Raw genomic sequence first — 57,671 nt, 5'->3', positions numbered from 1 at the left:
AGACGCCTCCGCCGAAGCCCTGCACGAAACGGCCCACGACGAACACGTCCATCGTCGGCGCCGCCCCGGCCACGACCAGCCCGGCGGCGAAGAGCGCCACACCGGCCCAGAGCGGCGCCATCGGCCCCCTGACGTCGCCCCACCGCCCACCCAGCACCGTCGCGATCACCCCGGCCGCCATCGCCCCGCTGAACGCCAGCCCGTACAGCGCGTGACCGTCCAACTCGTCGGCCACGACCGGCATGGCGGTGGCCACCGCCAGGTACTCGAAGGCGACCAGGGAGATGAGCGCCACCATCCCGACGGTCAGGGCACGGTGCCGCGGGGCGAATATCCCGGCGGCCCGCTTTTCGCCCGTCATGGTATCGACCTCCTCCCCTCCCTGAAGGGAGGGGTTTCCCAGGGTCGCCCCAAGGGTTTCCTGTTTCATCGGGCCGAGCCTCCCCGGAAAACTCCGGGGCCGGTCTTACCAGCCCTCCGCAGGCGTTTTACCTCTCGACCAGCCCGGCCGCGAGAATGTTTCTGGCCGCGTTCACGTCCCGGTCGTGGGATGCCCCGCAGGAGGGACAGGTCCATGACCGGACGCTCAACGGCATCGACTCGTTGACGTGGCCACAGCCGTGCGCAGAGCACAGCTTCGACGACGGGAACCAGCGGTCCACGACCACGAGTTCGCGCCCGTACCACTGGGCCTTGTACTCCAGCATCGAGCGGAACTCCCGCCACGACGCATCCGAGATGGCGCGCGCCAGCGAGTGATTGCGCATCATATTGCGGACGGTCAGGTCCTCGATCGCGAGCGTTTGGTTCTCGCGCACCAATCGAGTGGTGACCTTGTGCAGGAAGTCCCGCCGCCGATCGGCGATCCGGGCATGGGCACGGGCCACCTTCACCTTTGCCTTGACCCGGTTCGCACTGCCCTTCGCCTTGCGGGACAACTCGCGCTGCGCCTTGGCCAGCCGTTTGCGGTCGGCCCGCTCGTGACGCGGGTTGGAGATCTTCTCCCCGGTGGAGAGGGTGAGCAGATGATTCAGTCCGGCGTCGATCCCAACCGTCTGCTCGACGGGCGCAAGCGGGCTGATCTTCTCTTCGACCAGCAGCGACACGAACCAGCGGCCGGCCGCGTCCTTCGACACCGTCACCGTGGACGGCTCCGCGCCCTCGGGCAGCGGACGCGACCACACGATGGCCAGCGGCGCGTCCATCTTCGCCAGCTTCAACACGCCTTCCCGGAACGAGAAGGCGTTGTTCTGGAACGTCGCCGATGCCCGCGACTTGCGCTTGGACTTGAAACGCGGATAGCGGGCACGCTTGGCGAAGAAGTTGTTGAACGCCACCTGCTGCTGCCGAAGCGCCTGCTGGAGCGGCACGTTCGACACCTCGCGCAGGAACTCCAGTTCCGGATCCTGCTTCCACGCAGTCAGCCATTTGGCGGCTTCCACGTACGAGGTCGAGACGCGCTCGTCGGTGTAGCGGCGGTTGCGTTCGGCCAGCGCCTTGTTCCAGATCAGCCGGACACACCCGAACGTGCGGACCGGTAGATCCGCTTGCTCGGGGGTCGGGTAGAAGCAGTATTTGAAGGCCCGCTTCACGATCTGGGACGTGCTTAACATGATATTGCATGATCATGTTAAGCACGTCGGCCGGTTCCGGCCTATCTCCGCCCTGAAGGACGGAGTCTGCGGCCTTTATGAACGAGATCATGAGCCGACGGTACGCCCGGCACTCCGCCCCTGACATCGGGCCTCCGTGTCAGTCCTTGGTCGTAGGACCGGTCTCCCGGCAGCGGGTCGAGCCCGGACACGAACCGCTCGGTGCCGTTGGCCTCCACCGGATCGTCGACCCGGTGGACGAGCCTGCGGAACCGGCCGGCGGGCGGTTCGGCGGCCGACCCGTTCCCATGACCCTGGAGTCGGTCGGCGGCGGCCCCGCGGGTACAGTGGCCGGTGGTGCGCCGGGAAGTCTGGTCGGCTGTGGCTGACCCGACCCCGAAAACGGAGCGCTGATGACCAAGACCCCACCTGGCACGTCCCGCCTGCTCGGCCTGGGCTCGTGGCCCGAGGCCCGTCGCATCGCCGGCATCCTCCGCGAGGAGACCGTCGGCGGAGCGCTGCTGCTGGCCGGTGCGGTGGCCGCCATGATCTGGGCGAACTCCCCGTGGTCGGGCGCCTACGAGGCGCTGCGTGCCTTCAGGATCGGCCCGGCGGCGCTGCACCTGGACCTGAGCCTGGCGACCTGGGCCGCCGACGGGCTGCTGGCGATCTTCTTCTTCGTGGCCGGCCTGGAGCTGAAGCGCGAGTTCGTCGCCGGTGACCTGCGCCAGGTGCGACGGGCCGCGGTGCCGGTCGCGGCCGCACTCGGCGGGGTGATCGTCCCGGCCGTGCTGTACCTGCTGCTCACCCTCGGCTCCGGTGCCGGTTCCGGCGCGGCGCGGGGCTGGGCGATCCCGACGGCCACCGACATCGCGTTCGCCCTGGCCGTGCTCGCGGTCATCGGCCGGTATCTCCCCACCGCGCTGCGCACCTTCCTGCTCACCCTGGCCGTGGTCGACGACCTGGTGGCCATCATCATCATCGCCCTCTTCTACACCGAGCACCTGTCGGTGCTGCCGCTGCTGGGCGCGCTGCTGCCACTGGCGGTCTTCGCCATGCTGGTACAGCGCCGGGTACGCGCCTGGTGGCTGCTGCTGCCACTGGCCGCCGCCACCTGGACGCTGATGCACGCCTCGGGCGTACACGCCACCGTCGCCGGCGTGCTGCTGGCCTTCACCGTGCCGGTCCTGCGCAGCGAGCGCGCCGGTGGCCCGGAGGCCGGACCCGGCCTGGCCGAGCACTTCGAACACCGCCTGCGGCCGATCTCGGCCGGGGTGGCCGTGCCGGTGTTCGCGTTCATGTCGGCCGGGGTGAGCCTCGGCGGCCTGAGCGGTCTGGCCGGCGCCCTGAGCGACCCGGTCGCGGTGGGCGTGGTCGTGGGCCTCGTGGCGGGCAAGCCCATTGGGATCATGCTCGCGACCTGGCTGGTGGCCCGCTTCACCCACGCCCACCTGGACGAGGGGCTGGCCTGGGTGGACGTGGCCGGGCTGGCCATCCTGGCCGGTATCGGATTCACCGTCTCCCTGCTCATCGGGGAGTTGGCCTTCGGCGCCGGCAGCGAGCGTGACGCCCACGTCAAGGTGGCGGTCCTGACCGGCTCCCTGATCGCGGCGCTGGCCGCGACGGTGATCCTTCGCCTGCGCAACCGCGTCTACCGGCGCATCCACGAGGCCGAAACCGTCGACCGCGACCACGACGGCATCCCCGACGTCTACCAGGAACGTTCCTGAGAGGCCGGGAAGCCTGCTGAGCACGGCGGAGAACCGTGGCTCGACGTGCCGCCGGGAGGCCACCGGGCGGAGAACCGTCCGAGACGGCCGCGTGACCGGCCCCGCCTGCGACGGCGGCTGATCCGTCGCCGGGTCGAGGTGCCGCCTTCGGTCCGAGTTCGGCCCCTGACGTCCTGGAGAAGGTGGGCCCCCGTGGCCTTGCCTCCTTCACCAGGACGGGATCAGGTGGCGGTGCGCTCCAGTCGGCGCTCGGCCCACTGGCCGATGTCGCGGCGCTCGATCGCCGCGGCCATCAGGTCGGGAAAGGCGTCGGGGGTGCAGGCGAAGGCGGGCACCCCCATGGCCGCGAGCGCCGCGGCGTTGTCGTGGTCGTAGAAGGGCGCGCCCTCGTCGGAGAGCGCGAGCAGCACGATCACCTGGACGCCCGCCGCGGTCATCTGGGCGACCCTGCGGAGCATCTCCTGCCGCACGCCGCCCTCGTAGAGGTCGCTGATCAGGATGAAGATCGAATCGTTGGGGCGGGTGATGAGGCCCTGGCAGTAGGCGATGGCCCGGTTGATGTCGGTGCCGCCGCCGAGCTGGGTGCCGAACAGCAGCTCGACCGGGTCGTGGAGCTGGTCGGTGAGGTCGACGACCGCCGTGTCGAAGACGACCAGCGAGGTCTTCAGCGAGCGCATCGAGGCGAGCACCGCGCCGAACACACTGGAGTAGACGACGGAGGCGGCCATCGATCCGCTCTGGTCGATGCAGAGCACCACCTCTCGCTGGACCGCTCGCTGCCTCCTGCCGTATCCGACCAGCCTGGACGGGATCACGGTGTTGCGCTCCGGCAGGTAGTTCCTCAGGTTGGCGCGGATCGTGCGATCCCAGTCGATGTCGGCGACCCGCCTGGGCCGGTGGGTCCTGGCCGAGCGGTCCAGGGCGCCGGTCACGGCGGCCTTCGTCTTCTGAACCAGCCGCCGCTCCAACTCGGAGACGACCTTGCCGACCAGCGCCCTGGCCGACTCCCGTGCCTTCTCCGGCATCACCCGGTTGAGCGACAGCAGGGTGCCGACCATGTGCACGTCCGGCTCGACGGCCTCCAGCATCTCCGGCTCCATCAGCAGCCGGGTCAGGTTCAGCCGCTCGACGGCGTCCTTCTGCATGACCTGGACGACGGTCGAGGGGAAGTAGGACCGGATGTCGCCCAGCCAGCGCGCCACCCGGGGCGCGGAGGCGCCCAGGCCACCGCTCCGCTCGACCGCCCCCGCACCGGCGCCGTCGTACAGCGCGGCCAGTGCCCCGTCCATCTGGGCGTCGGTTCCGGCGAGCGAGCACCCGGTGCCGTCGGCGTCACCGCCCAGGACCATCCGCCAGCGGCGCAACCGCTCATCCATCGCTGCTCCCCGTCCTTCCCAGAATCGCCAGCACGGTCCGCACGGCCGCCGCCGCGCGTTCCTCGTCGAACTCCTCCGCGTCCGGTGCCCGATCCGCACCGCCAGAGCCGAGAGAGCGGACGCGCGAGCCGATCGAACGCCGCTCAGGCGCGGCGAAGGCGCCGAACGTCCTGCGGAGCAGGGGCAGCACGTCGACGAAGGTCTCCGGGGCGAGTCCGGTGAGCCACTCGTCGACCAGCCCGAGCAGCCGGGAGTCGTGGACGAGCAGCAGCCCGCCCCCGGAAAGGAACCCCTCGATCCAGGACGCCGCCCTGGCCGGCGGGTGCCCCGCCGACATCGCCAGCGACATCCGACGGCCCGCCTCGGCCGCGTCGAGGTCGGCCGCGTCCAGCAGGATCCTGGTGAGCCGGCCCTCGATGAGCCCGTGCAGGTCGCTGCGGCCGGAAGCCCCGCGCAACGCCACCAGCCACCGTCCCTGCGGAGACTCCTCCTCGGGGCGGGCAGCGCCTCCCGAGGCTCCGCTGCTCCTCGCCTCCTTCGCGCCCGCCGGACCGTCCAGGCCCACGGAACCGGCGGAGGCGCCCGGATCACCCTGAGCCCCCGTCTCCCGTGAACCACCGAAGACGCCAGGACCGGCGGGCACCGCTTCGAGCAGGGAGACGGCGGTGTGGACGGCGTCGATGTGACGGATCAGGTCACGGGCGGCGTCGTCGTCGAGGCCGGTGACGGCGCCACCGAGGCCGACGCAGATCCTGGTGAGCATCGCCCAGGCGATGGCGGTCAGGCCGGTGGCGGGGGTGCCGCGCACGTCGCCGTATCGCTGGGCGCGGACCATCGCCGGGAGCGCCGCCATCAGGTGCGTGACGTCGCCGTCGAGCGCGGCCCGCGCCGACAGGGCGTCGAGCACGTGCGGCAGCGCCTCCGGCAGGTCGGCGAGCAGGCAGTGCTCCACCAGGCCGGTGAGCCCGGCCAGCGTGACGCCTCCGGGCGCCCCGCCGCCGGACGGCCCCCCGGTCCCGGCCGCACCGCCTCCCCGGCCCGGCATCCCCGAGCCGGGGGTCCCGCCGGACGCCCCGGCCCCGTCGGCGAGGTCGCGGACGCGGGCGGCGGCCGCCGCCGGGACGGTCGTGCCCCAGGAACTCGCCTCGATCAGGTCGATGTCGAACTCGGGCCGCCAGGTGAGCGACCACGACTCGCGGAAGGTGCCCTTGCTCCGGCTCTCCTGGGGAGTGCCCCAGCCGACGCCGAGCAGGCGGAGCCTGTGCAGCAGCCTGCTGCGCTCCAGGTCGAGGGGTTTGCGCAGGTCGAGGTCGTACTCACGGTCGAGCGCCTCGGGCTTGAGCCTCACCCGCCGCTGCTCCTCGCGCAGGTGGCGCTGGAGGGGGACCATCGGGGTGCTGTCCGGCACCTGGCCGAGCCGCTCCCCCACGACCATGCGCCGCTGGATCAGCTCCACCGGCAGGTCGTCGCCCTCGCACAGCACCGCCCTGACCGCCTCGGTGACCTCCGCCAGCCCGGCCAGGGGCCGTCCCCTGAGCACGGCCAGGCTTTCGGCGAGCCGGACCGCCTCGATGACGTGGGCGGAGGAGACCGGCAGGTCCTCCTCACGGAGCACCCCGGCCGCCCCGGTCAGCCACCGTTCGACGGGGCGGTCCGGGGAGGCGAACAGATGGTGGTACCAGCCGGGGGAGGTCACACCCGCGCCGTACCCGCTCCAGGAGGCCAGCCGCCCGTACGTCCACGGCACCCAGGTGATCTCGGCCCTGACCTTGGGCAGCCCTCTGAGCAGCGCGTCGTCGGCCTTCACGGTGGGCAGCCCGGCTCCCCAGGGCGCCCCCGCACCCGCCGTGCCCGCCAGCGCGGGGACGTGCCAGGCTCCGCAGACCACGGCGATCCGCTCGAAGCCGTCCCGGATCGCCCTGCGGATCGTGCGCCGCATGAAGGCCTCGCGCCGCGCCTCGTACTCGTCGGCGACGTGTCCCTCGCGGACCGCCTCCACGGCCTGGGCGATCATGTGGAACGGGGTGTCGCCGCGGTGCTCGACGGCGTCCTCCCACCACCGCTCCGGGTCGTCGTATCCGGCGGCGCGGGCGAGGGCCCCGATCGGATCGACCTGTACGGCGTCATCCGCCGTCTCACGATGGAAGCCGGGAACACCCGTGTCCGGCTCCTCTCCTGGCCGCGGCCCGGCGTCGCCGGTCGCGCCGGGGCGGGAGGCGAGGCTGTGCGCGGCCGGCAGGTCGCAGAAGCGGACCGGGATGCCCGCCCCGACGGCGTGGCGGAGCGCCTGCCACTCGGGGGAGAACACCGCGAACGGCCAGAACGCGGCGGTGGACGGCTCGCCCGGCACGTGGGCGAGGAGCGCCACCGGTGGCTGGAGGTCGGGGTCACGGGCCAGCTCGACCAGCTCGTCCGCCTCGGGCGGGCCCTCGATGAGCACGATGTCCGGCTTGAGGCGGTCAAGCTCGTCGCACAGGGACCGCGCCGACCCGGGTCCGTGGTGCCGGATCCCCAGCACGGAAACGCTCATCGTTGCCCCCTGACCGGCGAGGAAGCCGCCTCACCGACCGGTGGCACCGGCGACGTGACGCGATGGCGACCGCGCGGGGTGGCCACGGGCGTGCCACCCGATACGGGACCGAGGCCAGGTGAGGAAGCCGCCTCACCGACCGGCGGCATGGCGCGATGGCGACCGCGCGGCCTGATCACCGGTGTGCCACCCGATACGGGGCCGGAGCCCGGGACGGAGATCGGGAGCGGCCCCCTCCCGGGGATCACCGCCTCAGCCCGCGTCACGGCAGGCCCGGTAGAAGTCGCGCCAGTCCTGGCGCTCGCGCACCACGGTCTCCAGGTACTCGCGCCAGACGACACGGTCGGAGACCGGGTCCTGGATCACCGCGCCGGCGATGCCCGCGGCCACGTCGGAGGGGCGGAGCACCCCGTCGCCGAAGTGCGCGGCCAGCGCGATGCCGTTGGTGAGGACGGAGATGGCCTCGGCGGTGCTGAGCGTGCCGCTGGGGGACTTGACCTTGGTGCGGCCGTCCTCGGTGACGCCGGTGCGCAGCTCCCGGAAGACCGTGACGACGCGGCGGATCTCCTCCAGCCCGGTGAGGGTCTCGGGCAGTTCCAGGGAGCGGCCGAGCTGGCCGACCCTGCGGGAGACGATGTCCACCTCCTCCTCGGCGGTGGCGGGCACCGGCAGCACGACCGTGTTGAACCGGCGGCGCAGTGCGCTCGACAGGTCGTTGACGCCGCGGTCACGGTCGTTGGCGGTGGCGATGATGTTGAAACCGCGCTCGGCCTGCACCTCCCGGTTGAGCTCGGGAATCGGCAGCGTCTTCTCCGACAGCACGGTGATCAGCGCGTCCTGGACGTCGGAGGGCATCCGGGTCAGCTCCTCCACCCGGGCCAGCCGCCCCTCGGCCATCGCCCGCATCACCGGGCTCGGCGTGAGCGCCTCCATGGACGGCCCCTCGGCCAGCAGCCTGGCGTAGTTCCAGCCGTAGCGGATGGCCTCCTCCGCGGTGCCCGCCGTGCCCTGCACGAGGAGTGTGGAGTCACCGCTGATCGCGGCGGCCAGGTGCTCCGAGAGCCAGGTCTTGGCGGTGCCGGGCACACCGAGCAGCAGCAGCGCGCGGTCGGTGGCGAGTGTCGCCACGGCCACCTCGACGATGCGCCGCGGCCCGATGTACTTGGGGGTGATCTGGTCGCCGTCACCGAGGATGTAGGTGGTCACCGCCCAGGGCGACAGTTTCCAGCCCGGCGGGCGGACCCGGTCGTCGCCCTTGGCCAGGACCGCCAGTTCCTCGGCGTACTGGTCTTCGGCGTGGGCCCGCAGAACCGTTGTCACTGTGTGAGCTCCTTCAACATGTCGTCACGGAAACGCAGGAGGGCGGCGACCTCCTGGATGGACGGCTCCGCTGAGAGCCGCCCGGCCATGTCGTGCAGTGCCGGATCGATGCGCTCACCGGCGAGCTTGGTCAGCTCGCCGAGGTTCCACGGCTGGGTGCCGGACACATCGATGATCTTCTGGAGGACCGCCGTGGCCAGGGCCGGACCCCACGGGGCCGCGGCCCCGCCGAGAACCATGATCAGTTGGCCGTCCAGGCCGTGCCGCCGTACGAAGTCGGCCGCGACGATCTCCTGCCTGTCGCGGGGCAGCGCGGCCAGCAGGTCGGCGATCGGGTCCCAGGCGAAGAGCTCCAGCGCCCACTCCGGGTCACCCTGGAGAACGGCGGCCCTGACCCAACCGGCCATGACCTCGCGGTTCCAGTCGACGATCTTCATGCGGACCAGCTCCCCGGGCGACCGGCCGAGCAGCCGGGGCCAGACGCCCAGCGGGGTGCGGGCCACGGCCTGCTGCAGCCACCAGCCCCGCTCGCCCGTCCCCCGGGGCGCCTTCGCCCGGATGCCGTCGCGCTCCATGGCGCTGTCGCAGGCCACCGGCGGGTCGACGTGGATCTCACCGCCGGCGACGGTGACATACCGGGCGACGCGCTCCGCCATGCGCAGGGCCAGGCGCGATTCGGGGAGCCGGGTGAGCAGGTCGGCCGCCTGGTGGCGGACCTCGCGGCGGCGGTCGTCGAGCGCGGACTCCAGGAACGGCTCGTCCTCAAGCGACAATCCCGTGGTGAGAGCCTCCAGGAACGCCGCCCTGTCGTCGGGGTTCTCCTTCTCCCAGGTGGCGGCGAGCAGTTCCCTGGCCCTCGCCGGATCGGCCGCCCGCAACTCGCCCAGATGGACGCGACGGTCACCCGAGGTGCCGAACTCCCAGACCTGCGAGGTCGGCCCAGAGTCGGTCGCGGGGCCGGTCGCGGGGCCGGTCACGGCCACTCCCGTGACCTCCTCAAGCAGGAAACCCCACGCCGGGTTCAGCCCCGCCAGCCAGCGCCCCCGGTTGCCCGCCAGGACGCCGAGATACGGCCGGATCGACCTGTCCCTGACCGCGTGGTCGAGAAGCTCGGGCAGCAGGTGGGGCGAGAGGCGGTAGCCACGCCCGGCCGCGGTCTCCAGCCACTCGGTGAGCAGTCTCGGCTGCTCACCACCGAGAACGCGGGCAAGCCGGTCGCCCGCGGCGCGCGAGACCTCCGGCTGCTCCTCGGGCGCCGCGAGACTCGGCGGCTCGCCCGGGGCGACCGGCCGCCGCCCCGCGCGCATCCGCAGCGTGTGCACGGCCGCGCGCCCGAGCAGCTCGACCTCGCTCGCCCCCTCCCCGGGCAGCGGGCGCCGGTCGGTCCCGACGAGCGCGGTGGACACCAGTTCCTCCCAGTCGGCGGAGGCGTTCACAGGGCGATCACCCGGCCTTCCTCATCCCAGGTCGTGAGGGGGCGCAGGCCCCTCGGGGTCCATTCGGCGGCGACGGTCAGCGGATGGCCGCCCGAGGTGGCGACCAGCCGCCACGGGGTTCCCGCGGACGGGTGGAGCGGCAGCCCGCCGGAGGGCCCGGCCAGGAGCCGCGAACCACTCCCCGCGGGGGTCACCCCCTCCAGCACGAGCGGCCAGGAGTCGAGCCAGGGGTCGCCCGCCAGAGCCTCGGCCACCTCGTCCAGTGCCCGCTCGATGCTCTGGCCGGGCGGCGGGCCGGCCGGGGCGGCGTCGTGCCGGGCGGCGACCACCGCGCGCAGCGGAGTCGAGCCGGGGTAGAACGCCAGGTCGGCGTCCATGGTCGTGCCGGTGACGAGCGAGGCGTCGAGAGCCTGTCCGACCGGTGCGAACGAGAGCACCAGTGCCGCCCTGCCCGTCTTGCGCCCGCGCAGCCAGACCCGGCGCGCGATCAGCCGGTCGTGCTCCTCGTCGCGCCGTCCCAGCACGTCCCACAGGTCGCGGACGACCTCCCCCGCGAGCACCTCCTCCTTCGTCACCGAGAAACCGACCCGGTCGCGCACCCTTTCCAGGAGCCCCGCGGGCGCGACCTCCGGCACACCCCCGGGGCCGTCACCGGTCCCGTCGCCGGTTACGTCGTCGGTCCCTTCGCCGGCCGGAGCCGCGAGGTTGCGGTGGGCCACGCAGAGCAGGTGCAGCAGCGCGTACTCGCTGAGCAGGCGGGCGGGCCAGTCATCGCCGTCCAGCACGACGGGCAGGCGCGACAGCGAGCCCGCGACGGCGGGCGCCTGGGCGTCGATCAGGCGCTTGACCAGGTCGTCCCACTGGTCGTGACGCCGTGACCCGGCGAGGCCCTGCCTGACCTGGTCGGCGAGCCAGCGCTCCAGATCCGACAGACCGGCGCTCACACGCTGTTCGCGCAGCGCGGCCCGGCGGCCGTCGGCGGGAGCCGCCTCGGCAGACCTGGCGGCGCGGGTCGCCCCGGCCTCCACCGCCCTGGCCGCGCGGTCGCGCCGCCCGTCGAGCCACTCACCCACCCAGTCGGCGACCTCCTCCGCGGCGGGGACACCGTCGGCCGACCACAGGAGCAGCAGGCCGAGAGCGTGCTTGCACGGGAACTTCCTGCTGGGGCAGGTGCACCGGTAGGCGGGCTCGGACAGGTCGACGCAGGCCCGGTAGGGCTTGGAGCCGCTGCCCGCGCACTCGCCCCACACCGCGTCGGCGGTGACTCCGGTCCCCGACCACTTTCTGGGGGAGGAAATTGTCCCGGCCGCTTTCTGGGACGAGGCGTCGGGCGCGAGCGCCAGCACCTGATCCCGGTTCCACCGTTCGATCACGGACCGAACCTAGCCAACCCCTCCGACAAATCCGGACCACTCACCCCGCAGGACGATCTCCGTCACCCCGGTGACTACCGCACCGATCGGCAGCCCTCGTCGCACCCGGTACGCGCGCCCGCCCCGCCGACCGTCCAGACGGCTTCCGCCGCGGGGACGCCCGCACCGTCCGGCCCCCCACGTCGGCAATACGTCGGCGCGCACACGAACCTCATACGGTCCGTTCGAGGAGCCGGGTCCCTAGAATCGGTGCGATGACGACCTCTTCCCGTCCTCCGCTCGCCGAGACCCTGGACCTGCTGCCGCACCCCGAGGGTGGCTGGTTCCGCGAGACCTGGAGAACCTCCGTCGACCTCACCCCGCCCGGGTACACCGGAGCACGGGCCACCGCGACGGGGATCTACTTCCTGCTGGGGCCCGGCGAGGAGTCGCGCCCGCACGTGGTCGCCTCCGACGAGGTGTGGCTCTGGCACCGGGGCGGCCCGCTGACACTGGTCCTCGGCGGCCACGAGGGCCAGCCCACCCACTCCGTGACCCTGGGTCCGCTGGTGGAGCAGGGCCAGGTCCCGCAGGCGGTGGTGCCCGGCGGCACCTGGCAGGCCGCCCGCCCCGCCGGGGACGAGGCCGTGCTGGTGAGCTGTGTCGTGTCCCCGGGTTTCGACTTCGCCGACTTCCGGCTGATGTGACGGCCTCGTCCTTCGCGGGGAGAATGCGGTCACAGGTCCATACCGGGAGGTCGAAGGTGACCAGCGAGATCGTCTCCGTCATCGGCGGAAAAGAAGCGTCCAACGGCACCGCCTACGAGTCGGTCAACCCGGCTCGCCTGAACGAGGTGGTCGCGCGGGTCCGGCTGGCGGACGCGAGCACGTTCTCCTCCGCGTGCCGCACGGCCACCGCGGCCCAGCGGGAGTGGTCTCGGGTTCCCGCGCCCGTCCGGGGGCGGGTGATCGCCTCGATCGGGCGGCTGGTGGAGGCCAACGCCGAGGAACTGGCCCGCCTGGTCACCCGCGAGATCGGCAAGCCGTACGCCGAGGCGCTGGGCGAGGTACGCGAGATCGTCGACACCTGTGACTTCTTCCTCGGCGAGGGCAGGCGGCTGTACGGGCAGACGGTTCCCTCGGAGATGCCGGACAAGAACCTGTTCACCTTCCGGGTCCCCGTGGGAGTGGCCGCGGTGATCACGGCGGGAAACTTCCCGGTCGCGGTACCGTCGTGGTACCTGGTCCCGGCGCTGCTGTGCGGCAACGCGGTGGTGTGGAAGCCCGCCGAGTACGCGGCGGCCTCCGCGCACGCGCTCTACCGGCTGTTCACGGCGGCCGGGCTGCCCGACGGCGTGCTGAACCTGGTCCTCGCCGACGGCGCCACGACGTTCGAGGGCCTGGAGTCGGCGCTGGCCGAGGGCACGGTGCACAAGGTCGGGTTCACCGGATCCACCGCGGTGGGCCGCGCCGTCGGCGAGCTGTGCGGGCGCCACCTGCAGTCCCCCTGCCTGGAGCTGGGCGGCAAGAACCCGATGGTGGTCATGCCGGACGCCGACCTGGACCTGGCCGTGGAGGGCGCGCTGTTCGCGGGCTTCGGCACCGCCGGGCAGCGTTGCACGTCACTCGGCACGGTGATCGTGCACGAGAGCGTCCACGAGGAGTTCCTCCGCCGGTACGCGCGCGCCGTGGCGGAGGCGGCGATCGGCGACCCCGCCGGGGACGTGCTCTGCGGCCCGCTGCTCGAGGAGAGGTTCGCCTCGCGCTACGAGGAGTACCTGGGCTGGATCCAGCCGCACCACACCGTCGTCTCCGGTCCCACCGGCCGCATCACCCCGGACAACCCACGCGCCGGCTTCACCGGGGAGGGCGGCCTCTACTACCACCCGGTGGTCGTGGACGGCGTCCGCCCCGGCGACCGGCTCTTCCTTGAGGAGACCTTCGGCCCCATCGTCGGCGTGACCGCCTTCAGCACGCTGGAGGAGGCCGTCGAGTTGGCCAACCTTCCCGGCTACGGGCTCTCCTCCTCCATCTACACCACCGACCCGAAGTCGGCGTTCCACTTCCGCGCCGGCATCGGCGCGGGCATGGTGAGCGTCAACAACTCCACCTCCGGCGCGGAGGCTCACCTGCCCTTCGGCGGCAACGGCAGATCCGGCAACGGCAGCCGCCAGTCGGGGGTGTGGGTTCTCGACCAGTTCACCCGCTGGCAGGCGATGAACTGGGACTACTCGGGCAGGCTGCAGAAGGCCCAGATGGACGTCGCCGAGATCGTCCCCGACCTGGACTTCCGCCTCTGACGCCCGGTGACGCCCGGTGACCACCGGACCCCGCCCCGCGGCGGGGTCCGGCGGTCCGTGGCGGCGGGTTCAGTGGTGGGGAATCACGTGTTCGAAGAGCTCGAAGCTGGTGAAGAGCAGGAACGCGGCCACGATGAGGGAGTACAGCAGGGCCGGCTGCGGCACGCGGCGACGCGGCCGGGGCTCGGCGGGCGAGACACCGGCTCCCAGCGCGGGGACCGGGGTCGGGCCGGGGCCTGGGGCCAGGGCGGGGGCCGGGGCCGGGGCGGGGCCGGGGGTGAAGGCGGCGGCGGGGAACGGGGTGCCGTTCTGGGGGTGCGCGCCCACCGGGAAGACGCGGACACCGTCACAGCCGCAGGCGGGGCAGCTCAGTCCCGACCAGGGCGGCTGGACCATGACGCCCGACCTCAGCCAGAGCACGACGTCGTGTCCGTGCCCGTCGGTCAGGTGACGGACGAGGTACTCCTCCTGCCAGAGGTGCCCGCAGCGCGTGCACCCCAGTGGCCAGGTCTCGTGAGCGCTGAACTCCTCGTGCACGAGGACCACCCCCATTGTGTCAGCGAACATCCCATCTGAGTGTGGGCGCCCTCCTTCGTTACAGCAAGCGATGAAAAGGTGCGAAATCTGTTACGGCCACACAATGAGACCATATAATGAGACGATTCTTCTTGAAATATGAGATTCCTGCTACGGTCGGGACCGACGGACAGAAGGAGAGGTCTCCCATGACAGGCAAGGACGCCGTCTACACGCACGGACACCACGAGTCGGTGCTCAGGTCCCACCGGTGGCGTACCGCGGAGAACTCGGCGGCCCACCTCCTGCCGTACCTGAGAGCGGGCATGACGCTGCTGGACGTGGGCTGCGGGCCCGGCACCATCACCGCCGACCTGGCGGAGCGTGTCGCGCCCGGCACGGTCACCGCGGCCGAGATCAGCGAGGAGGCGCTCGGCCTGGCCCGCGCGGAGGTGGAGCGGCGCGGGCACTCCGGCGTCGAGTTCTCCGTGGCGGACGTGCACGAGCTGCGCTTTCCCGACGACACCTTCGACGTCGTCCACGCCCACCAGGTGCTCCAGCACGTCGGCGATCCCGTGCTGGCGCTGCGCGAGATGCGGCGGGTCTGCAGGCCGGGCGGGATCGTCGCGGTACGCGACAGTGACTACACCGCGTTCACCTGGTTTCCCGAGATGCCCGAACTGGACGAGTGGCTGGACCTCTACCTGAGATTGGCCAGGGCCAACGGCGGCGAGCCCGACGCGGGGCGGCGACTGCTTTCCTGGGCGCACGCGGCGGGGTTCACCGACGTCTCGGCCACCTCCTCGACCTGGTGCTTCGCCACACCCGAGGACCGCGCCTGGTGGGGCGGCATGTGGGCCGAGCGGATCCTGAAGTCCGACATGGCCCGTCAGGCCCTCGCCTCGGGCAGCACCGAGGAGGACCTGCGCCGTCTCTCGGAGGGCTGGCGCGCCTGGGCAGGGGAGCGGGACGGCTGGCTGTCGCTGCTCCACGGCGAGCTGATCTGCCGCGTCTGACCGGCCCCGAGCCCACCGGTGAAGGGCTCGGGGCGCCCTCGGCGAAGGCGCCCCGGCGGAGGATCAGGGTTGCTGGGTGATCTTGACGTTGTCGATGCCGGCCTCCACCAGCGAGGCACCCGAGGCGTCGGCGGCCTCGATCAGGATGCGGACCGTCTGGCCCGCGAAGGCGGAGAGGTCGGCCGTGGCGACCGCCCAGGCGCCGTTGCGGTTGGCGGCCGCGCCGAGCTGCTGGAACACCTGGGTGGTGGTGGAGCCGACGACCTTCACCCGCAGGAAGTCGGCGGTGGAGGAGTTGGAACCGTGCGCCAGATACCACGACAGCGACAGGTTCAGCGTCCCGGTCGACGGCAGGGTGATGGCCGGTGACTGGATGCTGGTGACTCCTCCGTCGATGTCGTAGTCGCCCGCCGCGGTGCCCGCGAGCCTGCCGGTGACCAGGTCGTTGGTGCCGCTGACCGTGGTGCCGAGCTGCTTGGCGCCGCTGGAGGTGGTGGCCTGCGGGACGCCGCGCTCCCACTGGCCCGAGGTGGCGGTGTCGGTGCCCGAGGGGTTGGTCGTCCAGCCGGCCGCCGTCTCGAACTCGTCGGAGTAGACGGTCACCGGCGGGGTGCCGGTGCCGCAGTACTGCGACTCCTTGCCGATGATGCGGTAGACGCAGTCGGAGTACTCCAGGAAGCGGAGCACGGCTTCGCGGTTACGGGTGGTCTGCGCGACGATCTGCTCGTCGGGAGGGTAGAAGCCCGGCGAGGAACCGGTCGGGTACATCTCGAAGGTGTAGCTGAAGATCTTGTAGACGCCCCACATCCAGTCGTCGATCGAACCGTCGGTGATGTAGAGGTCACTGGCCTGCTGGGGGGTGTAGTTGTTGGTGGTGGCCATGTTCTGGCCCAGCGTCGCGTGGGCGTCGCGGTCGTCCTGGGTCAGGCCGGGGCCGGTGTCGTTGTAGGTGTAGCCGTACGGCCACAGGATCAGCTCACCGTAGGTGTGCCAGTCGATGTGCGACTTGATCTGCTGCACGCCGCCGACGACCCTGCTGCGGACCCAGTTGGCCACCGCCCTGACCTCGGGAGCCGACTCGGCCGCGGAACCCCGGTAGGTGTCGCTGGAGCTGGAGCCGGAGGAGCCGCCGCAGCAACCCCACTGGTGGCCCCAGTTGCGGTTGAGGTCGGTGCCCACGTACGACGAGCCGGAGTTGGGCTGCCGGTTCTTGCGCCAGGAGCGGTAGGAACCGGTGGCGATGTCGTACTCGCCACCGTCGGGGTTGAGGTCCGGCATGATCCAGATCTCGCGGGTGTTGACCAGGTTGGCGATGCGGCTGTCGGTGCTGTAGCCGTCGGTGAACAGGTTGAGCAGGTAGATCGCCATCTCGACGGTCATGTGCTCGCGAGCGTGCTGGTGGTGCGTGAACAGCACCTCGGGCTCGTTCTCGTCCGTGTTGACGTTGTCGCTGATCTTGACGGCGATCAGGTCGCGTCCCTCGTACGAGGTGCCATAGCTGATCTTGCGGGCGATCGTCGGGTGGTCGGCGACGATCTGGTTCACCGCGGCGGTCATCTCGGCGTAGTTGTGGTAGCCGGAGTCGGCCGAGGGGAAGTCCGAGCGCCGTTCGGCCCCGGTCGGGGATAAGGACCTGGGAATCCTCGTGACGGTGTGGCCGAGTCTCTTGATCTCGGCGACCTCGGCCTCGCTGGCGGTGACCACGACCGAGTCGGCATCGACCTGATCGATCGCGGCACCGGTGGCCGCGATCGCGCTTCGCTGCTGGGAGGTGCTCGGCCCCTGGACCTTGTACTGGCTGTTCGGTTGCGGCTCGGCCGAGGCGCCCACCCCGTTAACACCAAGACATAACAGCGCCAAAGCAGCGAACACCACGATCAGACGGCGTCTCACCTGCGTCCTCCTCAGGCACGCACTCTAGGGATTTGTCGCGTGCCTCCACTGAGAGTCAGACAGGGAGGTTGATTAGCAAAGGCCCAAATTTTAGGAGCCGCACACCCTTCGTCCCGAGATCAGAAGACGACCTCGAACCAGAGCGTCCTGGCGCCCTCGGGAGCGTCGTCCTGGATGCCCCAGTTGTCGGCGAGCAGGTCCACCAGGAACATGCCTCGCCCGCCCTCCGCCTCGGGGTCGTTGCGCACGTGCGGCATCGACGCGCCGGACCCGGCGTCACAGACCTCGACCAGCACCGCGGCCGATCCCACCGCCACGGTCATCGCGACCTCTCCGCCCCCTCCGGAACCCGAGTGGAGCACGGAGTTGGTCACCACCTCGCTCACCAGGAGAATGACGTCGTCGGACGCGGGGTGCCCCTCGCCCAGAAGCTCCCTGACCCGGCTTCGCGCCATCGACACCGACTCCGGGACCCCCTTGAGGGTCACCGTGGATCGAGGTGAGACGGCCTGCCGTCCGGTCGTCATGGTTGACCTCACTCCCCGACACGCATATCCCATGCACATCGCCGTCTGAGATGGCACACTCACTCACGGTGAACTGTTCTATCAAGGACTGCAATACCTCATGTTGAGATTCCACAGATTTGCTATCAAAGGACGGAGGGAGGTAGATGCGTGGCTTCTCGACGCAGCCCCACGGCCCGTCATCGCCGCCTGATGGCTGAACTGAACCGTCTGCGAAAGGACAGCGGGCTGACACGGGTGGAGGTGGCCGAGCGGATCGGCTCCACCGACACCACCGTCTGGAGATACGAGACGGGCCTGACCCGTCCCCGCCCCTCGGACGTGTCGGCCCTCACCGATGTGTACGGCGTGACCGGGGAGGCACGTGACTCCCTGATCCAGATGGCCGTGGAGGCCCGGCGGCGCGGCTGGTGGCATCCCCACCGCCAAGCCCTTAAACCGGGCTTCGACTCCTACATCGGGCTGGAGGCGGAGGCGTCGCTCGTGCGCTCGTACGAGCCGCTCGTCGTTCCCGGCCTGATGCAGACCGAACCGTACGCACGCGCGGTGATCGAGGCGACCTCCATTGTCCAGACCCCCTCCCAGGTCGAGGAGACGGTCTCCGTGCGCATCTCGCGCCAGCGGTTGCTGCACGGACCCGGTGACCCGATCCACCTTGTCGCGGTGCTCGACGAAGCAGTGATCCGGCGTCAGATCGGCGGGCGCGACGTCATGTCGGAGCAGTTGGAACATCTCGTCCACCTCGGCGCGCTGCCCAACGTGGAGATCCGGGTCGCCCCGTTCTCCGCGGGGGCGCACGCGGCGATGGACGGCAAGTTCTGCCTGCTCAGCTTCCCCGAGCCCGAGGTTCCCGACCTGCTCTATCTGGAGCAGGCCTCGAGCGGGCTCGTGCCGGACGACCCGGAGCAGGTCAGCCGATACGCCTCCATGTTCGAGAGCCTCTGCGAGATGGCACTCGGTCAGGAGGAGTCGGCGGCCTTCATCGCCCAGATGGCGAGAAGGTTTTCCTCCCCCTAGCCGTAGAAGGAAGAAAAAGTGCGAGGGTCCACGATGGATCTGTCCGACGCCGAGTGGCGTAAGAGCGGTCGCAGCACCAACGGAGGCGACTGCGTGGAGGTGGCGGTCGTCCCCGGTGATCCGGCCGTTGCCCGACACAAGGCCGACGCCGATCGGCTCTACCTCGTCCGCGACTCCAAGGATCCGGGCGGCCCGGCTCTGGCGTTCACCCGAAGCGAGTGGGACGCCTTCGTCGGCGGCGTGAAGGACGGCGAGTTCGACTGACGGGCCTCCGGGGGAACCGGCTCACCGGCTCCCCCGGAACCTCCCCACCGCGCAGCCCGCCCGCGGCCTCGGCCCGGCGGGCTGTGCGTGTTCGAAGCCCTCAGCGCGGGGGCCGCTCATCGGTGCCCTTGTAGCCGAGGACCCGCATGGCGATCTCGGGGTCCATCGCCGCGGCGAGCAACTGTGCCCGTTCCACGGCGCTGTCCCGCTGGGCCTCGGCCCTGGCCCTGGCGGCCCGCGATCCCCGGGTGACCGCGGCGACGATGCCCGCTCCCACGATCGCGGCCAGTACGGCGACGAGCACCACCGGGAGCGTGCCGGACTCCAGCGAGCCCGCCTCGCCCATCACGACACTCCCGCCATTGAGCAGGTACACGCCCAGCAGGGTGAAGGCCGCCAGCGCCACCAGGCTGGCCACGACCAGGAGCACCACCCTCAGCCGCCCACCCCGCGGCGCGGGAACGCCGGACGGCGGAGGCTGTGGCAACGGCACGGGCGGTGGCGGTGACAGCCGGGGCACCGGACCGCCGTCACCCCACGGCACGAAGTCCGGCTCGGCCGCGACCGCCGAGGCCGGCCCGGCCGACATCGTGGCGCCGTGGCCGTTGCCCGTCACCACCGCTCCCTGCACGACCGCGACGGCGGGTTCGAGCCTGAGCAGGACCGCCGGGACGGGCAGGGTGCGCGACACGTGGCTGTGCTCGCGATGCGCCCGCGCCGCCTCCAGGTGATACTCCTCGATCTCGGCGTAGAAGTCGTCCGAGAGATAGACCGAGCCGTCGACCAGCGGCCCCTGCCTCTGCTCCAGGATCGCGACCACGTCGTCACCGTTGAGCGTCTTGTGCGTCTCCAGCGCGTGGGCCAGGCACAGGACGTCTCTCCGGTGCTCCCGCAGCAGTTCCTCGGTCCGGTCCAGCAGGCGCACCAGGTTGAACTCGATGCGCTCACCCAGCACGTCGGGGGCCGGCGACTGCCCGCCACCCGGCGTCTTGGTGAAACCGATGCCACCGCCGCCTGGCTTGGGCATCGACTTGCCTCCCATGATCTCCAGTTCCTGCAGCGCGGGCACCGAGGTCACCCCGCGCCCCATGCCCCAGTGCGCCTCCATCAGCGCGGTGAGGTACGTCGCCGAGAACAGGTCACCCGAGACGCCGGAGGAGTTGTCCTCGCCGAAGAACATCCGCTCCCCCGCCAGTGAGGCGAGCGAGACCATGATGTCGGCCTCGTGCTCGGACTTCCAGCGGGTGAACTGGTCCTCGGGCTTGATGCTCGCGACCATGCCGAGATAGTCGGCGCCCTTCTCTATCGTGGCGATGTCGATCTCGAGGTGGTAGCGGGTGCGGTAGGCCGCCACGGCGTGGCAGGCCTCGTGCACGGCGACCGCGTGCCGCTCGCGCTCGATGTACTCCACGTCCTCGGGCGGCCCGAGTTGCTTGAGCCGTTTGGCCCTGGTCACGTCCGACCAGGTGATGACCTCCCGGCCGTCGCGGATCGCGGTGATCAGCGACTCGTTCACCAGGTCCTTGATCGTGGCACCGGTGGCGTAGGGCGTGATCGTCGCCAGCTTGTCCAGCTGCTCGTCGGTCAGCTCGTGGTCGACCTTGTCGAAGTAGCCCCGGTAGGTGCGAACCCGGCCCGCCTTCGACGGGTAGCCCACCTTGTAGATGCGGTCGATACGGCCCGGCCTCAGCAGCGCCTCATCCAGCGAGTTGGGCATGTTGGTGGCCATCATGACCAGGATCCGGTACTTCGGCGGCGGCTTGGGCCGCATGCCGAAGAGCCTTCTCACATGCCGGTTGACGATGCCCCGGGGCTTCTTCAGGCCCGACAGCTCGGTGAGCAGCGCCTGCAGCGTGCCCGGGTCGCCGCCTCCGCCGCCCATGCCACCCATCATGAAGCGGCTGCGGCCGGTGTCCGGCTCCTCCCGCTCCGCCGCGCCCTTGCGGGTCAGCAACCAGCGGGTGTCCTCGCTGAGGTAGCCGAAGCCATGGCACCCGGCGGCGTGCGGGGAGAATCCGGGGCCGCCCCTGGGCCCCTGCTGCGCCAGCGAGCCACGCCGTCCGAGGGAGTCGGCCTCGTCGAAGAAGACGATCACGCCCCCGTACCGCAGCGAGAGCTTGCGGAGCTTCCTGAACAGCGACTTCACCTTCAGGATGCCGATGCCCATGAACATGTTGACGAACGCGCCGGGGTCGACGAACACGTACGGCTTGCCGGTCTCCCCGGCCACGGCCTCGGCCATCAGGGTCTTACCGGTGCCCGGCGGGCCCCACAGCAGCAGGCCGCTGGGCACGTAGCCACCGCGCTCCTCGATCGCGTCCGGCCGTTCCAGGAAGACGATGTTCTCCTTGACCCGCTCGACGACGTGGTCCTGGCCCCACACGTCGGTGAAGCGGGTCTTGATGTCGTCGGGGAAGTAGGTCTCCACGCCGCCCCGCGACAGCAGCCAGAACAGGCCGATGAACTGGAAGGCGATGAAGAAGAACGCGAAGGCGAGCTGCGCCATGTACGGCAGCGCCTGCCAGAGCAGCGCGGGCGCCTGGAACAGCGCGAGCGCGGGAGAGGTGTCCAGCACCTCGCCGAGGATGAGGGCGAGCACCGCGATCCAGAACAGCCACTTGATGGCACGTGCCATCCTGAAGCGATTCCAGTCGGAGAAGCGGCGGTGGGTCCAGCGCTCGAAGCCGCCGAACACACCGCGCGTCCAGAACCGGTTGTATCCGGCGGAGCGCTCGCTGACGAAGAAGTGGAGCTGGCGCAGGAACTCGGCGCCCAGGAGCCAGAAGATCCACGGCGCCGCGACAGCGGTGGTGATCATCGCATCCTGGAACGTCATGATGCCCTCGAATGAGGCCATCTCACTCCACACCAGGATGAAATAAATGATCGTCAGGATGAGGAGGAATTTGATCCGATCCCAGAACGGCATCTTCTTACGCTTGTCGGGATGCGGGTCCGTCGGACCCGAGCCGGGGGCCCGTAGTCCTTCGAAGGTGGGGGGCTGCGGAGGTGACTTCATGTACGGGCTTCTCCTCACCCGGTGAGTCGTTTGACCTTGAAAGATTGCGCGATCCTGTCGAACTCCCCGGCGCGCTTCCGGTAGCAGGCGGCCGAGCAGCGGATCAGCAGGGTGGAGATCTGCTTGCCGTCCGGGGCCAGATAGGAGGTGAGGTCGAAGGTCTCCGTCCCGGCGCCCTCGATCGCGTAGTTGAACCGCACGTGCACCCCGCGCAGGCCGTCTCCGGGCTGGAGCACCTCGTCGGCGAGAAGCTCGAAGTCCTTCAGCGGGTAGCCGGGGATCTCCGCGTACTCCTTGCGCACCGTCTCGGTGACGGGCAGGACGGAGTTGCGCATGCTGTTCAGGGAGAGCGCGTCCTGCTCCTCGGGGAGGAGCTTGGCGATCCGGGCGAAGACGAATGGTTCGTCCTCGGTGCCGTAGCCGAGCAGGTGATCTGGAGACGGCTTGCTGTGGGCGTCGTAGGCGGTCGACCAGATGAGCTGTTTGCGCAGCTGCGCGGTGGCCGATTCGAGGTCGGCTCCGATGGTCGCCTTGTCCAGCGCCGTCTGGTCGACCTTCTGCCAGGCCGCCGGAACCTTGAAGTATGTCTGCCCGTCGTCGTGGCGGACGTAGGTGAACTCCGCACGTGCACATCCCGTGAGCCCGCCGACCATGGTGGAAACAACCGTCATGGCAACCAAGGCGAACCCGGCCCTCGATCTTCTCACCAGGGCTGTACCTCCGCTTTACGGGTTAACGAGGTGGTTGTGCCCGTTTTTTAAGCGCCTCTCTCCTGTCTCGGCTCATTCGTCTTAGGAATCTTGACCAAATCTTTCCGGGAACCTGGCTTCACTTGTTACAAAGCTCCGCCGTTGGCCCCAACACATCATTGAACTCTCAACCTCTGCCGTAGACCAGAGGCGGATGGGCGGTTATTCCACCCCCCGGCCCACGACGGGAATCCGGCCCCCGAGGGAGGCCCAGCCAGAGCAATATCCCTTTTATCCCTTTTTTGCCCATATGTGCTTTTATGGGGGTTTTCTAGGGTATGGGGAAATGAAATTGTGGGAACGGAATGCTCTTCCCACATTCACCGCAACGGGCGTCGGCTCTGGTCAATGTCGTCTTTCTCCGTGGTGCGCCGGCGGGGTCCGGCCCCGAGGACTCGAAGAGATGAGACGGACTCCGCAGCAGGACAATCGACAAGGAGTGGTGATCGTGAACAACGCAGTGCGAATGGTCCTCGCCGTGGCCGGAGGTTACCTTCTGGGGCGCGGGAAATACCGACTGGCGGCGGCGCTGGCCATCGCCGGCGTGACCGGCCATCTGCGCGCCGGCAAGGGCGACCTGTTGCAGCAGGGGCTGAAGATGCTCACCTCCTCTCCGGAAGTGGAAAAGATCATCGAAAGCGTTCGCAGCGATCTCCTGGACGCGGGCAAGGACGCCGCCAAAGCAGCGGTGAGCACGCAGATCGACTCGCTGAGCAGCAGGCTGCACGACCGGGCCGAGTCACTGCGGAACCCTGAGCAGGCCGAAGAGGAAGAAGAGGAAGAGGAGCCCGAGGTACGCCGGAAGCGCCGTGGGAAGGCCACGAGAGCCCGTGAGAAGTCCCGGCCGAGGGACGAAGAAGAGGAAGAAGAGCCCGAGGAGGAGGAAGAAGAGGAGCTAGAGGAAGAGGAAGAGGAAGAGGAGGAAGCGCCGGCCAGGCCCAGGAGCCGGGCCCCCTCCCGCCGTGGATCGGCACCGCCGCGCACCAGGCGGGCACCCGCCAGGGCACGGGGGTGATCTCGATGGCTGAAACCTCAACGGACCGGCCCAAGCAGCAGAACGGCCAGGAGTCCCCCATGGACCGGCTCACCCACGAGTTCCAGAATCTCCTCGGAGCCGCCGGGGAGCGGGCGCTGTCATCGGTGGGTGACAAGGTCAAGGGCGTGACCGGCCGGCTGACCGACTATGCCGGAGGCGACGGATCGAGCCTGATGAGCGCCGTGACAGGTGGCGGTTCGAAAGGATCGATGGCCGGGGGCCTGATCAAGGGACTGGGCAAGATGGCCGTCGGCGGCCTGATGCAGAAGATCACCGGAGGCAAGGGCGGAAAGGGAGGTAAAGGCAAGAAGCTGAAGCTGATGAACATCGTCGAGACGATCGACATCGGTGTTCCGGTCCGGATGGCCTACGACCAGTGGACCCAGTTCGGCGACTTCCCGAAGTTCATGAAGAAGGTCGAGAACGTCGACCAGCCGTCCGACGAGAAGCTGCACTGGAAGGCACAGGTCTTCCTGTCCCACCGCGACTGGGAGTCGACGATCATCGAGCAGGTGCCCGACAAGCGGATCATCTGGCGCTCGAAGGGTGCGAAGGGCTACGTGGACGGCGCCGTGACCTTCCACGAGATCGCCCCCGAGCTCACCCGGATCCTGCTCGTCCTGGAGTACCACCCGCAGGGCCTGTTCGAGCGCACCGGCAACCTGTGGCGCGCCCAGGGCAGGCGCGCACGCCTCGAACTCAAGCACTTCCGCAGGCACGTCATGAACGAGGTGCTCCTGCACCCCGACGACCTTCAGGGCTGGCGCGGCGAGATCCACGACAGCAAGGTCGTCAAGGACCAGGAGACGGCTCTCCGGGAAGAGGAGGAGGCCCAGGGCCCCGAGGGAGAGGAAGAGGGCCCCGAGGAAGAAGAGGAACTCGAAGAAGAGCCCGGCGAGGAGGAACCCGAGGAAGAAGAGAACGAATACGAGGAGGAAGAAGAGGAGCCAGAAGAGGAGGAGCCGCCCAGGCGCCCGTTGCGACGCCGCGGTTCCGGCGCGTCCCGCAGATCGGAGGAGGAACCGCCCAGGCGTCCCGCCCGTCGCAAGACGGCCACCAGGGCGTGATCGAAGGAGGTACCGGAGAGGAACACCATGACCATTGTCCAACCTTCGGGGGGCGGAGCGCGATCCTCATCGGGTCTGGCCGACGTCATCGAGACGATCCTCGACAAGGGGCTCGTGATCGACGCCTTCGTCAGGGTCTCCCTCGTCGGGATCGAACTCCTGACCATCGACGTACGGATCGTGGTGGCCAGCGTTGACACCTACCTGCGCTTCGCGGAGGCGGTCAACCGCCTCGACCTCTCCCAGGTCGGCAGCCAGAAGGGGCTGCCGGAGCTGATGCAGGACATGACCCAGAGCGGCAGCAAGGCGAAGGTCAAGGGCGCGACGGACGGGCTGCTGGACGCGGCCGGGGAGAAGCTCCGCAGCCTGACCGGCGGGTCCGAGGAGGAGGAGTTCGAGGAGGAAGAGGAGCGCGAACCGGCCCCCCGGCGCAGACGACGGAGGGAGGAGTGAGATGCGCGATCCCAGTGGAAAGTCCGGGACCGTCCAGTCCGACAGATCGAAGTCCGAAAAGCACCAGGCGTCCGGACGGCGTGACACCGGTTCCGATAAGCGGCCCAGGCCCACCGGGTCGGAGAGATCCGGCGCTCCCGAGCGTGGAGCCGGCTCCTACATCTACGGGATCGTTCCCGCGGATGTCGAGCTGACCCCGGACACCCTCGGCGTGGGAGATCCTCCCGGCCAGGTCCGGCTGGTGCGGTACGGCGAGATCGCCGCCCTGGTGAGCGACGTCCCCACCGACCGCCCGCTGGGCAGGCCGGACGATCTCATGGCCCACCAGCGGCTGCTGGACGAGGCCGCCGCCGAGGTACCCGTGCTCCCGCTCCGCTTCGGGGCGGTGGTAACGGACGCGCAGGCGGTCGTCGACGAGTTGCTCACCCCGTACCACGACGACTTTCTCAACACGCTGAACGAACTGGAGGGCCGAGCGGAGTACATCGTGAAAGGGCGCTATGTCGAGCAGACGATCCTGCGGGAGGTCCTGGAGGAGAATCCCGAGACGGCGAGGTTGCGCGACGAGATCCGCGGGCGCCCCGAAGAGGTGACGTGGGACACCAGGATGCGGCTCGGAGAGCTGATCAACACATCGATCGCGGCCAAGCGTGAGGCCGACACCGCCGCGCTGCTCGACGCCTTCACCCCACTCTGTGTCGCCATCGTGGTACGCGAACCCACCCATGAGCAGGACGCCGCCCATCTGGCCCTGCTCGCGCAGACCGACCGGCAGCCGGAGATCGAGGAGGCCCTGGCCGAGTTCGGAACCCGGTGGGCGGGCCGGGTCGGGCTGCGCCTGCTCGGTCCGCTGGCACCGTACGACTTCGTCAGGCCCTGAAAGCAGGTGATCGACCATGGACCCACTGGGACTGATCTTCAGTCTGCCGCTCGCGCCGTTGCGCGGGCTGATCCGGCTCGCGGAGCTGCTTGAGGAACAGGCCGAGATGGAACTGCGGAGCCCCGCGGCGGTCAGACGCCGCCTGGAGGAGCTCGCGGAGGCCAGGGCATCCGGCGAGATCTCCGAGGAGGAGGAGTCCATGGCCGCGGAGCGGATCCTCCGAGAGATGATCACCTAGCCCGGACCGCCGCCGGTACGGCCCGGCGGAGAGCGGAGAGACGACGAGGGGAGCGATCCCGTGCCTGTCAAGCGCAGAACCCGTGCGGAGCGCCCTGCCGACGACTCCTACAAGACCTCCGACGACGAGGCCTTCGACGAGGAAGGCGCGGAGGAGGAGCCGGAGGAGGACGAGGAGTCCTACGAGGAGGTCGAGGACGAGGAGGACCTGGAGGAGGACAGGCCGCAGGCGAAGGCCCGCCGTCCGGGACGGCGCTCTCCTGCCCTGTCCGCGGCGACCGCGGGAACGACCGGGTTGCGGAACATCGCCGAGCTGACCTCGAAGGACACCGAGGGGGTGACACAGGTACGACCGACGGAGGGCGGCTGGCTGGTCGAGGTCGAGGTCGTCGAGGACCGGCACATCCCCTCGTCGGGCGACATGCTCGCGCTCTACCAGGTCGAGCTGGGTCCCGAGGGGGACCTGCTGTCGTACCGCAGGGTGAAGCGCTACCGGCGCGGCAGGGCCGACAGCGGCGAGGCGAGCTGACATGGCCGAGGTGGCACGCCCCGGCGGCGCGTTCTCCCAGCCCTACGGCCGGGGAGCGTCCGGCGGGCGGGAGCCCGCCAATCTCGCCGACATCCTGGAGCGGGTGCTGGACAGAGGCATCGTGATCGTGGGTGACATCCGGGTGAACCTGCTGGACATCGAGCTGCTCACCATCAAGCTGCGCCTGCTCATCGCCTCGGTCGACACGGCGCGGGAGCTGGGCATCGACTGGTGGGAGCACGATCCCTGGCTCACCGCGCAGGACCGTGACCTGGTCGAGGAGAACCGCCGCCTGCGCCACCGGCTGGCCGCCGCGGAGGAGGACTGGGAGACCCCGAGGCGCCGCTCCCTGGACAGATGGGGAGAGAGATCCCCCGAAGAGGTCAGGGAGTCGAGGGGTGCCGAAGAGCCGAGGAAGTACCGGGAGCCTCGCGAGCCCAGAAGGTCCAGAAAGGGGGACCGCGATGGCTGAGGCGGGCACGTACCTCTACGCGATCGCCCAGGACCTGGGCCGCGCCCTCCCCGCCGGCGTGACGGGCGTGGCCGATGCGCCCGTACGTGCGATCACGCACGAGGGCCTGGTCGCGTACGTGAGCCCGGTGCCCCTGGACGAGTTCGGCGAGGAGCCGCTACGGCGCTCTCTGGAGGATCTGGACTGGGTCGGAGACACGGCCCGCGCTCACCATCACGTCGTGGAGGCCGTCGCGGAGGAGGCCCCCACCGCACCGGTCCGGCTGGTGACGGTCTACACCAGCGAGGAGCAGGTCCGCGACCTGCTACGGCGCAGGCACGACGACTTCGCCGCGGTACTCGCCCACGTCACCGGGCGCAGGGAGTGGGGGGTGAAGGCGTACGCCGCCCCGGCCGCGGCCGACTCGCCGGTGGCAGGGGAGAGTGCCGCGGAGAGCGGCAAGCCGGGGACGGCCTACCTGCAACGCCGCCGGGCCAGCCTGCGCAACCGGGAGGACGCGTGGCGCCAGGCGGCCGAGCGCGCGGAGCACATCCACGCCACCCTGGCCGCCACCTCCGTCGCGAGCCACCGGCACCGGCCCCAGGATCCGGAGCTGTCCGGCCGCGAGGACCCGATGGTGCTGAACGGCGCCTACCTCGTCGACGAGGATCACGCCGAGGAGTTCGTCGCCGCCGTCGACGGCCTGCGCGGGCAGGGGATCGACCTGGAGCTCACCGGCCCCTGGGCGCCGTACTCCTTCACCGTGCTGGATCTCGGCACGGCCGGCCGGGAGGTGCCCGATGACACCTGACCGCCGCCCGCGCGGCGCCGCGCTCGCCGCCCAGGGACGCCTGCCCGCCGAGCGCGTGGCACTCGTCGACCTGCTCGACCGGCTGCTGGCGGGCGGGGTCGTGGTCAGCGGCGACCTCGTGCTCTCCATCGCCGACATCGACCTCGTCCGCATCTCGCTGCGTGCCCTGATCACATCCGTACGGGCGTCCGACGCGATTCCCTCCGTGCACCCGCCGGGCGCGGTCACGGTCGTACGGACATCCGACGCCGACGTGACCGCCCCGGCGAGTGCGCTCGACCCACCGGACCACGGGTCCCCACGGTGAACCGTCCCGGCGACGGCCCGCCCACGGAGAACCTTCGCGAGACGGAGGACCCCGGCGTCACCCGGGAGAGGCTCCGCGCCGCCGCGGAGGACCTGCGAACCGCGCGGAGGACATCCGGCAGGGCGCACTCAGTGACTCCGGCGAAAGGGACTCCGGCGAGCGGGCGGAAGGACTCCGTGAACACCTGGGAGGGCTTCCGGAACACCCGGAGAGCGGCGCGGGGCGGCCGGTGGCGGGTGAACACCGACCCCGAGGCGGTCGAGCGGGACCTGACCCGCCTCGTACTCACCCTCGTCGAACTCGTGCGACAGCTGGTGGAACGCCAGTGCGTGCGCCGGATGGAACAGGGGGACCTGACCGAGGAGCAGGTCGAGGTGCTGGGCCTGACGCTCATGCGTCTTGAGGAGGCGATGACCGAACTGTGCGAACGCTTCGGGCTCTCGCCCTCCGACCTCAACCTCGATCTCGGACCGCTCGGAACCCTGCTTCCCACGGACTGACCCCCGCGTCCCCGGACCGGACCGGAGACGCGAGGGACGGGGCTCGGCGGCCGGACACCACCGAACCCCGTCCCTCGCGTCTCTCGTGTGCGAAGAGCCCTAGGTCAGGTCCTCACACTTCTTGGCGTCGGGGTCGTTGGCCGCCTTCGGCACCCAGCGAACGTTGGCGAACGAGGCGGAGAAGGCTCCGTCGGTGTAGACGAGGAACGGGGTGTTGACCACCTCAAGGTCGAGGCCCCCCGCGGCGAAGCAGGCGATAGGGATCTTGACCGTCGCCTTGCTCCCGGCCGGGAGTCCCTGGAAGAGGGAGGTCGCCACCACCTCGGAGAAGCACGGATAGACACAGTGCACGCTGAGCACGGTCCTGGCGGCCGGGGCCTGGTGGACGATCGTGTCGAAGACCAGAGCCGCCCCGGAGTTGAGATAGCCCCGAAGATCGGAGCCGCCCGCCGGGTCCTGCAGGTAGATCTGGGCCGGGCCCGTGCCGCTCCAGGTCGCCTTCAGGCCGTCCTGCTGCACGTTGACGTCTGACTGCACCACGGAGATCTCGGCGTGCGACGCCTGGCCGTCGGCGCCGATCTCGGTGCCGCCCCAGTTCTCCGCCGAACCGATGAAGCTCTTGTAGGGCGCGATGTCGGTCCGGTTGAAGATCTCCAGATCCTCGGTCGCCTCACCGCCGCCGCCCTGCCCGCCACAGCCGAACTCGGGCGCGGTCTCGTCGAGCGTGCCGACCGACCCCGTCTGGCCGTTGCGCAGGCCGTAGCCGAGCGGGAAGAGCGGGTCGTAGCCCTCGGTGCCCGCGTTGAGCGGCGTCTGGCAGGCGCTCTTGGGCCAGGAGTAGGGCAGCTTGCCGGTGAAACCGTCGCGGTACCTGCCCCGGACAAGCACGTCGGCGACGCCGCCGCCCTCGGTGCCCGGCAGCCACGCGGCGACGAAGGCGTCGGAGCGGTTGAGCTCCTTGTTGACCCAGAGCGGCCGGCCGCTGACATAGACGGTGACGACGGGCGCACCCTTGCCGCTGACCCGCTCCAGCACGGCGAGGTCGGCGGGGTAGATCTTGGCGGCCTCCAGCGAGCGCCGTGCGAGGTCCCCGACGCCCTCGGCATACGGCGTCTCGCCGATCACCGCGATGACCGCGTCGTACGCCGAGGGGTCGACGCCCTCGCCGGTCTCGTTGAAGGTGACGTTGGCCGCGCCGAGCGCCTCGCGCAGGCCGCCGAGGATCGTCGTGCCGTTGGGGAAGTCGGCGTTGACGTTACCGGTGCCCTGCCAGGTGAGGGTCCAGCCGCCGGTCTGGTTCTGCAGGCTGTCGGCGCTCTTGCCGACCACGAGGACCTTGGAGTTCGCGGCCAGCGGCAGGACCTTGCCGTTGTTCTTGAGCAGGACCTGCGACTTGCGCGCCGCCTCCCTGGCGAGCTTCCTCGCCTGCAGCGCGTCGGTGGAACCGGCGAAGGCGCGCTTGGAGGGCTTCGGCCCGTCGAGCACGTTGGTGCGCAGCTTCACGCGCAGGATGCGGGTCACCGCGTCGTCGATGCGCGCCATCGGGATCTCACCGCTCTGGACCTGGGCGATCGTGTTGGCGATGAACGCCTTCCAGTCGTTGGGCACCATGACCACGTCGATGCCCGCGTTGATCGCCTGCGGGCAGCTCGCGTTGGTGCACCCGGCGACCTGGCCGATGCCGTTCCAGTCGGAGACGACGATGCCGTCGAAACCGATCTTCTGCTTGAGGATGTCGGTGAGGGCTCGCTTGCTGCCGTGCAGCTTGCCCTCGTTGATACCCAGGTCGGCGTTGGTCCAGCTGTTGAACGACGCCATCACGCTCTGGGCGCCGGCCGCGAGCGCGCTGTAGTAGCCCTGGCCGTGCACGTTGATCATCTCGGCCTCGGACGAGGGGTTGACCCCCTGGTCCACGCCCTTGACGGTGCCGCCGTCACCGATGAAGTGCTTCGCGGTGGCGATGACGCCGTCGGAGCCGATGCCGCGCGGGTGCTTGCCCTGCAGTCCCCTGACCGCCTCGTAGCCGTACGCGCGGGTGATCCGGGGGTCCTCCGAGAAGCCCTCGTAGGTACGGCCCCACCGGTCGTCCAGGGGAACGGCGAGGGTGGGCGCGAACGCCCAGTCCTGGCCGGTCGCGCGAATCTGCCTGGCGGTCGCCGCCCCGATGTCACGCACCAGGCACGGGTCCTGCGCGGCGCCCAGGCCGATGTTGTGCGGGAAGACCGTCGCGCCGTAGACGTTGTTGTTGCCGTGGACGGCGTCGATGCCCCAGATGACGGGAATCTTCGTCCGGGTGGCGACGGAGGCGTTCCAGTAGGCGTCGGCGAGGTCGAGCCAGGCCTTCGGCGCGGCGTGCTTGTCACGGTTGGGCCACGCGCCGCCGCCGTTGAGCACCGAGCCGATGAAGTACTGCTTGACCTCGTCGGGAGTGATCGCAGTGATCTCCGGCTGGGTCATCTGGCCGACCTTCTCGGCGAGCGTCATGCCCGCGAGGATCTTCGCCACCCGCTTCTCGTCCGACCGGTTCTGATCGATGGCGCTGTCGACCTTGGGCCACTCGGCGAGGGTGGGCAGCTTCTTCTCGATGCGGGCGCAGCCGCGGGCGTCCAGGGCCGGTTTGCCGATCACCGGTTGCCGGCCGCCCGCCGCGGTCTCGGCGCCCGCGCTCGGGATTCCGGCGACACCGGCCGCCAGGACTGTGAGGCTCGCCAGTACCGCGAGCCGGCTCCGGTTGGCGCCCGGCCGGGCGAAGGGTCTGATCATCGAAGGTCCGTTCTCCAGGCACAGCGACGGTCGTGGCGGCCCCCGAGTCCGCACTTCGCAGATCCTTACGCTGTGACGCTGCCGAGTCAATAGTTTCGCGAGAGCGCTCTCTCGACTGAACACCTGTTCGATGCCTGACCCATGGCCTGCAAACCCCGCCCACCAGGCCATTCGCAACGCGATACAGCCACATCACCCCTGGCCGGACGGCCCAAACTCCACCCTTCTGAGAGCGCTCTCAGAAGCTGGGCGGGCACTGTCCGAGCCGGGCGGACCAGCCGGCCGTCAGGACATGGGCCGGCGACCGGCGCTCTCGCGACGGCTCGGACAGGGGCACCGGGGGGCGGCCAGGGGCACGTGAACCGCGGGCCGGGAACAAGCGCCGGCCGGAAACGGGATCGACGCGTCCTGGAGGCGGGGCGGCGGTGGCCCGCACGCCTCAGGACATGGTGTTGCCGCCGTTGACCGCCAGGCGCTGGCCGGTGATGAAACGGCCGCCGGGCGAGGCCAGGAAGGCGATCGCGTCGGCCACCTCGGCAGGCACCCCCATCCGGCCCAGCGGCAGCCCCGCACGGTACTCCTCGACGTCCATTCCCTCGTGGCGCTCCACCGGTATCCAGCCGGGCTCGACGGTGTTGACGGTGATGCCGTACCGTCCGAGCTCGTTGGCCCAGGAACGGGTCAGACCGTGCAGCGCCGCCTTGGCCGCGACATAGTGCCCCATCTCGACATTGCCCAGGTCGACGACCTCGCTGCCCACGTTGACGATCCGGCCCCGGCCGGCCTCGCGCATCGCGGGCAGCACGGCCCGCAGGATCAGCAGCGGCGCCTTGACGAAGAACCGGAGCTGGTCGAGGTGATGCTCCCAGGTCTGCTCGGCGAGGGGGACCAGCGGCTGGGGCCCGGTCGCGTTGTTGACCACGATCTCGACCGGTCCCGCCTTCTCGACCACCTCCGCGATCCCCCGCCGTACCGACTCCTCGTCCGTCACGTCGAAGCGGGCCACGCACGCCCGGCCCCCGGCCGCGGAGATACGCTCGGCGACGGCCGTGGCACCCGCGGTGTCGTGGGCGTAGTTGACGGCGACGGTCCAGCCGTCCTCGGCGAGCCGCACGGCGATGGCGGCACCGAGCCCCCGCGAGGCCCCGGTGACAAGCGCGCATCCCATCCGCTTCCCCTTTCCTGACTTCTCAGGATTTCACGGCTCTCCTGCCACAAGTGAAATCGCCCCCATTGTGGCGGGCCGCGGCACCCACGTGATCCGTGCGCCCTACAGGTCAGCTACGCGGTTCGGAAAGGAGTTCTTCGGGGATCACATCGGGCACGCCGCGCAGACCGGCGAGCGAGACCGCGGCGAGGACCGCGATCAGCACCGCGGCGGCGAGCGAGGTCACCCCGACCGAGGTGACGAAGGCCCGCCTGGCCGCCTCGGCGACGACCTCCCCCAGCTCGGCCGGGAGCGCCGCGGCGGCCCTCAGAGCGGTGGGCAGCGACTCCGCCGCGGCGGCGGTCACCTCGCCCGGCGCCCCCGCCGGGAGCCGGAGGTCGCCCCGGTAGACACCGGTCAGGATGCTGCCCAAGATCGCGATGCCCAACGCGCCGCCCAGTTCGAAGGAGGTCTCGGAGATCGCCGCCGCGGCACCGGCCCGCTCCCTGGGCACGCTCGCGAGCACCGTGTCGTTGGTGACCGCGAACGTCAGCCCGATGCCCACCCCGCAGACGATCATGGGAATGAGAAAGTAGAGGTAGGGGGTGTCGAGCCCGACCCGGCTGTAGCAGGCGAAGGCCGCGGCGGCCATCGCCAGGCCCAGCGCCACCACCCTGGCCCGGCCCCATCGGGTGATCAACCCGGCCGCCAGCACCCCGCCGACCGCCGCCGACAGGCCACCGGGCAGTCCCGCGAGACCGGCACGCAGCGGCGACCAGCCCAGGACCAGCTGGAAGTACCAGGCGAAGATCAGCGACAGCGCGGACATGCCGAAGATGGCGATGAGGTTGGCGCCGACCGACGCGGTGAAGGCCCGGCGCCGGAAGAGACGAACGTCGATCAGCGGCTCGGCCAGCCGAGTCTGCCGCCGGGCGAACATCACCAGCGCGGCGATCCCCACGACCGCCGCCACCGGTACTCCGGCATCCGTGAGACCGTGACCGGCCGCCTCCTTTACAGCGTAGATCAAAGAGGTGACGCCGACGAGGGAGAGCAACACGCTCGCGGGATCCACCCGCCCCGCGGCGGGGTTGCGTGACTCCGGCAGCACGGCGAGGCCCGCGACCACGATGAGCGCCATCACCGGCACGTTGATCAGGAAGACCGACCCCCACCAGAAGTGATCGAGTAGCAGACCGCCGACTACCGGCCCCAGGGCGAACCCCGCCGCGCCCATCCCGCTCCACAGACCGATCGCCGTGGTCCGCTGCCTCGGGTCGGTGAAGACGTTACGGATGATCGACAGGGTGGAGGGCATGATCGTGGCACCCGCCACGCCGAGCAGGACGCGGGCCGCGATGAGCAGTTCGGGGGTGGGCGCGTAGGCGGTCACCGCCGAGGCCGCCCCGAAGGCCGTGGCGCCGATGAGGAGCAGCCTCCTGCGGCCGATCCGGTCGCCGAGGTTGCCCATCGTGATCAGCAGGCCGGCGAGCGCGAAACCGTACGCGTCGCCGATCCACAGGATCTGGGTGGCCGAGGGCCGCAGGTCCGCGACCAGCTGGGGAAGGGCGAGGTGCAGGACTGTGACGTCAACGGAGAGCAGCAGCGCCGCCAGGCAGGCGACGGCGAGGGTCGCCCGCCTGCGGCGGTCGGTGATCGGGAGGTGATCGGTCATGCCCGCCATCGTGATCGTCGGCGCTGACGGCCCGCGCACCTCGTGCTGACGGCCACCGACGACCGCGCGGTCGGGGTCACCCGGACATGGTCATGCCTCGAGCATCGAAAGCACCTCGCTCCGCGACATGCGGGTTCCCGCACGCCACTCCTTCTCGTACGCGGCGCCGCCGATCCGGGCGCGGACAGCTGCCGTGACCCGGGCCGCGTCCGGGTGCGCCGCCGCGGCGCCGCTGAGAGCCGTGGCCGCCCCCAGCAGCCGGGCCGCTCCCCGGACGTCGTTCTCCAGCAGCACGACCTCCGCCAGGCCCTCGATCGCCGAACCCGCCACGAGCAGGTAGCGGTGTAGCGCCGGTTCCAGCGCCTCGCGGTACCAGGCCCTCGCCCCGGCCCCGTCTCCGCTCGACGTGGCGATCCGGCCCAGTTCGACGGTGATGCGCAACCGCGTCTCCTCGGCGGCGTACCACTCCTGTGGACACAGGTCCAGTGCCTCGCGGGCGAGGGTGCGGGCCTCGTCCAGCTCGCCGCGGAGCCTGGCGACCTCGGCGAGCCCGTGCCGTACCTTGGCCATCACATCGGGCGTGCCCGCCCTGCGGGCGTACACGGCCGCGCGCAGGTACTCCGCGTGAGCGGTCGCGAGGTCGCCCTCACGCACGATTCCCAGGGCCCTGCGGCAGATGAGATCCGCGATGTCCTCGGCCGATTCGAGCTCCTCGGCCAGCCGGAGCGCCTCGTCGGCCAGCGCGCGCGACGCCGCCACGTCCTGCCGCAGGTCGGCGAGCTCGGCGAGTTCGGCAAGTGTGAGGGCACTGCCCCACCGCTCTCCGATGGAGCCGAACAGCTCCAGCGCGTCCTCGAAGGAGCGCTCGGCGCCCCCGGCGTCGCCGTCGTACAGCTGCAAGTAGCCGCAGCCGAAGTGGGACAGAGCCCGGACCCACGGGTCGGCGATGACCGGGATCCGCGGCCGGTGGGAGCGGAGGTCCGCGACCGGGCCGGTGAACATCGCCTGCAGCATGGCCAGAAACGGCCACCGGTACGGCTGGTCGATCGCCGGAACGAGCGGTGCGGCCGCCTCCAGCAGGGCCAGCAGCCGGGGCGACCGCGACTCGCCACCAAAGGCGACGAGCACGCAGATGGCGTACTCCTCCTCCAGTCCCTCCACCGGGGCCGACCCGATCACACCGAGCAGGTCGGTGGCCAGGCCCGCGCCCTCCCAGCGGCGGCCCCGCATCCACCAGTACATGGCGAGCCCGGCCAGCAGGCGCAGCCCCTGCCCGGTCCTGCCGGTGTCGATGGCCCAGCGCAGCGCGGCGTGCAGGTCGTCGCGCTCCTCGTCCAGCCTTCGCAACCACTCCAGCTGCCCGGCGCCGCGCAGCCGGCGGTCCGCCGTGGCCGCCAGATCCGTGTAGTACGAGGCATGCGCCTCGCGGCGCGCCTCGGTCTCGCCGGTCTCGGCCAGCCGTTCCGCGCAATACGCGCGGATGGTCTCCAGCATGCGGTAGCGCCCGCCCACCCGCTCGATGAGCGACTTCTCCGCCAGGGAGCTCAGCAGGTCGACGGCCTCGGCCTCCGGCAGCCCGCACACCCGCCCGACCGCCTCCAGCGTCGCGCCACCCACGAAGACGGTCAGCCGCCCGGCCAGCGACCGCTCGTCGTCGTCGAGCAGGTCCCAGCTCCAGGCGACCACGGCGCGCAGCGTCCGGTGCCGGGGCAGCGCGGTGCGGCTGCCACGCGACAGCAGCCGGAACCGGTCGCCCAGCCGGGAGGCCACCTCGGTCACCGGCAGGGAGCGCAGGCGTGCCGCGGCCAACTCCAGAGCGAGGGGCAGGCCGTCCAGTGCCCGGCAGATGTCCAGCACCTGCTCGACGTTGGTGTCGTCGACGCGGAAACCGGGGCACACGGCGGCTGCCCGGTCGGCGAGGAGTCGCACGGCCGGGTAGGCCGTGGCCTCCCCGGCAGCTGTGCCGGCCCTCGGCACCGGCAGCGGCGCGACCGGGTGGATCACCTCCCCGGTGATGCCGAGCGCCTCCCTGCTGGTGGCCAGGACGCGCAGCGCCGGGCAGGCGGCGAGCAGGCGGTCGGCGAGCTCGGCGGCCTCCGCCACCAGGTGCTCGCAGTTGTCCAGGACGAGCAGCAGCGGACGGTCGGCCAGCGCCGCGACCAGCCTGGCAAGGGGGGTGGGTACCGGCCGGCCGGGACCGGGGAACAGCCGGGCGTCGCGGACCCCCATCGCCCCGAGGACCGCCTGGGTCACCTCCCCGCCGTCGAAGACGGGGGCCAGCTCCACGAAGCACACCTCCCCCTGCTCCCCGGCGGCGACCTCACCGGCCAGCCTGGTCTTGCCCGCGCCGCCGGGGCCGACCAGGGTGACCAGTCTCGCCTCGCCGAGCAGCGCGCGGAGCTCGGACATCTCGCCTTCCCTGCCGACGAAGCTGGTCAGCGGGGCCCGCAGACCCGACCGGAGGGGTGGGGCACCGGCGACGGGGGCGCCGGTCAGTTCGGGATCGGCCCTGAGCACCGCCAGGTGCACGGCGGCCAGCTCCGCCGACGGGTCCACGCCGAACTCCTCGCCGAGGATCCGTCTGGCCCTGTCGTAGACCTCCAGCGCCTCGACCTGCCTGCCCGAGCCGTACAGGGCGCGCATCAGCTGCCCGTACAGCCGCTCTCTGAGGGGATGGGCGGCGGTCAGCTCCTGTAGCTCGGCCACCAGTTCACGGTGGCGGCCCAGTTCCAGCTCGGCCTGCAGGCGATCCTCCACGCAGTCGAGCCGGAGCTCCTCCAGCCTGGCCGAGGGCGCCTGGGCGAACGGGAACTCCGCCACGTCGGCGAGCACGGGCCCGCGCCACAGCGAGAGCGCCTCGCCCAGCGGTTCGACCGCCCGCCCGCAGTCGCCGGAGGCCAGGAGACGCCGGCCTTCGGCGGCGAGCCGCTCGAAGCGGTGGGCGTCGACGGCATCGGCACCGGCCACGAGCCGGTAGCCCGCCGGGTGGAACTCGATCACTTCCTGGGCACCGAGTGCCCTGCGCAGCCGCGAGACCTGTGACTGCAGGGCATTGGCGACGCCCGCGGGCGGATCGGCGCCGTACAGGCCGCCGATCAGCCGTTCGGTGGTCACGACCTTTCCCACGTCGAGCAGGAGCATCACGAGCAGCGCGCGCATCCGCGGCCCGCCCACGACGACCGCGCGCCCATCATCGAGCCGGATCCGGGTGGGGCCGAGAACGTCGAACCGCATACCCCGATTATCTCGACTTCCCCGCACCCGTACGGTGCCGCGCGGCCGGGGCATCACCCGTCCTCGCGTCCGGAGTTTGGGACTAGGCAAGGGGCGGGGCGTGGGCTAGCTTCTGGACAGGTGTCCAGTTTGAGGAGCGACAATGCCCAGGACCACCGAGGCGCCCCGGGCCCGGCTGTCGGACCGGCAGGCCGAGACCGTGCGCAGGCTCACCGAGGCGGCGGTCGAGGAGGTCGCCGAGCACCGGTACGAGGGGTTGACGGTGCGCGGGGTCGCCAAGCGGGCCGGGGTTGCGCCCGCCACCGCCTACACCTACTTCGCCTCCAAGAACCACCTGCTGGCGGAGGTGTTCTGGCGGCGGCTGCGCGACCTGCCGGAACCGGACCCGCTCCCCGGCGGCTCCCCCGCCGACCGGGCCGCCGAGGCGCTGAGCGCGGTGGCGCTGCTGGTCGCCGACGACCCGGCGCTCTCGGCCGCGTGCACCACCGCGATGCTCGCCGACGAGCCCAACGTCCTCCGGCTGCGTGCCCGCATCGGGCTCCGTGTCCACGAACGGATCTCCGGCGCCACCGACGCCTCCCCCGCCGCCCTGCAGGCCTTCGAGCTGGCCTTCTACGGCGCGCTGGTCCAGGCGGGAATGGGCCACCTCTCCTACCGCGACCTCCCCGGCCTCCTCGCCACCACGGCCAGAACCATCTTCCCCCGGACTGAGGAGTGCCCGTGAGGCCGCAACCGCGACGCGCAGCGTCGCCGACAACACAGCTCGTGTACAGCCCTTATGACTATGCGGTTCATGAGGATCCGTATCCGATCTACGCCAGGCTCAGGGAGGAGGCGCCGCTCTACCGCAACGAGGAGCTGGACTTCTGGGCGCTGTCCCGGCACGGTGACGTGAGCACCGCGTTCAGGGACACCGCGACCTACTCCAACGGGTACGGGGTGTCGCTGGAGCCCACCGCGTGGGGGCCGAGGGCGCACCGGACGATGTCCTTCCTGGCCATGGACCCGCCCCGGCACACCAGGATGCGGGCGCTGGTCTCACGGGGGTTCACCCCGCGCCGGGTGGCCGCCCTGGAGCCGAGGATCAGGGAGATCACCCGGCTGTACCTGGAGCCGGCGCTGGAGTCCGGACGGTTCGACTGGGTCACCGCCGTCGCGGGGCGGGTGCCGATGGACGTGATCTCCGAGCTGATGGGGGTACCCGAGGCCGACCGGCAGGAGCTGCGACGGCTGGCCGACGTGGTGGTGCACCGCGACGACGGCCTGCAGGACGTGCCGCAGGAGGGCATGGCCGCCTCACTGGATCTGGTCGTCTACTACTCCGACATGCTCGCGCGACGCCGCGCGCACCGGACCGAGGACCTGACCAGCGCCCTGCTGGACGCGGAGATCGACGGTGACCGGCTGACCGACGAGGAGATCATCGCGTTCCTGTTCCTGATGGTGGTCGCGGGCAACGAGACCACCACGAAGCTGCTCGCCAACGCCCTGTACTGGGCGTACCTGAACCCGGCGGAGGGTGCCAAGGCGCTGGGCGGGGCGATCGGACCGTGGGTGGAGGAGACCCTTCGCTATGACACCTCCTCTCAGATGCTCGCCAGGCGCGTCACCGGCGAGGTCGAGATGCACGGTACGCGGCTGCCGGCCGGCTCCCGGCTGCTGCTCCTGGTCGGCTCGGCCAACCGCGACGGGCGGGTGTTCCCCGGCCCCGACCGCTACGACCTCGACCGCGACACGAGCGAACTGATCAGCTTCGGCCGCGGCGGCCACTTCTGCCTGGGCGCCTCACTGGCCCGGCTGGAGGCGCGGGTGGTGCTCGGCGAGCTGGCCCGGCACATCACCGGCTACGAGATCGACCTGGCCGCGGCGGAACGGGTGCACTCCGCCAACGTACGCGGCTTCGCCCACCTGCCGATGAGCGTGACACGCCGATGAACCGCCACCGAGGTATCCGGAGCGCCTTCCGCCTCGTGCGACGTCCGAGGAGCCGCCCGCCGGCCGGTGAGCGTGACGCGCCGGCGAGCCGGCGGGGGTTCCCGAGCGCCCCTCACCGTGTTGCCCGCCCGGCGCCCGGACCGCCCGAGCCCCCCGCCACCCCCGATGACCGAACCGGAGCCCGCGCCGTACGCGAGCCGCTGACCATGGAGGTTTCCCATGCCGAGAATTCCCCCGCATCCCGAGCGCAGGCCGGTCCTGGTCACCGGGGCCTCGTCGGGTATCGGCGCGGCCGTGGCCGTGGGACTGGCGGAGGCCGGGTATCCGGTGGCGCTGGGAGCGCGCCGGACGGCGATCTGCGAGGAGCTGGCGGCGAAGATCCGGGCCGGGGGCGGGGAGGCGGTGGCGCTGCCGCTGGATGTGACCTCGGACGAGTCCGTCTCTTTTTTTGTCTCCGCAGCCGAGCAAGCGTTAGGTGAAATAGAGGTGGTGGTCACCTGCGCCGGAGAGGTGACGCCGGAGAACTCCTACCAGACCTCCACCCCCTCCTTCGAGGTTCAACTCCAGCTCAACCTCGTCGGCACCCAGCGGTTCGTGTCCGCGGTGGTCCCCGCGATGGCGGCCAGGGGCCGCGGTGACATCGTGTTCGTCACCTCCGACGTCGTACGCCTGCCGCGGCCCCGGATGGGCGCCTACGTCGCCGCCAAGAACGGGCTGGAGGGACTGGCCAGGGCGATGCAGATGGAGCTGGAAGGCACCGGGGTACGCGCCTCGATCCTGCGCCCGGGGCCGACGCTCTCCGGCATGGGGTCCACCTGGCCCGTGGAAGTCCTGCAACCGGTCCTGGACGACTGGACGAGGTTCGGGCTGGCCAGACACGACCGTTTCCTCAAGCCCCGCGACGTGGCCGCGGCCGTCCTCGCCGTCGTCTCCATGCCCCGCGGCGCCCACATAACCCTCCTCGAAATCGAACCGGAAGCACCCCTACGCCAAGAACACCCATGAGGACGCGCCCACGACATTCCCCTGAGGGACTACCCGTGAGGCCGCGCCGGTGACTGGACTGAGGAATGAAGGAGCGAAGCGGATGAACGACGAGGGAAGTCACCGGGTAAGAGCGGCCGAACCGCGACGCGCCAGCGTCGCCAATAACAGGCCTGTGGTGTCGGGGAGTGAGCACCTGGAGGAGTTGCGCACCGATCCGATCGGGCTGATGCGGCGGGTGCGGGAGGAGTGCGGGGACGTCGGCGCGTTCGCGCTGGCGGGGCGGCCTGTCGTGCTGCTGTCCGGCGCGGAGGCCAACGAGTTCTTCTTCCGCTCCACGGAAGAGGACCTCGACCAGGCCGAGGCGTACCCGTTCATGAAACCGATCTTCGGGGAGGGCGTGGTGTTCGACGCCCCGCCCGAGCGGCGCAAGGAGATGCTGCACAACCAGGCGTTGCGGGCCACCATGATGCGCGGGCACGCCGAGACCATCGAGCGTGAGGTCAGGGAGCTGGTCGCGCTCTGGGGCGACGAGGGCGAGATCGACCTGCTCGACTGGTTCGCCGAGCTGACGATCTACACCTCTTCCTCGTGCCTGATCGGCCGGAGGTTCCGCGAGCAGCTCGACGTGCGGTTCGCGCGCCTCTACCACGATCTCGAGCGCGGCACCGACCCGATCGCGTTCGTGGACCCGTACGCCGACATCGAGTCGTTCCGCCGCCGCGACGAGGCCAGGGTGAAGCTGGTGGCGCTGGTCCAGGAGATCATGGACTCGCGCGGTCCCGCGGCGCGGGAGGACCGCGACCTGCTGGACGTGCTGCTCTCGGTCAGAAACGAGGACGGCACGCCGCGCTTCGGCGCCGACGAGGTCACCGGGATGTTCATCTCGATGATGTTCGCCGGGCACCACACCACCTCCGGCACCGCCGCCTGGACGCTCATCGAGCTGCTGCGCAACCCGGCGGTGCTGGCGGAGGTGACCGGGGAGCTGGACGCGCTGTACGCCGACGGCTCCACGGTGAGCTTCCAGGCGCTGCGCGAGATTCCGGTGCTGGAGTCGGCGATCAAGGAGGCGCTGCGGCTGCACCCGCCGCTGATCCTGCTCATGCGGGTGGCCAAGACAGCGCAGCGGGTGTGCGGGTACGACATCGAGCCCGGCGAGTTGGTGGCCGCCTCCCCCGCGATCTCCAACCGGCTGCCCGACGACTTCCCCGCGCCGGACGAGTTCCAGCCGGGGCGCTACGCGGAGCCGCGCCAGGAGGACCTGGTCAACCGGTGGACGTGGATCCCGTTCGGGGCCGGCAGGCACCGCTGCGTGGGAGCCCAGTTCGCGATGGTCCAGCTGAAGGCGATCTTCTCGGTGCTGCTGCGGGACTGGGAGTTCGCGCCCGCCCAGCCGTTGGACAGCTACGAGAACGACCACAGCAAGATGGTCGTCCAGCTCCGGCAGCCCTGCGCGGTCCGCTACCGCAGGCGGGCCCGATGAGGGTCGTCCTGGATCCCGACCTGTGCCAGGGGCACGCCGAGTGCGAGTTCGCCGCCCCGGAGGTCTTCTCCGTGCCCAGACGCGGCGTGGTGGAGATTCGGCGAGACGCCCTGCCCGACTCTCTGCCCGACACCCTGCTCGACGCGGTGCGCGAAGCCGTGCGGAACTGCCCGACCCGGGCCCTGCGACTGGAGGACTGATGTATCCCCGCGAAGAGCTGGACGAGATGGTCCGGCTGTGGCTGTCGTCCAACCGGGAGTGCGAGCGCCTCGGCGACTGGAGGCCGCTGGCCTCCCTCTACACCGAGGACGCCACCTACGGCTGGAACCTCGGGCCCGAGCTGGAGTTCATGGCCGTGGGCCGGCGGGAGATCCGCGACATCGCGCTCGGCCAGGAGATGGGCGGTCTCGACGGCTGGCGGTACCCGTACCAGAAGGTCCTCGTCGACGAGGTCGCCGGCGAGGTGGTCGGCTTCTGGAAGCAGGTCGCCGAGGCGACGCGCCCCGACGGCACGCCGTACGAGGTGGCGGGGATCGGCGGTTCGTGGTTCAGGTACGCCGGTGAGATGAAGTGGTCGTGGCAGCGCGACTGGTTCGACTTCGGCAACGCCACCGCGCTGTTCGTGGAGATGATCCAGGCGGGCGTGCTGACCGACGGCATGAAGCGCCGGATGGAGCGCGCCGGTGGCAGACCCGGCGGCTGGTACCGGCTGGGCGGCGCCCCCGTCGCTCTCTGGGACCGCCTGTGAGCCGCCGCCCCGGCCTGCCGCGCCGGACCACGACCGCTCGCGCCCGCCGGGTTCCGGAACGGGCCGCGCCGTCCTCCGATCGTGCGCCGGAGCGGGCTCCGGCCGTAAGGGGGCGGCGATGAGCGGCCGGTTCGCGAGCGTCAACCCCGCCACCGAGGAGGTGGTCGGCGAGGCCCTCGACGGGACGCCCGCCGACATGGACGCGGCGATCGGCGCGGCGCGGGAGGCGTTCGACGCCGGGGTGTGGTCCGCCGACCCGCGGCTGCGTGCCCGCTGCCTGCGCCAGCTGCGAGACGGGCTCGTCTCGCACGCCTCCGAACTGCGGGAGCTGACGGTGGCGGAGGCCGGCTGCCCGGTCTTCCTGACGTACGGCCCCCAGCTGGACGCCCCGGTGGCGGACCTGGGCTGGTTCGCCGACCTCGCCGAGTCCTACGAGTGGTCGCGGGATCTGGGGGTGGGCGCGCCGATGGGCATGACGTCGCGGCGTACCCTGCTGCGCGAGCCCGCCGGGGTGGTCGGCGCGATCACCCCGTGGAACTTCCCGCACCAGATCAACCTGGCCAAGCTGGGCCCGGCCCTGGCGGCGGGTAACACCGTGGTGCTCAAACCCGCCCCCGACACTCCCCTGGTGGCCGAGTTCATGGCGCGGATCGTCCACGAGGAGACGGACTTCCCGCCCGGCGTGCTGGGCGTCGTCACCTCCTCCTCGCACGCGCTCGGCGCCCAGCTGGTCGCCGACCCGCGGGTGGACCTGGTCTCGTTCACCGGTTCCACCGCGACGGGCCGCTCGGTGATGGCCTCGGCGGCGGCGACCGTGAAGCGGGTCTTCCTGGAGCTGGGCGGCAAGTCCGCCTACATCGTGCTGGAGGACGCGGACATCGGTTCGGCCGCGGCGATGGCGGCCTTCGCGGTGGCCACCCATGCCGGACAGGGGTGCGCGATCACGACCCGGCTGCTGCTCCCCCGGGAGCGGTTCGACGAGGGCGTGCACGCCGCGGCCAGGACGCTGGGCAGGCTGGGCGTGGGCGACCCCACCGACCCCGGGACCGTCTGCGGACCGGTGATCTCGGCCGCGCAGCGGGACCGGGTGGAGTCCTACCTGCGGCTGGCCGTGGACGAGGGCGGCGCGTTCGCCTGTGGCGGTGGGCGGCCGCCGGAGCGGGACAGGGGCTTCTGGATCGAGCCGACCCTCGTCGTCGGGGTGCCGAACTCCGCGAGGGTCGCCCAGGAGGAGATCTTCGGCCCCGTACTGGTGGCCGTGCCGCACGACGGGGACGACGACGCGGTGCGGATCGCCAACGACTCGCCGTACGGGCTGTCGGGCGCGGTGCACGGGGGCGACGAGGAGCGCGCGCTGGCGGTGGCCGGGCGGCTGCGGACCGGAACGGTCGGCGTCAACGGCGGGCAGTGGTACGGCGGGGACGTGCCGTTCGGCGGTTACAAGCAGTCGGGGGTCGGCCGGGAGATGGGCGTGCTCGGCTTCGAGGAGTACCTGGAGAGCAAGGTCGTCGCCACCCCTCACGGAGGTCAGTGATGCGTTTCGAGAACAGGGTGGCGATCGTCACCGGCGGCGCGCGAGGAATCGGCGAGGCCTACGTCCGCGCCCTGGCGGCCGAGGGCGCGAAGGTGGTGGTGGCCGACCTGGAGACCGAGCTGGGCGAGCGGGTGGCCGAGGACGTCGGCGGGGTGTTCGTCAGGACCGACGTGGCCGACCCCGAGTCGGCGAGGGCGATGGCCTCGGTGGCCAGGGAGCGTTTCGGCAGGCTCGACCACCTGGTCAACAACGCCGCGATCTACGGCGGGATGCGGCTGGACTTCCTGATCACCGTGGACTGGGACTACTACCGGAGGTTCATGGCGGTGAACCTGGACGGGGCGCTGAACTGCGTGCGCGCCTGCTATCCGCTGATGGGCGAGGGCGCCTCGATCGTCAACCAGTCGTCGACCGCCGCGTGGGTCTACTCCGGGTTCTACGGCCTGGCCAAGGTCGGCATCAACGGCCTGACCCAGCAGCTCGCCCACGAACTCGGCGGCATGGGCATCCGGGTCAACGCGATCGCCCCCGGCCCCACCGACACCGAGGCCACCCGGGCGGTGGTCCCCGAGGGCTACCGCAAGCAGATGGTCGGTGACCTGGCACTCAAGCGGCTCGGCCGGCCCGAGGACCTGACGGGGATGTGCCTGTTCCTGCTGTCGGAGGAGGCGGGCTGGATCACCGGGCAGATCTTCAACGTGGACGGCGGGCAGGTGATCCGGTCATGAGCGGCGCAACGTGGACGCAACCCCGATCGTGTGACCTTCGAATCAACGAGGGGGTTCTCCGTTGAGACTCGGATTCATCGGGCTGGGGCAGATGGGCGCGCCGATGGCCACGCACCTGGCCGGCTGGCCCGGCGGGCTGCTCGTGCACGACATCAGGGCCGAGGCGTGCGCGCCGGTGGTGGAGAAGGGCGCGCGGGCCGTGCGGGACCCACTGGAGATCATGGCAGAGGCCGATCTGATCGAGGTGATGGTCCTCGACGACGAGCAGGTACGCCAGGTCGTGCGCGCCGGGCTGCCGGCCGCGAGGGCGGGCACGGTGATCGCCGTCCACTCGACGATCGCCCCGTCCACCGCCGAGGAACTGGCGGCCGAAGCCGAGCCGTATGGCGTGCACGTGGTGGACGCCCCGGTGAGCGGCGGCTTCATGGGCGCGCACCAGGGCAGGCTCGCGGTGTTCGTGGGCGGCCCGCAGGAGGCGGTCGAGCGGTGCGAGGAGCCGTTCGGGCGCTGGGCGGAGCTGGTGCTGCACGTCGGCCCCGCCGGGGCCGGCACCAGGGCGAAGCTGGCGCGCAACCTGCTGCACTTCGCGTCGTTCGCCGCGGCGGCGGAGGCGCAGCGGCTGGCCGAGTCGTGCGGGATCTCACTGAAGGCGCTGGCGCGGGCCGTCAAGCACTCGGACGCGATCACCGGCGGCCCGGGGGCGATCATGTTGAGGAAGACGACGGGACCTGTAACGCCGGACGATCCCTGGTACGACATATTGCTACATGTTAGGACTCTGGGGGAGAAAGACCTTACCCTCGCACTGGAACTGGCACGGGCCAGAGGGGTGGAGACCCCCCTGGCCGCCCTCGCCCTGGAACAGCTGGCCGACGGACTCGGAGTGCCCCATGAGCGATCACGCGGATGACACCACTCCTGACCGCCGGAGGCGCGGATTGGAGATCATGAAACAGGTCTACGGCTGGGATCACGTCGGGGACGGGCCGGGCGACTTCTTCGGGATGACCGTCGAGCACCTGTTCGCCGAGGTGTGGTCCAGGGAGGGGATCTCGACCCGCGACCGGCGGCTGCTGCTGGTCGGCCTGCTCGTCGGGCAGGGCATGGACGATGTCGTCGGGCTCCAGCTGGACGCGGCGCTGAGGACCGGTGACCTCACCCCCGACGAGCTGCGCGAGATCGTCATCTTCCTCACCCACTACGCCGGGTGGCCCCGGGGGGCCAAGCTCAACGGCCAGGTCGAGGAGCTGATCGCCCGCGTCATGAAGTCGTGACCCTCCGCGGAGCCGCGGACCCCGCGCCGGGAGGTCAAAGCCTCTCGACGTTGGGCCCGCGGCACCGGTTCCGGGTGTCGAGGACGAAGGCGCTCGCCCGCTGGACGAGCTCGTAGTCGAAGCGGTCGTGGTCGGTGAGGACCAGCACCACGTCCGCCGCCGCCAGTTCCCGCTCCGAGAAGGCGACGACCTCGACGCCTTCCGGCAGCAGGAAGCAGTCCACATGCGGGTCCGCGGCCCGTACGTCCGCGCCCAGCTTGCGCAGGCCCCTGACCACGTCGATCGCGGGCGACTCGCGGCAGTCTCCGGCGTTCTTCTTGTACGCGAGGCCGAGCGCGAGCACCCGGCTGCCGTTGACCGGCTTGCGCAGGCGGTTCAGCGCGAGGCCGACCCGGCGCACGACCTGGTCCGGCATGTGGTCGTTGATGTCGTTGGCCAGCTCCACGAACTGGAAGTTGTGCCCCAGGCTGCGCTTGACCTTCCAGGACAGGTACGAGGGGTCGATCGGCAGGCAGTGCCCGCCGACCCCGGGCCCCGGGGTGAAGCGCAGGTAGCCGAACGGCTTGGTCGAGGCGGCGTCGATGGCCTCCCAGACGTCGATGCCGAGCTGCTGCGCGAAGATCGACAGCTCGTTCACCAGGGCGATGTTGACATGCCTGAAGGTGTTCTCCAGGAGCTTGCACAGCTCGGCCACCTGCGGCGAGGAGACCGGGACCACCTCGTCCACGATCCTCGCGTAGAACGCCCCGACCCTCTCCAGGGAGGCCCCGTCGATCCCGGAGACCACCTTCGGCGTGTTCTCCAGGCGCCAGCGCGCGTTGCCCGGGTCGATCCGCTCGGGACTGTAGCCCAGATGGAAGTCCTGCGGCGCCCGCAGCCCGGAGCCGTCCTCCAGCAGCGGCAGCAGGTACTCCTCGGTGGTCCCCGGGTAGGTGGTGGACTCCAGCACCACCGTGGCGCCCCGCCGCAGCAGCGGGGCGAGCGACTCCCCCGCCGCACCGATGTGGCGCAGGTCCGGAACCCCCTCGCGCAGCGGCGTCGGCACGGTTATCACGCAGACGTCGAACCCCTCGGCCGCGGCGTAGTCGGTGTCGGCCAGGTAGCGCCCCGAGCGATGGGCCGCGGACAGCGTCTCGTCGCCGATGTCCTCGACGTAGGACTCCGCGGCGTTGAGCCGCTTGACCCTCCACTCGTCGACGTCGATGCCCACCACGTCGAACCCCGCCTCGACGGCCCGCATCGCGAGAGGCAGGCCGACATAACCCTGGCCGACCACAACCAGTTTCTCTCCCACGGCAGAACCCCCGTCGATTCAAGATGAGAACACCACCTCGACTGTAGGAGTCCCGCTTCCCGCATCTCCGGTCCCGCCTCCGTCCGGGCGTGTCGCCTGGAGTCCGACACCGCTCGGGAACGGTGAACAGCGCCTTACCGACCAGGGCCTGTCCGGTAAGGGGTGACCTGAGGTCGATCGACTCTGCCGGAAGGTCGCAAACAGCGGGAACGGCAGCGGCCTTCGCTCCGCGGCTCCCGACCGGGGGATCAAGATCCGCTCCATCGGGAGCGGCGGATATCCCGAAAAGAACAAAAACCGTTTTAATCCTAAATCACATCCCAAAGTAGCGGCGAGTAAATTTTCCATCGGTCACATATCAAGGTGCCCCCTTCCCGGTTGCGCGCAAGCTCGCACACGCAGCCCGCTAAGGCACAGTCGTCAGCGTGCCACTTGACCGCTTTCCCCGGAAAGCAATATTTCCGCCTTTCCACTCAGCATTGACATTTAGCCACATCTTACGATTAATGCAATAAATCATATATAGGCCCGATAAAATCTCAAATTTCATTCATGACGGGCCGCAGGCGACGGACAGCACCGGACGCCTGGCGCAGCACGAGATCAGCGAGGAGTTGTGTCGTATGTCCAAACCCATCCGTGACGCGCTCGGCCAGTCGGCCGGCGCGACCACGATCGACGCCAGAGGCTCTCGGAGCCTGCCGCCCTTCCGAATCCACCCGCGAAATACCGCCGATCGCGTCCTGCTGAAGGTGGCCGCGGCGGTCGTCCTCGCGATGGGCGCGCTCATCGGCACCCCCGGCAGCGCGAGCGCGGCCGATCCGGTGAACCTCGGTGACGCCGCGTCGTTCGGGGTGCTGGCCGGAGTCTCGATCACCAATGTGAACTCCACGACGATCACCGGCGACCTGGGGGTGAGCCCGGGAACCTCGGTGGTCGGCTTCCCACCCGGCATGGTCTCCGGTTCCAAGCAGATAGGGAACGCCACCGCGGCAGAGGCCAAGGCCGACGTGGTCGGCGCCTACAACGACGCCGCCGGGCGCACGCCCGACGCCACGGTGCCCGCCCAGTTGGGCGGGACGACCAGGGGGCCCGGCGTCTACAACTCCGTCAGCGGCAGCTTCTCGATCGGCGGGACCCTCACCCTCGACGCGCAGGGCAACCCGGACGCCGTCTTCATCTTCCAGGCGTCCACCCTGGACACGGTGAACGTCGGCAACATCAGCCTCCAGCGCGGAGCCCAGGCCGACAACCTCTTCTGGCAGATCAGCGGCTCGGCGACACTGGGCACGTACTGCACCTTCCGCGGCAACCTCATGGCGCAGGGCACGGTCACGATCGGCAGCGGCGCCAACGTCGATGGCCGTGTCTTCGCGCTCAACAACACGATCTCCATCCAGGGCACCACCAGCCTGCCGCGCACCCGCGTCACCGTGCCGAACGATCCGCCGACCACCACGACCCTGACCTCCTCGGCCGATCCGGCGTGGAAGGGCGACCCGGTCACCCTGACGGCGACCGTGAACGCGGTCAGCGGCACCGTCGTGCCCGCCGGCGAGGTGGTCTTCAAGGACGGCTCGACGGTCCTCGGCTCGGCCTTCCAGAACGAAAGCACTACCGCCAGGATCACGGTCCCCAATCTCTCCGGAGGAGATCACAGCATCGTCGCCGTCTACCTCGGGGGTGACACCTTCGACCACGAAGCCCTGATCCACTTCGCCCCGAGCACGTCACAGCCCATCATCCAGACCATGTCGGACAGCCTGTGGGACAACGCCGGGGTGCCCGCCACCGCCTCGCAGCCCGACACCCAGGGGGTCACCCTCGGCGTCAAGTTCAAGGCCGCGACGAGCGGAACCGCGACCGGGATCCGGTTCTACAAGGGCGTCCAGAACACCGGCACCCACATCGGCAGCCTGTGGACCAGCGGCGGCACCCTGCTGGCCAGCGCCACCTTCACCGGCGAGACCGCCAGCGGCTGGCAGGAGGTGAGCTTCTCGACCCCGGTGGCGATCACCTCCGGCACCACCTACATCGCCTCGTACTTCGCTCCCGCCGGCCGCTACGCGACGACCCGCCCCTACTTCGTCTCCCAGTACGTCAACGGTCTGCTCTCCGCCCTCGCCGACGGCGCCGAGGGCGGCAACGGTGTCTACGGCTACGGGGCGGCGAACACCTTCCCCACGAACAGCTACCAGGCGACGAACTACTGGGTGGACGTCGTGTTCGTCCCGTCGGACAGCCTGTGGGACAAGGTGGCGGTGCCCGCCGTCCCGTCGCAGTCCGACCCGCAAGGGGTCGTCCTCGGTGTCAAGTTCAAGGCGGCGACGAACGGGAAGGTGAGCGGGATCCGGTTCTACAAGGGCGCCCAGAACAACGGCGTCCACACCGCCAGCCTGTGGGGGAGCGACGGCGCACTCCTGGCCAGCGCCGTCTTCGCAGGCGAGACCGCCACCGGCTGGCAGCAGGTCAACTTCCCGCAGCCCGTCGACGTCACCGGCGGCACCACCTACATCGCCTCCTACCACACCACGTCCGGCAACTACTCGATGAACCGCTCGTACTTCACCACCCAGTACGTCAACGGCGCTCTCACCGCCCTGGCCGACGGCGCCGCAGGCGGCAACGGTGTCTACACCTACAACGCGAGCAACATCTTCCCGACGAACACCTACCAGGCGACGAACTACTGGGTCGACCCGATCTTCCACAACTGACGCGGCGCTCCCGCGACCGGTGCCCTCGTGGCACCGGTCCGGGGCCAGGGCGGGTCAGGGCGTCCGCTCCCTGAGCGGACGCCACCGCCGGGGGCGTCCCGGCACCGCCGGATCACCTCGGCCGGACCGTCCCCGCGTGGCTGGTGAGTGCGGGTCACCCGGAGGCCGGACCCGTGGGCACCGTGGTGCGTGCGGCAGAGCACGTCGTGCCCGCCCCCGGCCATCGGGTGGGGCGGGTTCGGCGACGGACCAGGACTCTCATCCGCGCACCTGGATCCTGCTGTGATCGCCCACCATGAGCTCGTGGGTGTTGGACACGCCCACCGCGCGGTTGACCTCCACATTGCGCCCGATCAGGGAGTGCGCGATGCGCGAGACGCCCTGTACCGAGGAGCCGTCGAGCACGATGGAGTATTCGATCTCGGCGTTGCCGACCAGGCAGCCGGAACCGATCGAGGTGAAGGGGCCGACGTAGGAGGAGAGAATCTTGGTGTCCGCACCGATCACGATCGGACCGCGCAGGATCGAGTTCTCCACCACCGCGCCCTCCTCGACGACGACCCGCCCGGTGATCTCGCTCAGATCGTCCACGGTGCCCCTGATGGCGGGCTCGACGCGTTCGAGGACGATGCGGTTGCACTCCAGCATGTCCTGGAGGCGTCCGGTGTCCTTCCAGTAGCCGCTGACGAGGTGCGAGTGGACCCGGAAGCCGTTGGCGACGAGCCACGCGACGGCGTCAGTGATCTCCAGCTCGCCGCGCGCCGACGGGGTGATCGCCCGTACCGCCTGGTGGATCGCCGGGGAGAAGATGTAGACCCCGACGATCGCGAGGTCGCTGCGCGGATGCTCGGGCTTCTCCTCCAGCCCGATGATCTCGCCCTGCGGCCCGAGCTCGGCCACCCCGTAGAACTGCGGTTCGGCGACCCTGGTGAGCAGGATCTGCGCGTCGTGGTCGCTCTCGCGGAAGGCGTCCACCAGACCGGTGATGCCGTCCACCAGGAAGTTGTCCCCCAGGTACATCACGAACGGCTCGTCGGCGAGGAACTCTCCGGCGATCAGGACGCAGTGCGCCAGCCCCAGGGGAGCCTCCTGGGGGATGTACGTGACGTCCAGCCCGAACCGCGAGCCGTCGCCCACGGCGGCCCGGATCTCGTGGCCCGTGTCGCCGACGACGATGCCCACGCCGGTGATGCCGGCCTGCCGGATCGCCTCAAGTCCGTAGTAGAGCACCGGCTTGTTGGCCACCGGGACCAGTTGTTTCGCCGAGGTATGGGTCAGCGGGCGCAACCTCGTCCCCTTGCCGCCCGCCAGAACGAGTGCCTTCAACGTTCTTTTAGTCCTTCCACGAAGAACACATGACCGTGCGCCATATTTCCGCCGAAGTTTACTGGGAACCGGAATCAGCGTTTCCGCACCGGCTCGCCTCTTTACCGAAGAGCGCATGGCATGTTGCCGATTTCACACTTTTCCTCGATCAGAGAACACCCAGGCCCGGTTTATCGCATAACTCAGCGGTGGACTCGTCACTATCACCACCCCCTGGGCCACCATGATCGGGATCCCGGCGAACTCCACCAGGAGCGGGACACCGATGACGGACGCCGCGAGGAAGCTCAGACCGACCAGGTAGAAGCGCAGGTAGCCGGTGAGCCAGGGGTCCCCGGAACCGCGGAAGACCACCAGCCTGTACCCGGGGTAGACGATCACCACGGTCGTCAAATGACTGACCACGACCAGGAAAAGATAAGGGACGCGATCTTCAGCAACCATTAATCCCAGGCCAAGGAGACCACAATAGACCATGGCCGTCACGGCGCCGGCGAGCAGGTATGTGATGCGGTGGCCACCAAAGGCCGAGATCGCAGCCAGCCGCCCGAAAAGCGAATTCTTGCCATCGGCGGCTCTGCCTTCAACTTCAACCATGCGACGGGCGCTCCGGGTCGTGATCCGACAGTGGGGTTGAAAAAGGATTGTAGTGGGTGGCGAAAAACAATCGGGGGATTAATGTCGGTGTCGGTGGTTATTCCGTGTTACCGCTCCGCGCGGACCCTCCCGGCGCTGGTGGACAGGCTCGTGCCGGTCCTTCGGGGCCTGTCCGTCCAGCACGAGGTGATACTCGTCGTCGACGGAAGCCCGGACGACACCTGGGAGACCGCCGTCGAGCTGGCCCGCCGGTTCGACGCCGTCCGGGCGATCCGGCTGTCCCGGAACTACGGGCAGCACAACGCGCTGGTCGCCGGCATCAGGGAGGCGGTCTTCGAGGTCATCGTCACCATGGACGACGACCTGCAGCATCCGCCCGAGCAGATCCCCCTCCTGCTGGCCGCCCTCGAAGGCGACCGCCTCGACCTCGTGTACGGCATCCCGCACCACGAGGAGCACGGGTTCCTGCGGAGTCTCGCGTCCCGGTCCGTCAAGGCCGCCATGGCCGGCGCGCTGGGCATCCGCACCGCGCGTACGATCAGCGCCTTCCGTGCCCTGCGCACGCAGACGCGCGACGCTTTCACCGACCTGTCCGGGCCGCACGCGTCGATCGACGTGGCCCTGTCATGGGCCACCACACAGGTGGGCTCCGTCGGCGTGCACATGAACGAACGCGACCACGGGCGATCGAACTACACGCCGCGCCTGCTGATCGGGCATGCGATGAACATGCTCCTCGGCTACAGCACGGCTCCGCTCCGCGCGGCGAGCTACCTCGGGTTCCTGGTCGGCATGATCGGCCTGCTGCTGGGGGGCGCCGTCCTGTGGCGTTTCGCCACGGGCGACACCACGGTGGCCGGATTCACCACCATCGCCTCGATGGTCGCGCTCTTCTCGTCCGCCCAGTTGGTGTCCATCGGACTCCTCGGTGAGTACATCGGCCGCATTCACGGAAACGGCATGGGCCGCCCGACATACGTGGTGCGCGAGCGCGTCGGGTCGTCCGCCGTCACTCTTCCCCCGCGATCCGGCGGTCCCGGCCTTCCCGCGCGTACGGGAGCCGGTCCCGGACCAGATGAACGGTGAGGAGGGTCTGGACCGGCTCGAATCCGTACCTCGCCCATGCCCGCTGCACCCGCGTGTTGTGCCCCTGGGTGGAGATGACGAGTTCCGTCGCGCCACGCGCCAGCGCGCGGTGCTCGACGGCCCTGAGCAGGTGGGCGTAGCGGCCACGCCCCTGCGAGCCGGAGATCACCCCGGCCAGCAGGATCTCCGTCCGGGAACCTTCCTCCTCCAGCGTGGCCAGCCCGAGCACGCGCGGACTCTCCGCTCCCGCGCCTCGATCCTCCAACGCCAGGCACCTCCCCTCGGCACATGATCTCAGTGCCCACTCCTGATAGCCCGCCAGTGCCCCGGCGGCGTCGAACAGCGGATTGGCCAGGTAGTGGTTCCCGTACGCGCCGAAGATGTCGGAGACCAGCGCCTTCACCGCGGTGGGGTCGACCAGCTCCGACGTCCGCAGGTCAGGCGACGGAGCGGGCTCGCGCCCCTCCCCCGCGCGCAGCCGCCAGTACACGAGGGAGTCCGCGAACACGGCGGTCCTGCCGAAAGCGGTCAGCTTCGCGAACCAGTCGACGTGTTCGGCCGGATACCGGAGCACGACGACGTCCGCGGCCGATCCCAGGAGCGCCTCGGCGACCGTGGAGAACGGTGTCCCGGACTCCGCGGGGACGGTGAGCCGCTCCACGGAGCATCCGAATCGGGCCGATTCCAACGGTGACTCCACGGCCCGTACGGCCCGCGACCCGATCACGTCGCACCAGGCCATCAGCTCACCTCGTAGGACCGGACGGCGTCGATCACCCGTGCCACGCCGGCCTCGTCCAGATCGGCGAAGAGCGGCAGCCGGACGAGACGGTCGGCGACCCTCTCCGTGACCGGGCAGCCGCCGGGGGCCACCCGGCCGAACCGTACCCCCGCCGGTGCGGCGTGCAGCGGCTGGTAGTGGAACGTCGCCTGCACGCCTCTCCGCCGGAGGTGGCCGATGAAGGCCTGCCGGCTCGCCATATCCGGAAGCAGCAGGTAGTACAGGTGCGCCGGATGCGCGCAGCCGTCAGGGATCGCCGGCTGGGCGATCCCGTTCCTGACCGTCCAGTCCGCCAGGCCCTCGTGGTATCGCCGCCAGACGGCGTGGCGCCGATGCTGGATCTCGTGGAACGACTCCAGCTGGGAGGTCAGTTGCGAGGCCAGGACGTCGGACAGCAGGTAGCTGGAGCCGATGTCGACCCACCGGTACTTGTCCACCTGGCCGCGGAAGAACCGGCTGCGGTCGGTGCCCTTCTCCCTGATGACCTCGGCACGCGCGACGAGATCCGCGTCGTTCAGGAGCAGCGCGCCGCCCTCCCCGCACTGCACGTTCTTCGTCTCGTGGAAGCTCTGCGCGGCCATGCTGCCGAACGATCCGAGCGACCGGCCCCGATAGGACCCGCCCAGGCCATGGGCGTTGTCCTCGATGAGGGCGAGGCCGTGGCGGTCGCAGAGTTCGGCGATCTCCTCCATCGCGCACGCGATGCCCGCGTAGTGGACGACCACCACCGCCCGCGTGCGATCGGTGATCGCGGCCTCGATCAGCCGCTCGTCGATGTTGAGCGTGTCGGGCCTGCAGTCGACGAAGACCGGGACCGCTCCGCGCAGCGCGTAGGCGTTCGCCGTCGACACGAAGGTGAACGACGGCATGATCACCTCATCGCCGGCCTGGAGATCCAGCAGGATCGCCGACATCTCCAGCGCATGCGTGCAGGAGGTGGTCAGCAGCGCCTGGCCCGCCCCGGTGATCTTGACGAGGAGCTCGGCGGCCCGCCGGGTGAACGGCCCGTCTCCGCAGGTGGATCGCCGTCGCACGGCCTCCCCCAGGTAATCCAGCTCGTTCACCGAGATGTGCGTTCGGTTGAAGGGGATCGTCTTCAGATCGGTTACGTTCACCGCCGAAGTGAACAACGAGGAGACCCTACGACACGCGTTGCGCCGTCCTTCCTTGGCGATCCATTACGCAAGCCTTAGGTCACCCCACCTTGTCCGCAATCCGGTAGACGGCGCAGTCGCCGGAGCGGAACCGGAGTTCCGCGAAGTCCCCGATCCTGGAGGTCTGGCCGGTGTGGCGCTCGTCGACGAAGAGCCAGCGCACCCCGTAGCGCTCGCGCAGCCGCCGGATCGCGGCCGCCGAGGGCGCCCGGAAGGCGGCGTCGTTGAGGGCGAGCCGCTCACCGTCCCAGAACGGCAGGTACTCCGGCGGGGAACCGGGGCGCCAGTGGCTCATGTTCGCGGCGGTGTAGGTCCAGCCCTCGGTCAGCACCCGCCGCTCGGACAGGGCGGCCACCCAGAACTGGCGGGTGTCGCACGGATCCTCGTATCCCCAGCGGCAGTGCGCGTCCGTGGCCACCAGGTCGTCCGGATCCGAGTGGGCGCGCAACCACCGGCCGGCCTCCAGGGCACCCAGCGGAACCGCCTGCACCGCCACCGGCGGAACCTCCGCGAACGTCCGGGTCCCCGGGGGGCCTTCACCGACCGGGAGAACGCGTGCGAACCAGGCGGCGGGCGGCCCGACGGCAGCGAGCATGACGAGTGCGAAGGCCCAGGCCCGGAGGCCACCGCGCCCGGTCACCACCAGCACTACGGCCACCAGCACCGCGAGGGCCAGCAGCACCGCATAGGGCAGGTACAGCAAGGTGTCCGGCTGCCCCGGCCTCAGGGGGGTCCGGACATCGCACAGCACGCGGATCAGGCAGGCCGTCATCACCCCGGCACCGACCGCGCACCCGACCGTGGTGAGCCGTACCCGTGCGAGCCGCACGATGACGGAGAGCCCGTAGGCCGTGACGATCATCAGATAGGGGTAGCCCGCGCCGAAGAAGTAGAGCTGGCCAAGGTGGGGGTGCCCGAGCAGGAGCACCGCGGCGACGCACGCGGCCCCCATGCCGAGCAGGAGGATCACCGCCGGTCGCAGGAGCAGTCTCGGCCTGCACAGCAGCCCGAGGATCCCGCACCACGTGACGACCAGGCAGAGCACGTACAGCACGGTGACACCGAGCACCGACAGCGTCGGCGGCTCGACCGCGCCGACGTGACCGCTCAGCTCTCCCCAGGTCCGGCGCAACAGGGAGAGAGGGTCGACCATCATCCCCTGCCGCGCACCGCCGAACAGTGTCACCTGCGCGAAGAGGAAGCAGGCCACGGTCATCCCGAGCGCGGTGAGCGCGGGCCACGGCGCCCGGCGCCACCTGATCACCTCCGCTCCGGCGACGGCGGCCAGTCCCGCGGCGAGCGGAGGCAGATGGGTGGCCTTGGCACCCATGACGGCCATGACGAACACGCCGAGCAGGAACCACCTGCCGAGGTCGCGTCTCCGCCTTTCGAGAAGGTCGACGAGCAGCAGGACGACCGGGGCGAACAGGAGGGCTCCGAAGGTCTGGGTGGGCCCCGTCCAGGACTGGAAGCCCCTCCAGGTGAACATCCCGATGTTCACCCCCAGGTAGAGGTTCGGGGCGGTCATGAACAAGGTGCCCGCGATGGCCAGGAGTGCGGCGGGGCGGGAGCCGGTGAGACGGCGGGCGATCATGGACAGCAGGACGATCAGAGCGAACATCATGGGCAGCATGCCCAGGCGGAACAGCAGCACCAGGGGCTCGATACCGGTGATCCAGCTCGCGGCGGCGAAGTGGGTGTAGACGAACCAGTGGTAGAGCAGGGGTTCGCCGTCGACCATGGGGACGGTGGGAGGCATGTGGTGTTTCAGCTCGCCGATGAGGGCGAGGTGGAAGGGCATGTCGACCGAGGCGGTGCCCAGGGCCGGCCAGGTCAGGGCGTGGCCGCGAAAGAACCTGGCGATGCTCAGGAAGATGAGGTAGGCGCAGGTCAGGGCCAGTGCCCAGGACCACCAGGCGGGGGCGGGGGTGCGCGGGCGGCCGCTCCAGTGCCCGCGCAGGCGCGGCACGGTCAGGAACAGGGTGTAGACGGCCACGGGCCAGGCCAGTACGAGCAGGGGCAGGCCGGCGGCGCGGGCGGGGATGTAGGTGAAGATCTCCAGGGCGTATCCCAGTGCGGCACCCAGGGCGATCTCCTCGGCCAGGGTGCGGTCGCCGCGGTAGGTGGCGCGGATGATCAGCACGCCGGGCAGGGTCAGGCCCAGGACCAGGTAGGCGGCGAACAGGGCCAGGTCGGTGGCCGAGACCCCGTACAGCAGCAGGGCGGCGCAGGCCAGGACGAGCACGCAGGCGGCGGGCAGGGCGCGCCGGAGACGGGAGACGCCGGAGCGGGAGACGCCGG

Annotated in this window: 49 protein-coding genes and 1 pseudogene (1 of these 50 running past the window's edge); 28 read left to right on the top strand and 22 right to left on the bottom strand. The window is 70.4% G+C overall.

All coding sequences use genetic code 11. The features are described 5' to 3' along the window. Both ACWD3H_RS36755 and ACWD3H_RS36750 read right to left on the bottom strand, forming a co-directional pair. On the bottom strand, positions 1–361 hold the 5' end (the start) of the coding sequence (locus tag ACWD3H_RS36755) for an MFS transporter (protein ID WP_451958286.1). The gene continues 1,001 nt to the left of window position 1, outside the view; only the first 361 of its 1,362 coding nucleotides appear in the window; it begins with the start codon at positions 359–361; its stop codon lies off the left edge, out of view. 42 nt (positions 362–403) lie between these two features. After that, positions 404–1,613: pseudogene (locus tag ACWD3H_RS36750) on the bottom strand (RNA-guided endonuclease InsQ/TnpB family protein); the annotation flags it as partial. Positions 1,614–2,005: 392 nt separating this feature from the next. Here ACWD3H_RS36750 and nhaA point away from each other — a divergent pair. After that, a complete protein-coding gene (gene nhaA, locus ACWD3H_RS36745; protein ID WP_355562065.1) occupies positions 2,006–3,322 on the top strand; it encodes a Na+/H+ antiporter NhaA in 1,317 nt (438 codons plus the stop codon). A gap of 221 nt (positions 3,323–3,543) precedes the next feature. Here the strand turns inward: nhaA and ACWD3H_RS36740 are convergent, their stop codons facing one another. The 5 genes from ACWD3H_RS36740 to ACWD3H_RS36720 all read right to left on the bottom strand — a co-directional run bounded on the left by ACWD3H_RS36740 (position 3,544) and on the right by ACWD3H_RS36720 (position 11,357). Then, positions 3,544–4,698 carry a VWA domain-containing protein gene (locus ACWD3H_RS36740; protein ID WP_451958282.1) on the bottom strand — a complete coding sequence of 385 codons (1,155 nt, stop codon included), beginning with the start codon at positions 4,696–4,698 and terminating at the stop codon, positions 3,544–3,546. Then, positions 4,691–7,228: a DUF5682 family protein gene (locus ACWD3H_RS36735; RefSeq protein ID WP_451958281.1), complete on the bottom strand. Its 2,538-nt coding sequence runs from the start codon at positions 7,226–7,228 to the stop codon at positions 4,691–4,693. Before ACWD3H_RS36735 ends, ACWD3H_RS36740 begins: the two co-directional genes overlap by 8 nt. 252 nt (positions 7,229–7,480) lie before the next feature. Beyond that, on the bottom strand, positions 7,481–8,548 hold the full coding sequence (locus ACWD3H_RS36730; RefSeq protein ID WP_343980120.1) for an ATP-binding protein: 1,068 nt from the start codon (positions 8,546–8,548) through the stop codon (positions 7,481–7,483). Continuing rightward, positions 8,545–9,984, bottom strand: coding sequence for a DUF5691 domain-containing protein (locus ACWD3H_RS36725; RefSeq protein WP_451958280.1), 1,440 nt, complete (start codon positions 9,982–9,984; stop codon positions 8,545–8,547). The genes ACWD3H_RS36730 and ACWD3H_RS36725 overlap by 4 nt, the downstream gene beginning before the upstream one ends. Continuing rightward, positions 9,981–11,357, bottom strand: coding sequence for an SWIM zinc finger family protein (locus tag ACWD3H_RS36720; protein ID WP_451958279.1), 1,377 nt, complete (start codon positions 11,355–11,357; stop codon positions 9,981–9,983). The genes ACWD3H_RS36725 and ACWD3H_RS36720 overlap by 4 nt, the downstream gene beginning before the upstream one ends. Positions 11,358–11,611: 254 nt before the next feature. On the opposite strand from ACWD3H_RS36720, the gene ACWD3H_RS36715 reads away from it, so the two are divergent. Both ACWD3H_RS36715 and ACWD3H_RS36710 read left to right on the top strand, forming a co-directional pair. Continuing rightward, positions 11,612–12,043: a cupin domain-containing protein gene (locus ACWD3H_RS36715; RefSeq protein ID WP_451958278.1), complete on the top strand. Its 432-nt coding sequence runs from the start codon at positions 11,612–11,614 to the stop codon at positions 12,041–12,043. A 56-nt stretch (positions 12,044–12,099) separates the two neighbouring features. Beyond that, positions 12,100–13,635 (top strand): aldehyde dehydrogenase family protein, encoded by a 1,536-nt coding sequence (locus ACWD3H_RS36710; RefSeq protein WP_350916391.1) that lies wholly within the window; start codon positions 12,100–12,102, stop codon positions 13,633–13,635. A 69-nt stretch (positions 13,636–13,704) separates the two neighbouring features. On the opposite strand, the gene ACWD3H_RS36705 is transcribed toward ACWD3H_RS36710, so the two are convergent. Further along, a complete protein-coding gene (locus tag ACWD3H_RS36705; RefSeq protein ID WP_451958277.1) occupies positions 13,705–14,202 on the bottom strand; it encodes a hypothetical protein in 498 nt (165 codons plus the stop codon). Positions 14,203–14,360: 158 nt separating this feature from the next. On the opposite strand from ACWD3H_RS36705, the gene ACWD3H_RS36700 reads away from it, so the two are divergent. Next, positions 14,361–15,167, top strand: coding sequence for a class I SAM-dependent methyltransferase (locus ACWD3H_RS36700; protein ID WP_451958276.1), 807 nt, complete (start codon positions 14,361–14,363; stop codon positions 15,165–15,167). A gap of 63 nt (positions 15,168–15,230) precedes the next feature. Here ACWD3H_RS36700 and ACWD3H_RS36695 read toward each other — a convergent pair whose 3' ends face one another. Both ACWD3H_RS36695 and ACWD3H_RS36690 read right to left on the bottom strand, forming a co-directional pair. Continuing rightward, positions 15,231–17,060, bottom strand: coding sequence for a M14 family zinc carboxypeptidase (locus ACWD3H_RS36695; RefSeq protein WP_451958275.1), 1,830 nt, complete (start codon positions 17,058–17,060; stop codon positions 15,231–15,233). 119 nt (positions 17,061–17,179) lie between these two features. Beyond that, positions 17,180–17,587 (bottom strand): ATP-binding protein, encoded by a 408-nt coding sequence (locus ACWD3H_RS36690; protein WP_326641744.1) that lies wholly within the window; start codon positions 17,585–17,587, stop codon positions 17,180–17,182. Between the two features lie 192 nt (positions 17,588–17,779). Between ACWD3H_RS36690 and ACWD3H_RS36685 the strand changes: the two genes are divergently transcribed. Then, positions 17,780–18,604, top strand: a complete 825-nt coding sequence (locus ACWD3H_RS36685; protein ID WP_350916373.1) for a helix-turn-helix domain-containing protein — start codon at positions 17,780–17,782, stop codon at positions 18,602–18,604. A gap of 33 nt (positions 18,605–18,637) precedes the next feature. Further along, positions 18,638–18,868, top strand: coding sequence for a DUF397 domain-containing protein (locus ACWD3H_RS36680; protein ID WP_030922935.1), 231 nt, complete (start codon positions 18,638–18,640; stop codon positions 18,866–18,868). Positions 18,869–18,968: 100 nt separating this feature from the next. Here ACWD3H_RS36680 and ACWD3H_RS36675 read toward each other — a convergent pair whose 3' ends face one another. Then, entirely contained in the window at positions 18,969–21,887 is a 2,919-nt protein-coding gene (locus ACWD3H_RS36675; RefSeq protein WP_451958274.1) for an AAA family ATPase, read from the bottom strand. Positions 21,888–21,901: 14 nt separating this feature from the next. Continuing rightward, positions 21,902–22,558: a hypothetical protein gene (locus tag ACWD3H_RS36670; protein WP_350952810.1), complete on the bottom strand. Its 657-nt coding sequence runs from the start codon at positions 22,556–22,558 to the stop codon at positions 21,902–21,904. 526 nt (positions 22,559–23,084) lie between these two features. On the opposite strand from ACWD3H_RS36670, the gene ACWD3H_RS36665 reads away from it, so the two are divergent. The 10 genes from ACWD3H_RS36665 (at position 23,085) to ACWD3H_RS36620 (ending at position 28,907) form a co-directional block, all read left to right on the top strand. Continuing rightward, positions 23,085–23,651, top strand: coding sequence for a hypothetical protein (locus ACWD3H_RS36665; protein ID WP_451958273.1), 567 nt, complete (start codon positions 23,085–23,087; stop codon positions 23,649–23,651). Positions 23,652–23,656: 5 nt separating this feature from the next. Beyond that, positions 23,657–24,739 (top strand): SRPBCC family protein, encoded by a 1,083-nt coding sequence (locus tag ACWD3H_RS36660; RefSeq protein WP_451958272.1) that lies wholly within the window; start codon positions 23,657–23,659, stop codon positions 24,737–24,739. Positions 24,740–24,766: 27 nt separating this feature from the next. Beyond that, entirely contained in the window at positions 24,767–25,192 is a 426-nt protein-coding gene (gene gvpJ / locus ACWD3H_RS36655; RefSeq protein WP_451958271.1) for a gas vesicle protein GvpJ, read from the top strand. 1 nt (position 25,193) lies between these two features. Beyond that, positions 25,194–26,072, top strand: a complete 879-nt coding sequence (locus tag ACWD3H_RS36650) for a GvpL/GvpF family gas vesicle protein (protein WP_451958270.1) — start codon at positions 25,194–25,196, stop codon at positions 26,070–26,072. Positions 26,073–26,088: 16 nt separating this feature from the next. Further along, on the top strand, positions 26,089–26,310 hold the full coding sequence (locus tag ACWD3H_RS36645; RefSeq protein WP_350916352.1) for a gas vesicle protein GvpG: 222 nt from the start codon (positions 26,089–26,091) through the stop codon (positions 26,308–26,310). Between the two features lie 60 nt (positions 26,311–26,370). After that, positions 26,371–26,838, top strand: coding sequence for a gas vesicle protein GvpO (gvpO, locus tag ACWD3H_RS36640; RefSeq protein ID WP_451958269.1), 468 nt, complete (start codon positions 26,371–26,373; stop codon positions 26,836–26,838). 1 nt (position 26,839) lies between these two features. Further along, on the top strand, positions 26,840–27,310 hold the full coding sequence (locus ACWD3H_RS36635) for a gas vesicle protein (protein WP_451958268.1): 471 nt from the start codon (positions 26,840–26,842) through the stop codon (positions 27,308–27,310). Next, a complete protein-coding gene (locus ACWD3H_RS36630) occupies positions 27,303–28,100 on the top strand; it encodes a GvpL/GvpF family gas vesicle protein (protein ID WP_451958267.1) in 798 nt (265 codons plus the stop codon). Before ACWD3H_RS36635 ends, ACWD3H_RS36630 begins: the two co-directional genes overlap by 8 nt. Beyond that, positions 28,090–28,407, top strand: coding sequence for a gas vesicle protein (locus tag ACWD3H_RS36625; RefSeq protein WP_451958266.1), 318 nt, complete (start codon positions 28,090–28,092; stop codon positions 28,405–28,407). The genes ACWD3H_RS36630 and ACWD3H_RS36625 overlap by 11 nt, the downstream gene beginning before the upstream one ends. A 176-nt stretch (positions 28,408–28,583) precedes the next feature. Next, positions 28,584–28,907, top strand: a complete 324-nt coding sequence (locus ACWD3H_RS36620) for a gas vesicle protein K (protein ID WP_350952796.1) — start codon at positions 28,584–28,586, stop codon at positions 28,905–28,907. A 99-nt stretch (positions 28,908–29,006) separates the two neighbouring features. On the opposite strand, the gene ACWD3H_RS36615 is transcribed toward ACWD3H_RS36620, so the two are convergent. The 4 genes from ACWD3H_RS36615 to ACWD3H_RS36600 form a co-directional block, all read right to left on the bottom strand. Then, positions 29,007–31,670 carry a glycoside hydrolase family 3 N-terminal domain-containing protein gene (locus tag ACWD3H_RS36615; RefSeq protein WP_451958265.1) on the bottom strand — a complete coding sequence of 888 codons (2,664 nt, stop codon included), beginning with the start codon at positions 31,668–31,670 and terminating at the stop codon, positions 29,007–29,009. A gap of 439 nt (positions 31,671–32,109) precedes the next feature. Continuing rightward, positions 32,110–32,838, bottom strand: coding sequence for an SDR family oxidoreductase (locus ACWD3H_RS36610; RefSeq protein WP_451958264.1), 729 nt, complete (start codon positions 32,836–32,838; stop codon positions 32,110–32,112). Between the two features lie 109 nt (positions 32,839–32,947). Then, complete coding sequence (locus tag ACWD3H_RS36605; RefSeq protein ID WP_451958263.1) at positions 32,948–34,492, bottom strand: MFS transporter; 1,545 nt, start codon at positions 34,490–34,492, stop codon at positions 32,948–32,950. 90 nt (positions 34,493–34,582) lie between these two features. Further along, the gene (locus ACWD3H_RS36600; RefSeq protein WP_451958262.1) at positions 34,583–37,726 is read right to left on the bottom strand and encodes a BTAD domain-containing putative transcriptional regulator; all 3,144 of its coding nucleotides are present in this window, start codon (positions 37,724–37,726) and stop codon (positions 34,583–34,585) included. 142 nt (positions 37,727–37,868) lie between these two features. On the opposite strand from ACWD3H_RS36600, the gene ACWD3H_RS36595 reads away from it, so the two are divergent. From ACWD3H_RS36595 to ACWD3H_RS36550, 10 genes are all read left to right on the top strand, one after another. Beyond that, entirely contained in the window at positions 37,869–38,450 is a 582-nt protein-coding gene (locus tag ACWD3H_RS36595) for a TetR/AcrR family transcriptional regulator (protein WP_355559147.1), read from the top strand. Between the two features lie 41 nt (positions 38,451–38,491). After that, positions 38,492–39,661, top strand: a complete 1,170-nt coding sequence (locus ACWD3H_RS36590; RefSeq protein WP_451958261.1) for a cytochrome P450 — start codon at positions 38,492–38,494, stop codon at positions 39,659–39,661. A gap of 219 nt (positions 39,662–39,880) precedes the next feature. Continuing rightward, entirely contained in the window at positions 39,881–40,666 is a 786-nt protein-coding gene (locus tag ACWD3H_RS36585) for an SDR family oxidoreductase (protein ID WP_451958260.1), read from the top strand. A 157-nt stretch (positions 40,667–40,823) separates the two neighbouring features. After that, entirely contained in the window at positions 40,824–42,131 is a 1,308-nt protein-coding gene (locus ACWD3H_RS36580; RefSeq protein ID WP_451958259.1) for a cytochrome P450, read from the top strand. Further along, positions 42,128–42,331, top strand: a complete 204-nt coding sequence (locus tag ACWD3H_RS36575; RefSeq protein ID WP_343983068.1) for a ferredoxin — start codon at positions 42,128–42,130, stop codon at positions 42,329–42,331. Before ACWD3H_RS36580 ends, ACWD3H_RS36575 begins: the two co-directional genes overlap by 4 nt. Then, a complete protein-coding gene (locus ACWD3H_RS36570) occupies positions 42,331–42,879 on the top strand; it encodes a hypothetical protein (RefSeq protein WP_451958258.1) in 549 nt (182 codons plus the stop codon). The genes ACWD3H_RS36575 and ACWD3H_RS36570 overlap by 1 nt, the downstream gene beginning before the upstream one ends. Further along, entirely contained in the window at positions 42,815–44,413 is a 1,599-nt protein-coding gene (locus ACWD3H_RS36565) for an aldehyde dehydrogenase (RefSeq protein ID WP_451958257.1), read from the top strand. Before ACWD3H_RS36570 ends, ACWD3H_RS36565 begins: the two co-directional genes overlap by 65 nt. Beyond that, positions 44,413–45,141, top strand: a complete 729-nt coding sequence (locus ACWD3H_RS36560) for an SDR family oxidoreductase (RefSeq protein WP_355559126.1) — start codon at positions 44,413–44,415, stop codon at positions 45,139–45,141. Before ACWD3H_RS36565 ends, ACWD3H_RS36560 begins: the two co-directional genes overlap by 1 nt. Before the next feature lie 61 nt (positions 45,142–45,202). Next, positions 45,203–46,051, top strand: coding sequence for an NAD(P)-dependent oxidoreductase (locus ACWD3H_RS36555; protein WP_451958256.1), 849 nt, complete (start codon positions 45,203–45,205; stop codon positions 46,049–46,051). A gap of 37 nt (positions 46,052–46,088) precedes the next feature. Continuing rightward, positions 46,089–46,415, top strand: a complete 327-nt coding sequence (locus ACWD3H_RS36550; RefSeq protein WP_245651864.1) for a carboxymuconolactone decarboxylase family protein — start codon at positions 46,089–46,091, stop codon at positions 46,413–46,415. A gap of 34 nt (positions 46,416–46,449) precedes the next feature. Here the strand turns inward: ACWD3H_RS36550 and ACWD3H_RS36545 are convergent, their stop codons facing one another. After that, a complete protein-coding gene (locus ACWD3H_RS36545) occupies positions 46,450–47,709 on the bottom strand; it encodes a nucleotide sugar dehydrogenase (RefSeq protein ID WP_451958255.1) in 1,260 nt (419 codons plus the stop codon). 623 nt (positions 47,710–48,332) lie between these two features. On the opposite strand from ACWD3H_RS36545, the gene ACWD3H_RS36540 reads away from it, so the two are divergent. Further along, complete coding sequence (locus tag ACWD3H_RS36540) at positions 48,333–50,426, top strand: DUF4082 domain-containing protein (RefSeq protein ID WP_451958254.1); 2,094 nt, start codon at positions 48,333–48,335, stop codon at positions 50,424–50,426. 258 nt (positions 50,427–50,684) lie between these two features. Here the strand turns inward: ACWD3H_RS36540 and ACWD3H_RS36535 are convergent, their stop codons facing one another. Both ACWD3H_RS36535 and ACWD3H_RS36530 read right to left on the bottom strand, forming a co-directional pair. Then, positions 50,685–51,752 (bottom strand): glucose-1-phosphate thymidylyltransferase, encoded by a 1,068-nt coding sequence (locus ACWD3H_RS36535; protein ID WP_355559111.1) that lies wholly within the window; start codon positions 51,750–51,752, stop codon positions 50,685–50,687. Between the two features lie 132 nt (positions 51,753–51,884). After that, the gene (locus ACWD3H_RS36530) at positions 51,885–52,349 is read right to left on the bottom strand and encodes a GtrA family protein (RefSeq protein ID WP_355559108.1); all 465 of its coding nucleotides are present in this window, start codon (positions 52,347–52,349) and stop codon (positions 51,885–51,887) included. A gap of 93 nt (positions 52,350–52,442) precedes the next feature. On the opposite strand from ACWD3H_RS36530, the gene ACWD3H_RS36525 reads away from it, so the two are divergent. Then, positions 52,443–53,435 carry a glycosyltransferase family 2 protein gene (locus ACWD3H_RS36525; protein ID WP_451958253.1) on the top strand — a complete coding sequence of 331 codons (993 nt, stop codon included), beginning with the start codon at positions 52,443–52,445 and terminating at the stop codon, positions 53,433–53,435. Here the strand turns inward: ACWD3H_RS36525 and ACWD3H_RS36520 are convergent. The 3 genes from ACWD3H_RS36520 to ACWD3H_RS36510 form a co-directional block, all read right to left on the bottom strand. Next, on the bottom strand, positions 53,359–54,177 hold the full coding sequence (locus tag ACWD3H_RS36520) for a GNAT family N-acetyltransferase (protein ID WP_451958252.1): 819 nt from the start codon (positions 54,175–54,177) through the stop codon (positions 53,359–53,361). The two genes, ACWD3H_RS36525 and ACWD3H_RS36520, sit on opposite strands and share 77 nt — an antisense overlap. Then, the gene (gene rffA / locus ACWD3H_RS36515) at positions 54,177–55,331 is read right to left on the bottom strand and encodes a dTDP-4-amino-4,6-dideoxygalactose transaminase (RefSeq protein WP_451958251.1); all 1,155 of its coding nucleotides are present in this window, start codon (positions 55,329–55,331) and stop codon (positions 54,177–54,179) included. The genes ACWD3H_RS36520 and rffA overlap by 1 nt, the downstream gene beginning before the upstream one ends. A 79-nt stretch (positions 55,332–55,410) precedes the next feature. Beyond that, positions 55,411–57,671: hypothetical protein (locus ACWD3H_RS36510; RefSeq protein ID WP_451958250.1), on the bottom strand; the 2,261-nt coding region annotated here is incomplete at its 5' end.

It is taken from the genome of Streptosporangium sp. NPDC002607, from assembly GCF_053592655.1.
Note: the sequence above shows the minus strand (reverse complement) of the source record. Positions and strands in the feature narration are given on the sequence as shown.

Excerpts from the sequence above, each read along its gene's own strand:
- ACWD3H_RS36680 (WP_030922935.1), top strand. The coding sequence starts at position 18,638 with ATGGATCTGTCCGACGCCGAGTGGCGTAAGAGCGGTCGCAGCACCAAC.
- ACWD3H_RS36740 (WP_451958282.1), bottom strand. The coding sequence starts at position 4,698 with ATGGATGAGCGGTTGCGCCGCTGGCGGATGGTCCTGGGCGGTGACGCC.
- ACWD3H_RS36530 (WP_355559108.1), bottom strand. The coding sequence starts at position 52,349 with ATGGTTGAAGTTGAAGGCAGAGCCGCCGATGGCAAGAATTCGCTTTTC.
- ACWD3H_RS36630 (WP_451958267.1), top strand. The coding sequence starts at position 27,303 with ATGGCTGAGGCGGGCACGTACCTCTACGCGATCGCCCAGGACCTGGGC.
- ACWD3H_RS36550 (WP_245651864.1), top strand. The coding sequence starts at position 46,089 with ATGAAACAGGTCTACGGCTGGGATCACGTCGGGGACGGGCCGGGCGAC.
- ACWD3H_RS36605 (WP_451958263.1), bottom strand. The coding sequence starts at position 34,492 with ATGACCGATCACCTCCCGATCACCGACCGCCGCAGGCGGGCGACCCTC.
- ACWD3H_RS36520 (WP_451958252.1), bottom strand. The coding sequence starts at position 54,177 with ATGGCCTGGTGCGACGTGATCGGGTCGCGGGCCGTACGGGCCGTGGAG.
- ACWD3H_RS36670 (WP_350952810.1), bottom strand. The coding sequence starts at position 22,558 with ATGACGGTTGTTTCCACCATGGTCGGCGGGCTCACGGGATGTGCACGT.
- ACWD3H_RS36685 (WP_350916373.1), top strand. The coding sequence starts at position 17,780 with ATGGCTGAACTGAACCGTCTGCGAAAGGACAGCGGGCTGACACGGGTG.
- ACWD3H_RS36650 (WP_451958270.1), top strand. The coding sequence starts at position 25,194 with ATGCGCGATCCCAGTGGAAAGTCCGGGACCGTCCAGTCCGACAGATCG.
- ACWD3H_RS36660 (WP_451958272.1), top strand. The coding sequence starts at position 23,657 with ATGGCTGAAACCTCAACGGACCGGCCCAAGCAGCAGAACGGCCAGGAG.
- gvpJ (WP_451958271.1), top strand. The coding sequence starts at position 24,767 with ATGACCATTGTCCAACCTTCGGGGGGCGGAGCGCGATCCTCATCGGGT.
- ACWD3H_RS36570 (WP_451958258.1), top strand. The coding sequence starts at position 42,331 with ATGTATCCCCGCGAAGAGCTGGACGAGATGGTCCGGCTGTGGCTGTCG.
- ACWD3H_RS36600 (WP_451958262.1), bottom strand. The coding sequence starts at position 37,726 with ATGCGGTTCGACGTTCTCGGCCCCACCCGGATCCGGCTCGATGATGGG.
- ACWD3H_RS36700 (WP_451958276.1), top strand. The coding sequence starts at position 14,361 with ATGACAGGCAAGGACGCCGTCTACACGCACGGACACCACGAGTCGGTG.
- ACWD3H_RS36645 (WP_350916352.1), top strand. The coding sequence starts at position 26,089 with ATGGACCCACTGGGACTGATCTTCAGTCTGCCGCTCGCGCCGTTGCGC.
- ACWD3H_RS36610 (WP_451958264.1), bottom strand. The coding sequence starts at position 32,838 with ATGGGATGCGCGCTTGTCACCGGGGCCTCGCGGGGGCTCGGTGCCGCC.
- ACWD3H_RS36575 (WP_343983068.1), top strand. The coding sequence starts at position 42,128 with ATGAGGGTCGTCCTGGATCCCGACCTGTGCCAGGGGCACGCCGAGTGC.
- ACWD3H_RS36705 (WP_451958277.1), bottom strand. The coding sequence starts at position 14,202 with ATGTTCGCTGACACAATGGGGGTGGTCCTCGTGCACGAGGAGTTCAGC.
- ACWD3H_RS36560 (WP_355559126.1), top strand. The coding sequence starts at position 44,413 with ATGCGTTTCGAGAACAGGGTGGCGATCGTCACCGGCGGCGCGCGAGGA.
- ACWD3H_RS36540 (WP_451958254.1), top strand. The coding sequence starts at position 48,333 with ATGTCCAAACCCATCCGTGACGCGCTCGGCCAGTCGGCCGGCGCGACC.
- ACWD3H_RS36625 (WP_451958266.1), top strand. The coding sequence starts at position 28,090 with ATGACACCTGACCGCCGCCCGCGCGGCGCCGCGCTCGCCGCCCAGGGA.
- ACWD3H_RS36675 (WP_451958274.1), bottom strand. The coding sequence starts at position 21,887 with ATGAAGTCACCTCCGCAGCCCCCCACCTTCGAAGGACTACGGGCCCCC.
- ACWD3H_RS36690 (WP_326641744.1), bottom strand. The coding sequence starts at position 17,587 with ATGACGACCGGACGGCAGGCCGTCTCACCTCGATCCACGGTGACCCTC.
- ACWD3H_RS36585 (WP_451958260.1), top strand. The coding sequence starts at position 39,881 with ATGCCGAGAATTCCCCCGCATCCCGAGCGCAGGCCGGTCCTGGTCACC.
- ACWD3H_RS36615 (WP_451958265.1), bottom strand. The coding sequence starts at position 31,670 with ATGATCAGACCCTTCGCCCGGCCGGGCGCCAACCGGAGCCGGCTCGCG.
- ACWD3H_RS36715 (WP_451958278.1), top strand. The coding sequence starts at position 11,612 with ATGACGACCTCTTCCCGTCCTCCGCTCGCCGAGACCCTGGACCTGCTG.
- ACWD3H_RS36595 (WP_355559147.1), top strand. The coding sequence starts at position 37,869 with ATGCCCAGGACCACCGAGGCGCCCCGGGCCCGGCTGTCGGACCGGCAG.
- ACWD3H_RS36635 (WP_451958268.1), top strand. The coding sequence starts at position 26,840 with ATGGCCGAGGTGGCACGCCCCGGCGGCGCGTTCTCCCAGCCCTACGGC.
- ACWD3H_RS36735 (WP_451958281.1), bottom strand. The coding sequence starts at position 7,228 with ATGAGCGTTTCCGTGCTGGGGATCCGGCACCACGGACCCGGGTCGGCG.
- nhaA (WP_355562065.1), top strand. The coding sequence starts at position 2,006 with ATGACCAAGACCCCACCTGGCACGTCCCGCCTGCTCGGCCTGGGCTCG.